Origin of the sequence: Stenotrophomonas sp. TWI1183 (assembly GCF_039673115.1) — a bacterium.
GTDB lineage: Bacteria > Pseudomonadota > Gammaproteobacteria > Xanthomonadales > Xanthomonadaceae > Stenotrophomonas > Stenotrophomonas maltophilia_AA.
In genome coordinates this window covers 57,672-113,638 of record NZ_JBDJKZ010000013.1, presented here as the reverse complement: position 1 = coordinate 113,638, position 55,967 = coordinate 57,672, and the positions used below count along the sequence as shown (strand labels likewise).

53 protein-coding genes (1 of these 53 only partly in view) are annotated in these 55,967 nt (G+C 67.8%); 22 read left to right on the top strand and 31 right to left on the bottom strand.

Going from position 1 to position 55,967, the window contains the following annotated elements:
* The 12 genes from flgL to ABE434_RS13115 all read right to left on the bottom strand — a co-directional run.
* Positions 1–483: the start of a flagellar hook-associated protein FlgL gene (gene flgL, locus ABE434_RS13170; protein ID WP_346479154.1), read on the bottom strand. 720 nt of this gene lie to the left of the window's left edge; 483 of the gene's 1,203 nt are visible here — the first part of the coding sequence; its start codon is at positions 481–483; the stop codon falls past the left edge of the window.
* Positions 480–2,360, bottom strand: a complete 1,881-nt coding sequence (gene flgK / locus ABE434_RS13165) for a flagellar hook-associated protein FlgK (protein ID WP_346479153.1) — start codon at positions 2,358–2,360, stop codon at positions 480–482. The genes flgL and flgK overlap by 4 nt, the downstream gene beginning before the upstream one ends.
* Positions 2,361–2,368: 8 nt before the next feature.
* Positions 2,369–3,583 carry a flagellar assembly peptidoglycan hydrolase FlgJ gene (gene flgJ, locus ABE434_RS13160; RefSeq protein WP_176989017.1) on the bottom strand — a complete coding sequence of 405 codons (1,215 nt, stop codon included), beginning with the start codon at positions 3,581–3,583 and terminating at the stop codon, positions 2,369–2,371.
* Between the two features lies 1 nt (position 3,584).
* Positions 3,585–4,703, bottom strand: coding sequence for a flagellar basal body P-ring protein FlgI (locus ABE434_RS13155; protein WP_346479159.1), 1,119 nt, complete (start codon positions 4,701–4,703; stop codon positions 3,585–3,587).
* A 43-nt stretch (positions 4,704–4,746) separates the two neighbouring features.
* Entirely contained in the window at positions 4,747–5,439 is a 693-nt protein-coding gene (flgH, locus tag ABE434_RS13150) for a flagellar basal body L-ring protein FlgH (RefSeq protein ID WP_176989016.1), read from the bottom strand.
* 22 nt (positions 5,440–5,461) lie between these two features.
* The gene (gene flgG, locus ABE434_RS13145) at positions 5,462–6,247 is read right to left on the bottom strand and encodes a flagellar basal-body rod protein FlgG (RefSeq protein WP_102788470.1); all 786 of its coding nucleotides are present in this window, start codon (positions 6,245–6,247) and stop codon (positions 5,462–5,464) included.
* A 104-nt stretch (positions 6,248–6,351) separates the two neighbouring features.
* Positions 6,352–7,107, bottom strand: a complete 756-nt coding sequence (locus tag ABE434_RS13140) for a flagellar basal body rod protein FlgF (protein WP_346479152.1) — start codon at positions 7,105–7,107, stop codon at positions 6,352–6,354.
* A 32-nt stretch (positions 7,108–7,139) separates the two neighbouring features.
* Positions 7,140–8,363, bottom strand: coding sequence for a flagellar hook protein FlgE (gene flgE / locus ABE434_RS13135; protein ID WP_346479151.1), 1,224 nt, complete (start codon positions 8,361–8,363; stop codon positions 7,140–7,142).
* 31 nt (positions 8,364–8,394) lie between these two features.
* Positions 8,395–9,081 carry a flagellar hook capping FlgD N-terminal domain-containing protein gene (locus tag ABE434_RS13130; RefSeq protein WP_346479150.1) on the bottom strand — a complete coding sequence of 229 codons (687 nt, stop codon included), beginning with the start codon at positions 9,079–9,081 and terminating at the stop codon, positions 8,395–8,397.
* Positions 9,082–9,107: 26 nt separating this feature from the next.
* The gene (gene flgC / locus ABE434_RS13125) at positions 9,108–9,515 is read right to left on the bottom strand and encodes a flagellar basal body rod protein FlgC (RefSeq protein WP_088435081.1); all 408 of its coding nucleotides are present in this window, start codon (positions 9,513–9,515) and stop codon (positions 9,108–9,110) included.
* Positions 9,516–9,518: 3 nt separating this feature from the next.
* A complete protein-coding gene (gene flgB / locus ABE434_RS13120; RefSeq protein WP_176989011.1) occupies positions 9,519–9,914 on the bottom strand; it encodes a flagellar basal body rod protein FlgB in 396 nt (131 codons plus the stop codon).
* Between the two features lie 79 nt (positions 9,915–9,993).
* Positions 9,994–10,938 (bottom strand): chemotaxis protein, encoded by a 945-nt coding sequence (locus tag ABE434_RS13115; RefSeq protein ID WP_176989010.1) that lies wholly within the window; start codon positions 10,936–10,938, stop codon positions 9,994–9,996.
* A gap of 105 nt (positions 10,939–11,043) precedes the next feature.
* Between ABE434_RS13115 and flgA the strand changes: the two genes are divergently transcribed.
* The 4 genes from flgA to ABE434_RS13095 all read left to right on the top strand — a co-directional run bounded on the left by flgA (position 11,044) and on the right by ABE434_RS13095 (position 13,747).
* Positions 11,044–11,691, top strand: coding sequence for a flagellar basal body P-ring formation chaperone FlgA (flgA, locus tag ABE434_RS13110; protein WP_179458976.1), 648 nt, complete (start codon positions 11,044–11,046; stop codon positions 11,689–11,691).
* A gap of 109 nt (positions 11,692–11,800) precedes the next feature.
* Positions 11,801–12,103 carry a flagellar biosynthesis anti-sigma factor FlgM gene (gene flgM, locus ABE434_RS13105; protein ID WP_319209369.1) on the top strand — a complete coding sequence of 101 codons (303 nt, stop codon included), beginning with the start codon at positions 11,801–11,803 and terminating at the stop codon, positions 12,101–12,103.
* 2 nt (positions 12,104–12,105) lie between these two features.
* A complete protein-coding gene (locus ABE434_RS13100; protein ID WP_172407607.1) occupies positions 12,106–12,438 on the top strand; it encodes a flagellar protein FlgN in 333 nt (110 codons plus the stop codon).
* An 85-nt stretch (positions 12,439–12,523) separates the two neighbouring features.
* Positions 12,524–13,747 carry an ATP-binding protein gene (locus ABE434_RS13095; protein WP_179458974.1) on the top strand — a complete coding sequence of 408 codons (1,224 nt, stop codon included), beginning with the start codon at positions 12,524–12,526 and terminating at the stop codon, positions 13,745–13,747.
* 153 nt (positions 13,748–13,900) lie between these two features.
* Here the strand turns inward: ABE434_RS13095 and ABE434_RS13090 are convergent, their stop codons facing one another.
* Together ABE434_RS13090 and ABE434_RS13085 are read right to left on the bottom strand one after the other, a co-directional pair.
* On the bottom strand, positions 13,901–15,652 hold the full coding sequence (locus ABE434_RS13090; protein WP_176989007.1) for an EAL domain-containing protein: 1,752 nt from the start codon (positions 15,650–15,652) through the stop codon (positions 13,901–13,903).
* A 4-nt stretch (positions 15,653–15,656) separates the two neighbouring features.
* Complete coding sequence (locus ABE434_RS13085) at positions 15,657–17,762, bottom strand: PAS domain S-box protein (protein ID WP_346479149.1); 2,106 nt, start codon at positions 17,760–17,762, stop codon at positions 15,657–15,659.
* A gap of 150 nt (positions 17,763–17,912) precedes the next feature.
* Between ABE434_RS13085 and ABE434_RS13080 the strand changes: the two genes are divergently transcribed.
* Positions 17,913–20,696 (top strand): EAL domain-containing protein, encoded by a 2,784-nt coding sequence (locus ABE434_RS13080; RefSeq protein WP_346479148.1) that lies wholly within the window; start codon positions 17,913–17,915, stop codon positions 20,694–20,696.
* An 87-nt stretch (positions 20,697–20,783) separates the two neighbouring features.
* Here ABE434_RS13080 and ABE434_RS13075 read toward each other — a convergent pair whose 3' ends face one another.
* From ABE434_RS13075 to ABE434_RS13045, 7 genes are all read right to left on the bottom strand, one after another.
* Entirely contained in the window at positions 20,784–21,956 is a 1,173-nt protein-coding gene (locus ABE434_RS13075; protein ID WP_346479147.1) for a crosslink repair DNA glycosylase YcaQ family protein, read from the bottom strand.
* A 47-nt stretch (positions 21,957–22,003) separates the two neighbouring features.
* Positions 22,004–22,309, bottom strand: coding sequence for a hypothetical protein (locus ABE434_RS13070; protein WP_346479146.1), 306 nt, complete (start codon positions 22,307–22,309; stop codon positions 22,004–22,006).
* Positions 22,310–22,407: 98 nt separating this feature from the next.
* Positions 22,408–23,598 (bottom strand): methyl-accepting chemotaxis protein, encoded by a 1,191-nt coding sequence (locus ABE434_RS13065; RefSeq protein ID WP_319209347.1) that lies wholly within the window; start codon positions 23,596–23,598, stop codon positions 22,408–22,410.
* A gap of 133 nt (positions 23,599–23,731) precedes the next feature.
* On the bottom strand, positions 23,732–24,346 hold the full coding sequence (gene hflD, locus ABE434_RS13060) for a high frequency lysogenization protein HflD (RefSeq protein WP_179458968.1): 615 nt from the start codon (positions 24,344–24,346) through the stop codon (positions 23,732–23,734).
* The gene (gene mnmA / locus ABE434_RS13055; RefSeq protein ID WP_346479145.1) at positions 24,343–25,482 is read right to left on the bottom strand and encodes a tRNA 2-thiouridine(34) synthase MnmA; all 1,140 of its coding nucleotides are present in this window, start codon (positions 25,480–25,482) and stop codon (positions 24,343–24,345) included. Before mnmA ends, hflD begins: the two co-directional genes overlap by 4 nt.
* Positions 25,479–25,940 (bottom strand): NUDIX hydrolase, encoded by a 462-nt coding sequence (locus ABE434_RS13050; RefSeq protein WP_346479144.1) that lies wholly within the window; start codon positions 25,938–25,940, stop codon positions 25,479–25,481. Before ABE434_RS13050 ends, mnmA begins: the two co-directional genes overlap by 4 nt.
* A gap of 1 nt (position 25,941) precedes the next feature.
* The gene (locus ABE434_RS13045; RefSeq protein ID WP_179458965.1) at positions 25,942–26,406 is read right to left on the bottom strand and encodes a hypothetical protein; all 465 of its coding nucleotides are present in this window, start codon (positions 26,404–26,406) and stop codon (positions 25,942–25,944) included.
* A gap of 95 nt (positions 26,407–26,501) precedes the next feature.
* Here ABE434_RS13045 and clpS point away from each other — a divergent pair, with 95 nt between their 5' ends.
* A complete protein-coding gene (clpS, locus tag ABE434_RS13040; RefSeq protein WP_176988996.1) occupies positions 26,502–26,834 on the top strand; it encodes an ATP-dependent Clp protease adapter ClpS in 333 nt (110 codons plus the stop codon).
* 16 nt (positions 26,835–26,850) lie between these two features.
* On the opposite strand, the gene ABE434_RS13035 is transcribed toward clpS, so the two are convergent.
* Complete coding sequence (locus tag ABE434_RS13035; RefSeq protein WP_346479143.1) at positions 26,851–27,657, bottom strand: APH(6)-I family aminoglycoside O-phosphotransferase; 807 nt, start codon at positions 27,655–27,657, stop codon at positions 26,851–26,853.
* Positions 27,658–27,787: 130 nt separating this feature from the next.
* Between ABE434_RS13035 and clpA the strand changes: the two genes are divergently transcribed.
* Entirely contained in the window at positions 27,788–30,067 is a 2,280-nt protein-coding gene (gene clpA, locus ABE434_RS13030) for an ATP-dependent Clp protease ATP-binding subunit ClpA (RefSeq protein WP_346479142.1), read from the top strand.
* 75 nt (positions 30,068–30,142) lie between these two features.
* On the opposite strand, the gene ABE434_RS13025 is transcribed toward clpA, so the two are convergent.
* The 5 genes from ABE434_RS13025 to trxB all read right to left on the bottom strand — a co-directional run bounded on the left by ABE434_RS13025 (position 30,143) and on the right by trxB (position 33,990).
* Positions 30,143–30,523, bottom strand: coding sequence for a hypothetical protein (locus ABE434_RS13025; protein ID WP_346479141.1), 381 nt, complete (start codon positions 30,521–30,523; stop codon positions 30,143–30,145).
* A 202-nt stretch (positions 30,524–30,725) separates the two neighbouring features.
* A complete protein-coding gene (gene infA, locus ABE434_RS13020) occupies positions 30,726–30,944 on the bottom strand; it encodes a translation initiation factor IF-1 (protein ID WP_005409596.1) in 219 nt (72 codons plus the stop codon).
* An 86-nt stretch (positions 30,945–31,030) separates the two neighbouring features.
* Positions 31,031–31,780 carry a leucyl/phenylalanyl-tRNA--protein transferase gene (aat, locus tag ABE434_RS13015; protein ID WP_346479140.1) on the bottom strand — a complete coding sequence of 250 codons (750 nt, stop codon included), beginning with the start codon at positions 31,778–31,780 and terminating at the stop codon, positions 31,031–31,033.
* Complete coding sequence (locus ABE434_RS13010; RefSeq protein WP_346479139.1) at positions 31,777–32,913, bottom strand: GNAT family N-acetyltransferase; 1,137 nt, start codon at positions 32,911–32,913, stop codon at positions 31,777–31,779. Before ABE434_RS13010 ends, aat begins: the two co-directional genes overlap by 4 nt.
* Positions 32,914–33,027: 114 nt before the next feature.
* The gene (gene trxB / locus ABE434_RS13005) at positions 33,028–33,990 is read right to left on the bottom strand and encodes a thioredoxin-disulfide reductase (RefSeq protein ID WP_346479138.1); all 963 of its coding nucleotides are present in this window, start codon (positions 33,988–33,990) and stop codon (positions 33,028–33,030) included.
* 255 nt (positions 33,991–34,245) lie between these two features.
* Here trxB and ABE434_RS13000 point away from each other — a divergent pair, with 255 nt between their 5' ends.
* From ABE434_RS13000 to ABE434_RS12975, 6 genes are all read left to right on the top strand, one after another.
* Positions 34,246–36,603, top strand: a complete 2,358-nt coding sequence (locus ABE434_RS13000) for a DNA translocase FtsK (protein ID WP_176988989.1) — start codon at positions 34,246–34,248, stop codon at positions 36,601–36,603.
* 78 nt (positions 36,604–36,681) lie between these two features.
* Positions 36,682–38,646, top strand: a complete 1,965-nt coding sequence (locus tag ABE434_RS12995; RefSeq protein ID WP_346479158.1) for a DUF3857 domain-containing protein — start codon at positions 36,682–36,684, stop codon at positions 38,644–38,646.
* Positions 38,647–38,754: 108 nt separating this feature from the next.
* Positions 38,755–39,393, top strand: coding sequence for an outer membrane lipoprotein chaperone LolA (gene lolA, locus ABE434_RS12990; protein WP_176988987.1), 639 nt, complete (start codon positions 38,755–38,757; stop codon positions 39,391–39,393).
* 258 nt (positions 39,394–39,651) lie between these two features.
* Positions 39,652–40,953, top strand: a complete 1,302-nt coding sequence (locus tag ABE434_RS12985; RefSeq protein ID WP_346479137.1) for a replication-associated recombination protein A — start codon at positions 39,652–39,654, stop codon at positions 40,951–40,953.
* Entirely contained in the window at positions 40,953–41,351 is a 399-nt protein-coding gene (gene crcB, locus ABE434_RS12980) for a fluoride efflux transporter CrcB (RefSeq protein WP_346479136.1), read from the top strand. Before ABE434_RS12985 ends, crcB begins: the two co-directional genes overlap by 1 nt.
* 96 nt (positions 41,352–41,447) lie before the next feature.
* Positions 41,448–41,720, top strand: coding sequence for a hypothetical protein (locus ABE434_RS12975; RefSeq protein ID WP_019184750.1), 273 nt, complete (start codon positions 41,448–41,450; stop codon positions 41,718–41,720).
* Here the strand turns inward: ABE434_RS12975 and ABE434_RS12970 are convergent.
* Together ABE434_RS12970 and ABE434_RS12965 are read right to left on the bottom strand one after the other, a co-directional pair.
* The gene (locus ABE434_RS12970) at positions 41,713–42,606 is read right to left on the bottom strand and encodes a LysR family transcriptional regulator (RefSeq protein WP_346479135.1); all 894 of its coding nucleotides are present in this window, start codon (positions 42,604–42,606) and stop codon (positions 41,713–41,715) included. The two genes, ABE434_RS12975 and ABE434_RS12970, sit on opposite strands and share 8 nt — an antisense overlap.
* A 51-nt stretch (positions 42,607–42,657) precedes the next feature.
* Complete coding sequence (locus tag ABE434_RS12965; protein ID WP_346479134.1) at positions 42,658–43,653, bottom strand: WYL domain-containing protein; 996 nt, start codon at positions 43,651–43,653, stop codon at positions 42,658–42,660.
* A 114-nt stretch (positions 43,654–43,767) separates the two neighbouring features.
* Between ABE434_RS12965 and ABE434_RS12960 the strand changes: the two genes are divergently transcribed.
* Positions 43,768–44,373: a glutathione S-transferase family protein gene (locus tag ABE434_RS12960; protein WP_346479133.1), complete on the top strand. Its 606-nt coding sequence runs from the start codon at positions 43,768–43,770 to the stop codon at positions 44,371–44,373.
* Positions 44,374–44,486: 113 nt separating this feature from the next.
* Complete coding sequence (locus ABE434_RS12955) at positions 44,487–45,938, top strand: amidohydrolase family protein (RefSeq protein ID WP_346479132.1); 1,452 nt, start codon at positions 44,487–44,489, stop codon at positions 45,936–45,938.
* A gap of 22 nt (positions 45,939–45,960) precedes the next feature.
* Here ABE434_RS12955 and ABE434_RS12950 read toward each other — a convergent pair whose 3' ends face one another.
* Complete coding sequence (locus tag ABE434_RS12950; protein WP_346479131.1) at positions 45,961–46,566, bottom strand: NAD(P)H-dependent oxidoreductase; 606 nt, start codon at positions 46,564–46,566, stop codon at positions 45,961–45,963.
* A 75-nt stretch (positions 46,567–46,641) separates the two neighbouring features.
* Between ABE434_RS12950 and ABE434_RS12945 the strand changes: the two genes are divergently transcribed.
* The 7 genes from ABE434_RS12945 to ABE434_RS12915 all read left to right on the top strand — a co-directional run bounded on the left by ABE434_RS12945 (position 46,642) and on the right by ABE434_RS12915 (position 53,638).
* On the top strand, positions 46,642–47,250 hold the full coding sequence (locus tag ABE434_RS12945) for a TetR/AcrR family transcriptional regulator (RefSeq protein ID WP_346479130.1): 609 nt from the start codon (positions 46,642–46,644) through the stop codon (positions 47,248–47,250).
* Between the two features lie 22 nt (positions 47,251–47,272).
* Entirely contained in the window at positions 47,273–48,091 is an 819-nt protein-coding gene (locus ABE434_RS12940; protein WP_346479129.1) for a hypothetical protein, read from the top strand.
* A 112-nt stretch (positions 48,092–48,203) separates the two neighbouring features.
* Positions 48,204–49,211, top strand: a complete 1,008-nt coding sequence (locus ABE434_RS12935; protein ID WP_176988977.1) for an alpha/beta hydrolase-fold protein — start codon at positions 48,204–48,206, stop codon at positions 49,209–49,211.
* A gap of 121 nt (positions 49,212–49,332) precedes the next feature.
* Complete coding sequence (locus tag ABE434_RS12930; RefSeq protein WP_346479128.1) at positions 49,333–50,715, top strand: ATP-binding protein; 1,383 nt, start codon at positions 49,333–49,335, stop codon at positions 50,713–50,715.
* A gap of 69 nt (positions 50,716–50,784) precedes the next feature.
* Complete coding sequence (locus ABE434_RS12925; RefSeq protein ID WP_346479127.1) at positions 50,785–51,819, top strand: ABC transporter substrate-binding protein; 1,035 nt, start codon at positions 50,785–50,787, stop codon at positions 51,817–51,819.
* Positions 51,820–51,830: 11 nt separating this feature from the next.
* A complete protein-coding gene (locus ABE434_RS12920) occupies positions 51,831–52,874 on the top strand; it encodes an iron ABC transporter permease (RefSeq protein WP_346479126.1) in 1,044 nt (347 codons plus the stop codon).
* Positions 52,871–53,638: a heme ABC transporter ATP-binding protein gene (locus ABE434_RS12915; RefSeq protein ID WP_176988973.1), complete on the top strand. Its 768-nt coding sequence runs from the start codon at positions 52,871–52,873 to the stop codon at positions 53,636–53,638. The genes ABE434_RS12920 and ABE434_RS12915 overlap by 4 nt, the downstream gene beginning before the upstream one ends.
* Positions 53,639–53,706: 68 nt before the next feature.
* Here ABE434_RS12915 and ABE434_RS12910 read toward each other — a convergent pair whose 3' ends face one another.
* The gene (locus tag ABE434_RS12910; protein WP_346479125.1) at positions 53,707–55,905 is read right to left on the bottom strand and encodes a TonB-dependent siderophore receptor; all 2,199 of its coding nucleotides are present in this window, start codon (positions 55,903–55,905) and stop codon (positions 53,707–53,709) included.
* Positions 55,906–55,967 lie beyond the last annotated feature (62 nt).

Below are 55,967 nucleotides of genomic sequence, written 5' to 3'. Positions count from 1 at the left end.
CTGGTCGCCGTTGTAGACGACGCGACCATCGACCTGGCTGAACGGCGGGCTGCCATCATCCGTACCACCGAACAGATAGCGGCCGGTGCCGTCGGTACTGTTGGCCACCGCGAGCAGATTGCCGCGGATCGCCTCGATTTCCGTGACCAGGGACTGCTTGTCGGCCGCAGCCAGGCCGGGGTTGTTGGCGTAGATGGTCAGCTCGGTGATGCGGCCCATCATGTCGCCGACCTGGGCCAGCGCGTTTTCCTGCAGGCCGAGCCGGTTCTGCACGTTGCCGGCGTTGAGCTGCATGCGGTCCAGCGAGGCCAGGGTGCGGTCCAGCCCCACTGCGCTGCCGGCCGAGACCGGATCGTCCTTGGCCGAGACGATCTTGCTGCCGGTGGCGATCTGGCGCTCGAGGTGGCTCATTTTCGCCTGCGAGGCAAGCATCAGGGACACCGACTGATTGAACATCATGCCGGTGGAAATGCGGTTGTTCATCGCGAGACGGCTCCGAGGATGGTCTGGAACATGTTGTCGGCGGTGGAGATCAGCTGCGAGGCGGCCTGGTAGGCCTGCTGCAGGCGGAGCATGTCCGAGGCCTCTTCATCCAGGTTCACCCCGGAGATCGAGTCGCGCGCGGCCTGGGCCTGGTCGGTGATCACCTGCTGTGCCTGCAGGGAATACTCCGCGGAACGGGCGGCCGCGCCGACCTGAGTGGTCAGGCCGCCCAGGGCGCCACTGAGCGTGACCGTGCCGTCATTGAAGGTCTTGGCCTGCTCGACCTTGGCCAGCAGCAGGGCGTTGCTGTTGTCCGAGGAGCCGGCCGGGGTCGGCCCGATGTTGAAGGTGTCCCCCAGCTTGGGCGCGCCATCCAGGACGAAGCTCCAGCCGTTCGCGGTGATGGTCTGGCCGGCGGTGTAGGTGTTCGGGCCGACCCCGTTGATGGTGTATTCGGTGGCACTGGTGAACACGATCGCCGCCGGATTGCGCAGCGCGGCGTTGTCGGGATCGGTCACCTTGACGCCGGTCAGCTTGCCGCTGCCGGTGTTGGCCATCGCGGCGGTGCCCTTGATCGGGGCGGCCGCGGCGATGCGGGAGATGTCGGTGATCGCCACTTCCATGCTGCCGGCCACGCCTGCGGTGGGCTGCAGCAGGAAGCGGTCATCCTTGGCCGGGGTGCCGCTCATGACCAGCGAGACGCCATTGAGGACCAGCGGGTCGGCCGCGGTGCCGCTGCCGGTCATCGGAATGCTGGCGCCGGTGTCGGCGCGGGTGGCCTGCCACTGGGTGCCATCGAACTTCATCACGATGTTCTGGCCGTCCAGCTTGGAGAGATCACCGAAGCTGGCGCTCATGCTGGCCGTGCCGGTGTTGGCGCTGTTGGCGGTGATGCGCGGATTGCCGATGGTGAAGAAGTCACCGCCCATGTTGCCGTACAGATCCGCGCCCTGGCGGTGGACATCGTTGAAGCTGCTGGCCATGCCGATCGCCAGCTTGCCCAGCTCGGCCTGGGCCGGGGTCAGCACCGTGTCGCGGAACTCCAGCAGGCCGCCGATCTGGCCGCCGAGCGTCTTGCCCTCGATGGTGATCTTCTGGCCCTGGCTTTCCAGCGCCAGCTGCAGCCGCTCGGGCTGGTAGGGGTCGGTCACGGTGGTGACCTTGGAGGCCGTCGTGCCGACCACCAGCGCCTGGCCACCGGCGGTGTAGACGTTCATCAGCCCGCCGTCCTGCATCACCGCGGTGCCGCCGGTGTAGCCGACGAGATTGGCGATCAGCTGGTCGCGGCGGTCGAGCAGGTCCGGTGCGGCGGTCGCCGCATTGCCGCCGATCGCGCCGTTTAGCTGGGCGATTTCCTGGGCCAGCCGGTTGATCTCGGTGGCACCGGCGATCAGGCCGTTGTTGACCTCGCCGTTGAGGTTGTTGAGCTGGGTATTGAGCTGCTGGAAGCGGTTGGCCAGGGTCTTGCCGCTGTCCAGCATGTTCTGCCGGTCGGCGCTGCCGGAGGCATTGGAGGAGAGCCCGCTGACCGAATCGAAGAAGTTCGACCAGACCCCGGCGACGTTGGTGGCTTTGTCCGAGAACATCGCATCGACACGGTCGGCCATGGTGGAGAGCTGCTTCAGGCGCGCCAGTTCGCCGCTGCCATCGAGCAGCCGCGAGATCGCCAGCTGATCGGCGACGCGGCGGACATCGGTGATGCGGGTGCCATTGCCCACGTCGCCGTACCCGTAGTTCTGCGGGTCGGCCGTGGCGAAGTCCACCTTCTGCCGGCTGTAACCCGGCGTTTTGATGTTGGCGACGTTATGGCTGGTGGTCGCCAGCGCCCGCTGGAAGGCGAGCAGGGCGCTGGTGCCGGTGGAGAGTACGCTGGACATGGATTACCTCAACGACGGATGACACCCAGCCCGGTCGGGCTGGCGGTGCTGGCAAAAGTGCGGCCCAGGCGCTGGCCGGCATCGCTCACCGCCGCGACGGCGCGCTCGATGGTCGGGCCGCCGGCAATCGCGGCGATCTTGGCTGCGTAGGTCGGGTCGGTGGCATAGCCGGCGCGCTGCAACCCTTGGGCGAAGCTGCGCACGTCGCTGCCGGCCTGCAGGGCATTCTGGTAACGCGGGCTGGTTTTCAGCAGGCGCACGTAGTCGGCGAAGCTCTCGCCCACCGAGTTGTAGGCGCGGAAACTCGCGGTTTCGTTGCGGCGCACGCCGTTGACGTACTCGTGGGTGCCGCTGGTGGCGCGCTCGCCCTGCCAGCCATTGGCCTTGATCCCGAACAGGTTGTGCGAACTGTCGCCACCACTGCGGCGGACCAGCTTGCGGCCCCAGCCGGTTTCCAGTGCGGCCTGGGCGACCAGTGCCTTGGCATCCACGCCCAGTTCGCGCGCGGCCTGCTGGGCGTGACCCCAGATGCTGGCGACGAAGCCGGCCGGGGTATGCGGACCGAGTTCAGCGGCGGCGGTGGAGGCGGCCAGGCTGTCGACCGCACTGGGGCCGGCCGTCGCGGTGCGGTTGACGCCGCTCCAGCGGTCATCGGCCATCGCCCAGTCGGCCGCGGCCGGATCGGTTTCCGCGACCGCCGCGTACGGATCATTGCGGCCGATGGCCTCATGCATCTGGCTGCTTTCCCGGCCGGCAATCAGGTCCAGGGCGCGTTCCATCGGCTGCAGCACGGCGGAAGGCTCACCGCCACCCAGTTGCTGCAGCAGATCGACCTCGCGCGGCACCGACGGCGCGGCGCTGGCCGGCAGCGGCATGGCCGCGGCGGGTGCATTGAGGCGGTAGGCGCGCAGGGCGGCGGCCGGGTTGAGCGTGGTGTCGACTGGCTTGGCCGCGTCGCCTTCGGCGCCGCCCAACTGGCGCGCGATCATGCTCGACAGGCCGAGGCCACGGCCGCGGGTCATCGCGTCGGCGATCTTCTGGTCGTACATCTCGCGGAACATGGTGTTTTCGCCGGGGAACAGCGAATCGCCGAAGCTCGCCTCGCGCATGCTCTTGATCAGCATCTGCGCGAACTGGCCCTCCAGCTGGCGGGCGACCTTGTCGACCTTGGCCGGGCTGTTGGGCTGGGCGGGATTGAGTTCCAGGGCCGGTTGGATGCGCATGTCAGATCACCTCGAGTTCGGCGCTGAGCGCGCCGGCCTGCTTGAGGGCTTCCAGGATGGCGATCAGATCGCCCGGGGCGGCGCCCACGGCATTCACCGCGTGCACGATTTCATCCAGGGTGGTGCCGCCGTTGAACTTGAACATGCGGCTGCCATCGTTGGTCGCGGTGATGGTCGACTGTGGCGTGACCGCCGTCTGGCCGCCGCTGAACGCACCCGGCTGGCTGACGTTGAGGTTCTCGTTGATGGTCACCGTCAGCGAGCCATGCGAGATCGCGGCCGCGCCGACGCGCACCTGCGAACCGATGACCACCGTGCCGGTCCGCGAATTGACCACCACCTTGGCCGGCGCGCTGCCGGGCGTGAGTTCCAGGTTTTCGATACGGGCCAGCAGACCGATGCGGGCGCCCGGATCGGACGGCGACTGCACCGACACGGTGACGCCATCGATGGCGCGCGCAGCGCCGTCGCCAAAAGCATTGTTCAACGCCGCCACCATCCGCGAGACCGTGGTGAAGTCGTTCTTGTGCAGGTTCAGGGTGATGTCGCCGCCGCCGCTGAACACATCCGGCAGGGCACGCTCCACGGTGGCGCCGTTGGGAATGCGGCCGACGCTGGGCACGTTGACCGAGACCCGCGAGCCATCCTTGCCCTGCACCCCGAAGCCGCCGACGATCAGGTTGCCCTGGGCGATCGCATAGACCTGCCCGTCGGCACCGCGCAGCGGCGCCATCAGCAGCGAGCCACCGCGCAGCGAGACCGCGTTGCCCACCGATGAGACGGTGATGTCGATCGGCTGGCCCGGCTTGGCGAAGGGCGGCAGTTCGGCGTGGATGGCCACGGCCGCCACGTTCTTCAGCTGTGGATTGACGTTGGCCGGCACGTTGACGCCCAGTTCGCCGAGCAGGTTCTTCAGGCTCTGCACGGTGAAGGGCGCCTGGCTGGTGCGGTCGCCGCTGCCATCCAGGCCGACCACCAGGCCGTACCCGACCAGCGCGTTGCCGCGCACGCCGCCGACCTGGGCGAGATCCTTGATGCGCTCGGCGGAAGCAGGCGCAGCCAGCGCGAACACGGCCAGCAGCGCCAGCACCGCCCGCGTCGTGTTGTAGCGCGACACCATGCGTCGCTGCCCGAACAGGGAGAGGAAGAAAGTCATGTCAGGCTCAGTACGGCGACAACGCCGAGTTGAAGAAGCGGCTCAACCAGCCCATCGCATTGGATTGGGCGATCGCGCCGCGGCCGCCGTAGACGATGCGGGCATCGGCAACACGGCTGGAGGGAATGGTGTTGTCCGGGAAGATGTCCGCCGCACGCACGATGCCCTGCACCTGCACCAGCTCATCGCCACGGTTCAGGCGCAGGTTCTTGGCGCCCTGCACGACGAGGTTGCCGTTGGGCAGGCGCTGGATCACGGTGACGGTCACGCTGCCCTGCAGGCGGTTGCTCTGCGCGCTGGTGCCCTTGCCGGTGAAATCGCGCGAACCGGCGGCGCTGGCGCTGAGGATGTCCTTGCCGCCCAGCGTCACCGGTGCACCGAAGATCGTCGGCGTGCCGATGCTCAGCTCCGACTCTTTCGAGGTGGAGGTGTTGGCGGTGGTCTGCGCGGTGGTGTTCTCGGTCAGGGTGATCGTGAGCAGGTCACCGACATCGCGTGCGCGACGGTCCGAGTACAGCTGCAGGCCCGGGCCGGCGGCGTAGATCGCGCCGGCCGTGGCCTGGGCCGACGGCGGCATGACCGGTTCGACCGGGGCCATGGCCGGGTAGGGACGCACATCGCCGGCGATCACGCAGCCACTCAAGGTGGCGACGATGACGGCGGCGGCGAGCAGGCGGAGGGTAGGGGCAAGACGCGACATGGCAGGTTCCCGGGTCGACCGATCAGACGTTCTGGTTGAGATAGCCGAGCATCGCGTCGGTGGTGGAGATCGCCTTGGCGTTCATTTCGTAGGCGCGCTGGGTTTCGATCATCGAGACCAGCTCTTCCACCACGTTGACGTTGCTGCCTTCCAGCGCGCCCTGCACCACGGTGCCCAGGCCGTTGAGGCCGGGATTGCCGTTCTGCGCGGGGCCGGAGGCGGTGGTTTCCAGGAACAGGTTTTCACCACGGGCCTGCAGGCCGGCCGGATTGACGAAGTCGGTCAGGGTCAACGCGCCGATTTCCACCGAGGCGGCGTCATCGGCCATCTTCACACTGATGGTGCCGTCGGTGCCGATGGTGAGCGACTGGGCGCCTTCGGGAATCTGGATGCCCGGCTGCACCGGGTAGCCGCTGTTGGTGACCAGCTCGCCATCCTGGTTGCGCTGGAACGAGCCATCGCGCGTGTACGCCGAGGAACCGTCCGGCATCTGTACTTCAAAGAAGCCGCGGCCATTGACCATCACATCCAGCGCGCGGCCGGTCTGCTGCTGGCTGCCCTGCTCGAAATTCTTGGAGGTGGCCACCACGCGCACACCGGTACCCAGCTGCAGGCCCGAGGGAAGCTGGGTCTGCGCCGACGAGGCACCGCCCGGCTGACGGACCTGCTGGTACAGCAGGTCTTCGAAGCTGGCACGGTCCTGCTTGAAACCGGTGGTGTTGGTGTTGGCGAGGTTGTTGGAAACCACCGACATGCGCGTCTGCTGCGCATCCAGTCCGGTCTTGGCGATCCACAATGCCTGGTTCATGGCGTCATTCCTGTGTTGTAGCGGATGGCCGCGTGGTGCGGCCCTTGCGAAGGGCAATGCATGGCGCGTGCCACAACTGCGCCGGGATTACGTCACCGGGGCGATCAGCTGCCGAGGCGCAGCAGACTGTTGGCGCTGCGGGCGTTGTCGTCGCCGTGCTTGATCACCTTCACCTGCATTTCGTACTGGCGCTGCAGCTGGATCATCTGCACCAGCGCACCGGCCGCATCGACGTTGCTGCCTTCCAGCTGGCCGCTTTCCAGCGACTTGCCCTGGGCCTGCACGAACGCCTGCTGCGGGTCGGTGTTGCGCATCAGCCCGTCCAGGCCGCGCTCCAGCCGCGCATCCTCGGCCTGCACCACGCGGATGCGGCCGATGTTGGCCATCGTCTGCGGGCCTTCGCCCAGCGGAATGATCGAGATCGTGCCGTCGTTGCCGATGTCCATCGCCTGGTGAGGCGGGATCGCGATCGGGTTGCTGTTCTCATCCAGGACCGGATGGCCGCCGGCCGTCACCAGCTGGCCATTGGGCGTGATCGAGAGGGCCGCACCGCGGGTATACGCCTCGCCGGCATTGGCGCCGGGCGCCTGCACGGCCAGCCAGTTGCCGGCCTGCAGGGACAGATCCAGCGGGTTGCCGGTGATCTGCTGGGCGCCCATGCGCCGGTTGAAGCCGGCGTCCACGTGCAGGGCATCCACGCGCGAGGCGTAGCCGGTCCCCTTGATCGGGAAGGCTTCGGTATTGGCGAGCGCCTCCTTGAAGCCGGGGGTGTCGGTGTTGGCCAGGTTGTGCGACAGCGTGCCCTGCGCCTGCAGGGACGCACGTGCACCGGTCATCGCGACGTAGAGTGCCTTGTCCATCGGTGTTTTCCCGTGTTGCGGTCAGTGGCTCATCAACGCAGGTTGATGATGGTCTGGGTGATCTGGTCCTGCGTGGAGACCATCTGCGAGTTGGCCTGGAAGTTGCGCTGGGCGGTGATCATGTTGACCAGCTGCTCGGTCAGGTCGACCGTCGAGGCTTCCAGCGAACCGGCCTGGATCTTGCCCAGGTTGGAGCTGTCCGGCGAACCGGTGCGCGGCGTGCCGGAGGCGAAGCTCTCCGTCCACAGGTTGTTGCCCTTGGCTTCCAGGCCCTGCGCGTTGTTGAAGGTGGTCAGTGCGACCTGGCCCAGCGGCTTGTCGTCGCCGTTGGAGTAGCGCGCGTAGACGATGCCTTCTTCGGAGACGGTGATCTCGTTGAGCTTGCCCGCCGCGTAGCCGTCCTGCTGGGTGTTGCGCAGCGCGAACTTCTCCCCGTACTGGGTCGAGCCACTCAGATTCAGCGACATCGACAGCACGCCGGCGCCGGTGGTCGGGGTGAACGGGTCCATCACGATCTGGCCGTTGGCCGGGCTGGTCAGAGCGCCGCCGTCGGAGAACTGCAGCGTGGTCGGGGTACCGGCCGCCTTGCCGTCCACATAGTTGTAGACCTGCCACTCGTTCGGGTTTCCGGTCTTCACGAAGTAGGAGGTCTGGGTGTGGCTCACGCCCAGCGAGTCATACACGGTGATGCCGCCGGTGGAGTGGTTGTAGCTGTTGGAATCGGTCGGGTCGAAGGTGTCGACCGTCGGTTCCTTGGCGTTGGCCGGCAGGGTGAAGCTGACATCGACCTTGCCGGTCTGCTTGGGCGGGCTGTCGGTGGTCAGCAGCTGCAGGTCGGTCAGGCGGCCGGCATCGAAGTTGGTGCCGTCGGCGTTGGGCGCGAACACCTGCAGGCGCGCACCCTGCGGGTTGGTCACATAACCGGCCTGGTCGGTCTGGAAGTTGCCGGCACGCGAGTACACGCGCGAGCCGTTCATGTTCAGGGTGAAGAAGCCCTCACCGGAAATGGCCATGTCCAGGCTGCGCCCGGTCTGTTCGTTGTTGCCCTGCGAGAACTGCTGGGCGACGTTGGTCAGACGCACGCCCGAGCCGACCGCATTCTTGGACAGGCCGTAGCTGGTGGCCGAGAACAGATCGGCGAACTCGGCGCGCGACTGCTTGAAGCCGGTGGTGTTGACGTTGGCGATGTTGTTCGCGGTGACGCTCAGATCGGCATTGGCTGCGTTGATGCCGGACAACGAGACGTTGAAGCCCATGGGATGCTCCTGTGGATGCGGGTGGGGCGGCTCAGCTGATGCGGAGCACGTAGTCGATCGGGGCCGTGCCCAGACCCTTGAGGTTGAGGTACAGGCCGTCCGTGCCGACCGTGACGCTCTCCACCGGGGCCTGCACGTAGGTGTTGAGCTTGGTCTTGGTGCCGGCGGTATCGGTGTGCGAGGCCGCGATGGTGTAGGTGCCTTCTGCCATGCGGTTGCCGTTGGCATCCTTGCCGTCCCAGTCGAAGGAGACTTCGCCGGAGGCCTTGGCTTCGACGCTGATCTGGTTGACCTTGACGCCGTTGGCGTCGGTGATGTCCACCGTCACGAAGCCGGCGCCGGGCGCGGCGACCATGCCGGTGACATCGCCTTCCTTCTCCAGCGCGAGCTTCTCCGACGGCACCAGCACTTCGTGGCCGACCAGGGCCGCGCCGCGCAGGATCTGGTCGCTGGACATCGAATCCTGGAAGCCCTTGACCGTGTTGTTGAGGTCGGTGATGCCCTGGACCTGCGACAGCTGCGCCATCTGCGCGACCATCTGGGTGTTGTCCATCGGCTTGAGCGGATCCTGGTGGCGCAGCTGCTCGGTCATCAGGCGCATGAAATCGGCCTGGTCCAGGGTGCTCTTCTTCTTGCTGGTATCGCTGTTGGGTGCGTTCAGGCCCAGCGCGGTGTAGATGTCGCTGCTGTTCTGGCCAACGCCGTTGGTGCTGCTCATGGGAGTGGATTCCTGCGGTAAGAGGGTCAGCGACCCATGGTCAGCGTGGCCAGCGCCAGTTCCTTGGCGGTGGTCAGCATTTCCACGCCCGCCTGGTAATTGCGCGAGGTCGAGATCAGGTTGACCATCTGCGCGACCGGGTCCACGTCGGGCTGGTAGATGTAGCCGTCGGCATCGGCCAGCGGGTGGCCGGGCTCGTAGCGCTGGATCGGCGCGGCGTTGCTCTGGCTGATCTCCTTGACCTGCACCGTGGTGATGTTCGGGTCGGTGCGGCTGGTCACCGACTGGAAGATCGGCTCCAGCGGCTTGTAGACCGCATCGGCCGAGCCGGCGACGGTGTCGGCGTTGGAGAGGTTGGAGGCGATGGTGCTCATGCGCACGGACTGCGCCTGCAGCGCGGAGCCGGCGATATCGAAGATGGGCAGGTTGCTCATGGCTTATTGCCCCGTGATCGCGGTGAGCATGGAGCGCACCTTGGATTCGACGAAGCTCAGCGAAGCGCGGTATTCCAGCGCGGCGCGGCCGTAGGCGGCACGTTCGGCATCCGGGTCGACGGTGTTGCCGTCGATGCTCGGCTGCACGCCGTCCTTGGCGATCTGGAACGGGTTCAACCCGCCGCCGATCTCATAGTGCTTCTCGCTGGTGGTCTTCATCAGACCATTGGCATCCAGTCCCTGGGCATTGCGCAGGGCGGCATCGAAGTCCAGGTCCTGGGCCTTGTACCCGGGGGTGTCGGCATTGCTCAGGTTGCTGGCGATCAGCTTCATCCGCTGCTCGCGCAACGGCATGGCCTGGGCATGGACACCCAGATAGTTCGAAATCAGATTGGGCATGACGCACTCCCACGGGACGATGCCTGGGGCAGTGCAAGCGGCGTGCCAGAGGGGCGGCGGGCCGGTCCGCGGCGGCGTGTTACGCCGCCATCGCCACCTTGCGCAGGCGGTCCAGCAGGAAGTCCGCCAGCTCATGCGGGGAGTACTTGGCCACGAAGGCGTTCGCCCCGACCCGCTCGACCATCGCGTTGTTGAACACGCCCGACAGGGAGGTGTGCAGCAGCACGTACAGGCCGGCCAGGCCCGGGTGACGCCGGATTTCCGTCGTCAGGGTGTAGCCATCCATCGCCGGCATCTCGATATCGGAGATGACCATGGCGTAGCGCTCGGCGGGGTTTTCGCCCGACGCGTGGATCTGCAGCAGATGGTCCAGCGCCTGCTTGCCGTCCGAGAGCAGGGTCGCCCCGACCCCCAGCTGGTCGAGCACGCTGCGGATCTGCTGGCGGGCCACGCGCGAGTCGTCCACTACCAGCACCTGCATCGGCGGGGCATCGGCGGGCAGGGCCATGGAGGGGTCCAGCACCGCCTCGCCGCGGATCTCGGCGATGTCGGCCAGCACGCTTTCCACGTCGATCACCTGGATCAGCTCGCCCTGGAAGCGGGTGACGGCGGTCAGGTAGCTCGATTCAGCGCCCAGTTCCGGCGGCGGGTGGATGTCCTCCACCGCGATGTTGACGATGCGTTCCACACCGCTGACCAGGAATCCCTGGATCGAGCGGTTGAACTCGGTCACCACCAGATAGCCCGGCGCCTTGTCGGCATCGGGCTCACGCTCGGGGTGGCCGATCGCCAGGCCCAGGTCCAGCACCGGCACCGAACGGCCACGTACATCGGCCACACCGGCGAACTGGCTGGGCAGCCCGGGGACCTGGAACAGGCCCGGACGGCGCAGGACTTCCTGCACCTTGAAGACATTCACGCCAAAAAGCTGACGTCCACCCAGCCGGAACAGCAGCAGGGCCAGACGATTGTGGCCGGCCAGTCGCGTACGCTGGTCGATGCGGTTGAGCAGGTCATGGGACATGGGCTTGGTATCGGCGGCGGCGGCGATGACTTGAGCGCGGCGTGCACGCCGGTTCGGCATGGGGCTTGCATCGTGCTGCGCATGTTCCTTGCCCCTGGAGTGCCCATGCGTTCTCTTGTCTTTGCCGCGCTGCTGCTGGCGGCACCCGCCTGGGCGGCCGGTGGCTGGCAGCCGGTGGACAGCATCCGCCAGGCGGCGCTGGGCACCTTGCCGGCCGGCAGTGAAGGTGACACCACGCTGGACTCGGCCCTGCGCCTGCCGGCCTGTGGCCAGCCGCTGGCGGCGCAGCCGACCGGCACCAGCACCGTGGAGGTCAGCTGCCCCGATGCGGGCGGCTGGCGCCTGTTCGTGCCGGTAAAGGTGCGCCGCAACCAGACCGTGCTCATTCTCAACCGGGGCGTCGCCGCTGGAGAAACCCTGTCGGCGGCCGATATCACTACCGGCCAGCGTGATGCGGCCCGGATCGCCGGTGCTGCGTTGGCCGATCCGGCCGCCGCCGTCGGCCGCGTGGCACGCAGGACCCTGAGCGCCGGCAGCCTGCTCTCGGCCAATGACCTGGTCGCGCAGCGGCTGGTGCGCCGGGGCGACAGTGTCGCGCTGGTGTCGCGGCGGGGCGGGGTGGAGGTCCGGGTCGCCGGCCGCGCCATGGCCGATGCCGGCGAGAACGAGCGGGTCTCGGTCGAGAACCTTTCCTCGCGCAAGATCGTGCAGGGCACCGTCGCGGCCAGCGGTGACGTTTTAGTGACGCGCTGAACACGAGTGTGAATACGGGCCAGATTTCCCGTAAAACCTGCAATATTCCCCTAAAGATGGCGCCCGACCGGCCGTTATCCCTTGTGAACCGCATTCCCAGGACAACTCCATGAGCCAGAAAATCGACGGCAACCTGCAGGCCACCGCCCATCTGCGCAGCGTCGCTCCGGGCACCAAGCCGAGCGTCAGCACCGATGCACCGGCCCGCCCGGTGGAAGCCGCTGACAGCCTGCGCCTGACCGGCGAAGCCACCAGCCTGCAGGCGATGCAGCGCGAACTGTCCACCGCCCCGGCGATCGACGCGGCCCGTGTCCAGGCCGTGCGCGATTCGCTGCAGAACGGCACCTACAAGATCAACCCCGACGCGATCGCGTCGCGCATGCTTGAGCTGGACCAGCAGCTGCAGGGATGAAGCTGGCGATGAGCGAGCCGCTGCAGCGCCTCAGCGATGCCCTGGACGTCGAACGCCAGGCATTGGTCGAGCATGACGTGCAGGCCCTGATCCGCGCGACCGGCGCCAAGCTGGAGGCCCTGCGGGCCCTCGAGGCGGCCCTGCCGCTCGGCCAGGCCGAGCGCGTGCAGGAGCTGGCCGAGCGCAACCGCGCCAACGGTGTGCTGCTCTCGCGGCGCCGCCGCGAGGTCAACTGGGCGCTGCGCCAGCTCGGTCGCAGCGAAGATGCGGCGGCGTACGATGCCAAGGGCCAGTCGCACACGCTCAACACCCGGCGGCCGCTCGCGGTCGCCTGATCTCCCCCGTCTGGCGGCCCCGGGCTGCCTATGTGAACGTCACCGCGTATATTGAGCGCCTGTTTCCTGCTGCCTCGATGTGACCGTGACCGTAACTTCCGCCCTTGTCACCGCGCCGTTGCCTCCGCATCCGGTCCTGCTTGCCCTGTTTGAACGGATCAAGGAGGGCGTGCTGCTGTTCCGCGAGGATGGCAGCGTGGCCCTGGCCAACGCCGCGGTCAGCGAAATCCTCGGCCAGGACGAACGCGACGCCGAGCTGACCCCGGCGCAATGGCTGCGCCAACTACTGCCGCCCGACGCGCTGGAACAGGCGCGCCTCAACGGCCACTGGAACGGCAGCCTGCCGGTTGGCGAGCGGATGGTCATCGCGCATGTCTACCATCACGACGATGGCGGCCAGCGGCATTACCTGGCGCTGTTCCGGCGCATCGAAGGCCAGGAAGACTACGAGCGCGAGCTGCAGCAGCGCCATGCCGAGCTGCGCCAGGCCTACCTGCGCCTCAACGGCACCCAGGAAAAACTGCTGCAGTCGGAGAAAATGGCCTCGATCGGCCAGCTCGCCGCCGGCGTGGCGCACGAGATCAACAACCCGATCGGTTACGTGCACTCCAACCTGGGCAGCCTGCAGGAGTACCTGCGCAGCCTGTTCACCGTGATCGAAGCCTACGAGCGGGCCCTGCGTGCGCCGGACCCGAAGGCGCTGATCCCGGAAATCGACGACATCCGCCAGCGCTTCGACATCGACTTCATCAGCCGCGATCTGCCGCAGCTGATGGCCGAATCGCGCGAGGGCATCGAGCGGGTGACGCGCATCGTGCGCGACCTGAAGGACTTCTCGTATTCCGGCCGCGATGAGTCGTGGAAGCTGGTCGACCTGCATGCGGGCCTGGAATCCACGATCAACATCATCTGGAACGAGCTCAAGTACAAGGTGACCCTGCACCGCGAGTTCGGCCAACTGCCACTGGTGGAGTGCCTGCCGTCCGAGTTGAACCAGGTCTACATGAACCTGCTGCTCAACGCCGGCCACGCCATCGCCGATCGCGGCACGATCAACGTGCGCACCGGGGTGGACGGCGACACGGTCTGGGTGGAGTTCGAAGATACCGGCGGCGGCATCTCGCCGGACCTGCGCCAGCGCATCTTCGATCCGTTCTTCACCACCAAGCCGGTCGGCAGCGGCACCGGCCTGGGCCTGTCGATCTCCTACAGCATCATCAACAAGCACCACGGCCGCATCGACCTGGACAGCACGCCGGGCGTGGGTTCACGGTTCCGGCTGGTGCTGCCGATCAAGCAGCCGCGCTGATCGGACACGGGTCGTGCCGGCCGCTGGCCGGCTCCTCGCAGACATCAGCTATCCCTTGGACCCGGGCGCGGCCCGCCGCGGCGCCGCCCCCCCCCCACCCTCTCTCCCCCGGGGGCGCCGCCCTCGGCCCGGCACTACCGGGCCGCGCGCCTTTCAGTCGGCGGTCGGCGCGGCCGCCACCGGGGCGGTGTTGGCACGCCGCTGTTCTTCATGCGTGCGGAACGCCTGGTGGATGTGCTTGCGCAGTTCGTCGTCGTTCCACGGCTTGGTCAGGAAGCGATAGATCGCGCCGCGGTTGATCGCGTCGGTCACCGTGTTGAGGTCGGTGTAGCCGGACAGCACCAGCCGGATCGTATCCGGATAGAGCATCTTCACCCGGCCCAGGAACTCGGTGCCGCTCATGTCGCTCATGCGCTGGTCGGACAGGATCACCTGCACGTCGTTGATCGCCAGCAGGTCGAACGCATCGCGCACGTTGCCCGCGGCCAGGATCCGGTAGCCATCGCGACGGAACAGGCGTACCAGTGAGCGCAGCACGTTCTCTTCGTCGTCCAGCAGCAGCAGCGTCCGGTCCGGACGCGTCTCGGCGAAGGCCTCCGGGCGCAGGTAGCGCCGGCGCAGGGTCATGCCGGCCGCATCGGCCGACATCGGTTCACCGAACAGATAGCCCTGGAACACGTCGCAGTCGTTGCGTCGCAGGAAGCCGAGCTGCGCCTGCGATTCGACGCCGTTGGCGATCACCGTCATGCCCAGCTGGTGGCCCATGGCGATGATCGCGCGCGCGATCGCGGCCTCGCGGTTGCCGGCCGGCGCGCTCTTGATGAAGCTGCGGTCGATCTTGAGCTTGTCCACCGGATAGCGGACCAGCGCGCTGAGGCTGGAATCGCCGGTACCGAAATTGTCCAGGCTCAGGCTGATGCCTTCATTGCGCAGGTTGACCAGGGTTTCGTGGACGAAGTTGACGTTGTTGGTCAGCGCGCTTTCATTGATCTCCAGCGTCAGCATCTGCGCCGGGACGCCGGCGGCCTGCATCAGCGACATCACCTCGGCGAAGAAGTTGGGCCGCAGCAGCTGCAGGGTGGAGACGTTGACCGCGATGGTGAAGTCATCGAAGCCCTGGTCGCGCCACAGCTTGGCCTGCTTGAGCGCGCCTTCCAGCACCCAGGTGCCGATCTGCACGATGATGCCGAGGCGTTCGGCGGTGCGCATGAAGCGCTCCGGCACCAGCATGCCGAGGGTCGGGGACTGCCAGCGCAGCAGCGCCTCCATGCCGACCACGTGTCCGTCGCGGGCACTGACCAGCGGCTGGTAGCGCAGCTTGAGCTCGCCATTGGGAATGGCGTCGACAATCTGGCGCGCGATGATGCTCTCGCTGTGCGCGCTGGAGGGCGTGTCCACCGCATGGATGCGCACCGCATTGCCGCCTTCGCGGGCCGCCTGGTACAGCGCGTCCTCGGCATGGTCGAGCAGGCGCGACACCCCGGTGGCATGCTCAGGGCACAGGCTCACGCCCAGCTTGCCGGTCATGAACAGCGTGTACGGCAGCACCGAGAGCGGCAGCTCCAGCTGCTGGCGGATCTCCTCGGCCAGGTCTTCCGGCAGCGGCATGTCGGCCGTGCGCGGTACCGCCAGCAGGAACTCGTCGCTGCCGTGCCGCCACAGCTTGCCGCGGCCGCGCAGGTGGTGCTGCAGCCGCTGGGCGACCAGCACCAGTGCCTGGTCACCGACCTCGGCGCTCATGTTCTCGTTGACCGAGGCGAAGTGGTCGATATCCACGTGCATCAGCATCAGCGGCGTGCCGCCCGAGGCGGCCTCGGTCACCATTGCCTGCAGTTCGGGATTGCCGGCGCCCAGGCGGGGCGGGGCATCTTCGATGCTGACCAGGGGCAGAGAAGGGTTCCACATGAGCTCAGTGTTCCAGTGCGTCGTGAGCCGTCGCGCCGGTGGCGCGGTACGGCAGGTAAAGGTCGATCAGGGTACCGGCACCGTGCGCCGATTCGATGCGCAGCGTGCCACCCACGCTCTGCGCGCGCTCGCGCATCACGATCAGGCCCAGCCCGCGCGGGCCGTCCGGGTCGAAGCCCTCGCCGTCGTCGCGCACCTGCAGATGCAGGCCGTGGTCGTCGACATCGCGCAGGTGCAGGTTGACCTGGCTGGCGCGTGCGTGGCGCAGTACGTTGGTGAGGCTTTCCTGGGCGATGCGGAAGCAGGCCTGTTCGATGTCGCCGGCCGGCCGCCGCGGGAGCGACTGGATATCCGGCAGCAGCTCGATCGCCGCCGAGCGGAACAGCACGCCAGCCTGCCAGCGCAGTGCCGCTTCCAGGCCCAGCGCGTCCAGCTGCGGTGGGCGCAGCAGGGTGGAGATGTCGCGCAGCTTGCCGACGGTCGCGTCGGCCAACTGGATGATCTGGGCCAGGTCCTCGTCGCGGCGGGCGGCATCCTGCTCGTCCTGCGCGGCATACGCGGACAGTTTCATCGCGGTGATCGCCTGGCCGATGTCGTCGTGCAGATCGCGGGAGATGGCCCGGCGCTCGTCTTCCTGCAGCGAGAACAACCGCCCGGCCATGGCCTGCAGCTCGCGGTTGCTGGTTTCCAGCGCCTCGCGGATGCGCTCGGGCTCGCTGAGGTCGCGCACGATCAGCAGCTTGCAGTCGCGCCCGCCGTAGCGTACGTCGCCGACTGCCAGCCCAGCCTGGAAGGCGTGGCCGTTGAAGCGCCGCATGCCGATCACCTCGCCCGCGCCCGCGCTCTGCGGCGGCAACTGCGCGAACAGCTGGGCGCGCACGCGGGGCAGGTCATCGGCGGTGACCAGCGCAGCCAGGGGCTCGCCCAGCAATGTGTTGTGGCCGTAGCCGAACTGGGTGGCCGCGCACGCGTTGGCATACAGCACGTGTTCTTCGGACAGGATCACCACGCCGTCGGGCAGCACCCGTACCAGCTCGCGGAACTGTTCTTCGCGCTCGCGCAGCAGGCGCCGCGACTGCTCGCGCTCGGTGACGTCCTGCAGCGTGCCCAGCACGCGCGGGCGCCCGGCATCATCCTGGCCGCTCTCGGCGCGCAGGTGCACCATCAGGGCGCGCCCGTCCATCGCCAGCAGCGGCAGCAGCACATCGATCTGCACCGGCTCGCCGGAGCTCATCTCCTGCAGCAGCTGTTCGCTGAGCGCCGCCGTGGCCGGGTCGGCCGGGACCAGCAGCTCGTCGAAGCGGTGCCAGCGCCGGGCCTCGGGCGGGCGCCGGCCGAGCAGGCGATAGACCTGGTTGGCGTAGCGGCCCAGGCCCGTGGTCGGGTCGATTTCCCAGGCACCGATGCGCGCCATTTCGTGCGCTTCCTCGACCCGGGCCAAGGCCTGGTCGCGACGCAGCAGGGCCTGGTCTTCGCGGGTACGGTCGATCGCGATCAGCAGGCGCGCGCGGCGGCCGCCGTAATCGATGAAGTTGCTGCGCATCTCCATGCGCCGTGTGCTGCCATCGCTCAGGCGCAGATCGGCGGTGATCACGCACAGCTGCTCGGGATGGGCGCGGATCTGCTCCAGCTTGGCCGCGAGCATCGCCTCGTGGCCGGGCGGCCACAACGCGGTGATCGGCATCGCGGTGAAGGCCTCGCGGCTGAAACCGAAGAACCCTGCGGCAGCCGGATTGACGTCCAGGATCGCCAGCGATTCCAGGTCATAGACCAGGATCGGCCCGGGATTGCCCTCGAACATCTGCCGGTGGCGCGTTTCCGAATGCTCCAGCCGCGCGTGGGTATGCAGCACGTGCTGGGCCAGTGGGCGCAGCAGCAGATAGATCAGTGCCGCGCTGGCCACCACGAAGAACGTGCCCTTGAGGGTCTGCCACTGCGCGGCCGTCTGCAGGTCACCGGCCAGCACCTTGACCGCCGCGTCGCTGCACAGGATCCAGACCAGGGCCAGGACCAGATAGGCCACGACCACGCGCCAGCGGTCGCGGCGCAGATCGCGGGCGAGAGGGGGTTCGGCAGCGCGTTCGGAAGGGCCTGGCAAAGGGGTGGACATGGGGCAGGGCGGGGCCAATCGGACAAGGCAAGCGTCATCTTACCTGCCCCGGGTGAGGATGCAGGGCGCGAGGGAACTCAATAATCCGCAGCGCCCGCCGTTAACGATTGCGTTCCCCGGTTGTCGGGTGCGTTATCGGAGTTACAGGGCGTGGACCAAGGGATTATCGCGAGTCTGCTGCAGCACCCATTGGCCTCGGCGCTGGTGATCCTCGACCGTGCCGGTCGTCCGATCGCCGCCAACCCGGCCGCACGCGAGCATGGCCTGCCGGCCACGATTGCTGCATACGGCGAGGTACTGGAAGACCTGCGCCTGCTCGCCGCCGACGGCGGCCTGGTGCCCTGCCAGCTTCCCGGCGGGCCCGGCGGCCGGTTCGATGGCTGGATGCGCGCCGTGCACGATCCGGATGGGCACCTGCTGGCCTTCACCCTGAGCGTGCCCGAGCCGGTCGCCACCTACGCGGGCAGCCGCTGGGAACTGGCGCTGGACCATGCCGGGCATGGCCTGTGGGACTGGGACCTGCCCAGCGACAGCGTGCGCCGCTCTCGACGCTGGGACGGCCAGCCCGTGGAAGACTCCCATGTCCGCGCCGAGGGCGTCAGCGCCCTGCTGGAGAACGTCCACCCGGATGATCAGCCCGCAGTGCGCGTGGCGATGGACGCGCACCTGCGCGGCGAGAGCGACGCCTATACCGCCCAGTTTCGCGCGCGCCACCCGGACGGCGGGTGGCGCTGGGTGCTGGACCGCGGCCGGGTGGTGACCCGCACCGCCGACGGGCAACCGCTGCGCATGGTCGGCACCCATACCGACATCCAGGCCCAGAAGCAGATGGAAGCCCAGCTGCGCGAGCAGCAGGTGCACCTGCGCGAAGCCCAGCGCATCGCGAGCATGGGCAGCTGGTCCTGGGATCCGGAGGCACGCCGGTTCTGGTGGTCGCCCGAGTTCCGGGCGCTGCTGGAGATGGGCGAGGATTCCATGCACGGCCGACGCCACTGGCTGCGGCAGCTGGAGCCGCAATCGCGTGGCCGGCTGCGCGGCGCCTGGCGCCGCATGTGGCGCGATGGCGCGGCGACCACGCTGGAGCTTGAGCTGGTCCGTGGCACCGGCGCGCTGCACCTGCGCGTGTGGATGCAGCCGCTGATCGGCCCGGACGGACGCATCCAGCGCCTGCTGGGCCAGGTCCAGAACATCACCGAACAACACCAGACCGATGCGCTGATCCGCTGGCGCACCGAGCTGCTCAACCGGGTCTCCGCGCTGGGCCGCATCGGCGGCTGCGAGATCGAGGTCGGCACCCGCCACATGCAGTGGACCGAGGAGTGCTACCGCATCCATGGGCTGCGCAAGGAGCCGATCAGCCTGGACCAGGCGCTGGGCCTGTACACCCAGGACTCGCGCGACGCCTTCGAGGCGGCCCTGCTGCGCATCGCCGACGGCGGATTGCCCGAGCAGCTGGACCTGTGCTTCTACCGCCAGTCCGGGCTGCGCATCTGGGTCCAGGTGCTGATCGAACTGGACAGGCGCGACGGCCTGCCGACCCGCTTCGTCGTGTTGTTCCGTGACATCACCCGCGAGCGCGAGGCCAATGAGCGCATCGAACTGCTGGCCCATTACGATCTGCTCACCGGCCTGCCCAACCGGATGCTGCTGCGCGAGCAGACCGCCGACGCCATCGAGGAAGCCCGCGACCGCGGCAGCCCGCTGGCAATGCTGTTCATCGATCTGGACGGCTTCAAGACGATCAACGACACCTTCGGCCACGCCACCGGCGATGCGCTGCTCAAGGCGGCCGCCTCGCGCCTGCACCAGAGCCTGCGCAACAACGATCTGTTCGGCCGCTTCAGTGGCGACGAGTTCATCGTCGTGCTGCGTGACCTGGCAGCACCGGAAGATGCCGGCCACGTAGCACGCAAGCTGATCGCCTCGCTGGCCGAGCCGCTGCACCGCGGCGAGAGCACGCTCAAGGTCGGCGCCAGCGTCGGCATCGCGATGCTCGACGACAGCCGCCAGGATTTCGAATCACTGCTGCGCGCCGCCGATGCGGCGATGTACGCGGCCAAGGAAGCCGGGCGCAATACCTACCAGTATTACAGCCAGGACGCGCTGGCCAAGATCCAGCGCAAGCTGGAGATCGAGCACGCGCTGCTGGGCGCGATCGAACGCGAAGAGTTCACCCTGGCCTACCAACCGCTGCTGCACGCCGAGAACGACCAGCCCCCTGCGATCGAGGCGCTGCTGCGCTGGCATCGTCCCGGCATCGGCTACTGCAGCCCGGCCGAGTTCATTCCGATCGCCGAGAAGTGCGGCGAGATCGTGCGGATCGGCGACTGGGTGCTGGCCGAAGCCTGTCGCCAGGCCGCCGCGTGGGACGCCGCCGGCCTGAAGTTCGACCGCGTGGCGGTCAATGTCTCGGCCGTGCAGCTGCGCGACCGCGGCTTCGCCGAGCGCGTGATCGATATCTGCCACGCCCACGGCTGGCCACCGCAGCGCCTCGAGCTGGAGCTGACCGAATCCGCCCTGATCCGCGACACCGATGTGCTGCGGCATTGCTTCGATGTCCTCGAGCGCCACGGCGTGCCGCTGGCGGTGGACGACTTCGGCACCGGCTTCTCGAACCTGCACTACCTCAACCGCTTCCCTGTCGGCCGCCTGAAGATCGACCGCAGCTTCGTGCAGGGCATGCTGCACGACGCCGGCACCGCCGAAGTCACCCAGGCGATCGTGCACCTGGGCCACGCGCTCGGCATGAAAGTCGTCGCCGAAGGCGTGGAGACCGAGCAGGAAGAGGCGATGCTGCGTCGCCAGGGCTGCGACGAGATCCAGGGCTACCTGTATTCGCGTCCGCTGGCGCCGCGCGATCTGGCGCAGTGGTTGAAGCTCGGTACCCAGGCGCCCTCGCGCGAGAGCTATGTGGCGGTGACGCAAAGCGTGTGAGGATGGCCCGCGTCGCCTCCTGACGGGCCATGCGCCTGGCATGGCACTGCCGGCCAGGCGGAGGCGGAGGCGGCGCCAAGGGTGTCGCTAGCCCCGTTGCAGCGCCCTCGGCCGACCTGCGCGCTTGCTCAGGGCAGCGTCATCGAGCGTGGTACATCCATTGAACCCGGCGAAGCGCTGGAGCTCACTGGCGAGATGCGGCAGGACCTCATTCCGATCCGCGGCCCCTTCCCAGTGTGCGCTGATCACCTCGAACCGCGCTTCTCCGCGGTGGGCCTTGCAGTCGACCCGCGCCACCAGCCTGTCTCCGAACAGCACGGGCAGGCAGAAGTAGCCGAACGCGCGTTTAGGGGCAGCGGTATAGCACTCGATCCGATAGTCGAAGCCGAACAGCGCACTGAGGCGATCACGGTGGATGACCAGGTTGTCGAAGGGCGAGAGAATCGTGACCGCCTTGCGGGAGGCAGGTGCGGATTCCAGCGCAGCATTCTCGACGTAGACGTCCAGACCCTTGAGATCTTTCAACCGTTGGATGCTGCCTGCAGCGATCCGATCATGGACAACGTCGCGCATGGCGGCGCGGAGCGCCTTGCCGCTCCGGAGATGCAGCAGTTGGGACGCGGTGAAGACGCCGTGTGCCCTGAGCGTGGTATCGAAAAGATGGCCGGCGTACTCGTGATCATCGGGGATGCTCAGGTCCAGATCATCCGGCAGGCAGCGCTCTGCAAGGTCGTAACGCTTCTCGGCGCCGCGGCGCTCGCAGACCATCAGATCGCCGCGCATGAAGAGCGTTTCGACGGCACGACGGCCCGGACCGGTGCTCCACCAGCTGCCGCTGCCGGTGTCACCCGTCTCAAGGTCCCGCAGCCTGAGCGCCCCCTCTGAGCGGATCCGCGCAAGGATCTCCTTCATAAGGCGTGGATCGCCGTTGCAGAGGTAGCGGCTTTCCCCCGTGCGTATAGAGGCCATTCGCGGCAGCGCGAAGCGATAGTCGCGCATCGGAAGGTAGGCAGCGGCGTGGAACCAGTACTCGAACAGCTTTTTCTCGCCGATGAGCTGGTTCAGGCATGCCGGGTCGTAGCCAGGGACCCGATTCCACAGCACGTGGTGATGTGCGCGCTCGATGACCGACAGGGTGTCGATCTGGACGTAGCCCAGATGCGAGACGGCTTGAAGCGCGCCGTCGATCCCCGCACTGAAGCGAGAGGAGGACCCCAGTCCCTGGGCGTGCACTGCCAGTTGTCTCAGCCGAACTGTCATGCGCTCTCACCCGATGCAGGGCTGGAGGATATCGGTTTGTCGCACCCTCAACGCGCAGCCGCGTCCAGATCATCACCGCTCAAACCGAGGTCCCACGCCAGGCCAGCGATGGCGGGATCGATGGCGGAGGGCAGGGTGGCAACAGCGTGCGAGGGGTGCCTGGCCAGCTGCGCCAGTTCCTGCCGGGCGAGCTGCTCCAGCCGTTCAATCAGGGCGCGCCCCTGCAGCGGGGTGACCGGCGCCGCCAAGGTTGCAGGCAGGGCAACGGGAACGACCCCGTCACTGCTCTGCACCACCGGTTCCAGCTCGGCGGGGACAACGGACGCAACGGACAACACGGACGCATTCAACATCGGACCATCATCTGCAGCGAGGGCGGGGAGTGCAAGCGCAACGGCCCCGGGGGTACCGGGGCCGCAGGGTGTGCCGCGTGCGGCACGTTACCGCTGGATCAGAACAGTTCGACCGCGCCGGCGGCCATGCTCTGCTGGGCGACCGCCTTGTGCGGCGGGCGCTCCCATTCGGTGCGCATGTCGCGCAGGCGGGTGCCGGTGCGCTGCAGGGCGGTCACGACCTCTTCGTCGAACACGCCGCCACTGCGGTGCAGCAGTTCCTGCAGGGCCACGGCCTCGCGGTTGATCGCGGTCAGGCGATCCAGGTGGGTATGCACGCCGCCCAGGGCCTGGGTCGCGATGTCCTCGAACTGCAGGGCGCGGACCGCTTCGGCGACGCTGCTGTCGATGGCGCGGCCGCACTCGGAAATCTCGCGCATCCCATCGCCCAGCGAGGCGTTGATCTGGGCCACGTTGTCCAGCATCTGCGCGGCTTCGTGGCGCGCTTCGCGGGAACGATCCATATCGCGGGAGGCCATGTGCGAAACCGTCTCGCGGACCTTGGCGATGGCGTCCTTGGAGCTGTGCGCCAGCTTGCGGATCTGCTCGTTGAAGGTGGTCGAGCGCTCGGACAGGTTGCGGACCTCGTCGGCAACCACCGCGAACCCACGACCGGCTTCACCGGCACGCGCTGCTTCGATGGCGGCGTTCAACGCCAGCAGGTTGGTCTGGTCGGCGATCGACTTGACGTCTTCCAGCAGCGCGAAGATGCCATCCAGGTGCTGCGCCATCTGGTCGATGTGCTGCACGGTGTTGCTGCTCTGGCCGCTGACCTGCTCCAGCGCTTCGACCAGCTGCTCCATGCGCTGGCTGGCATGCTGGGCGAAACGGGCCACGTCCACGCCGGCACCGCCGTCTTCACCGGCACGGTCGACGATGCGGGCCAATGCCTGGCTCTGCTGGCGCGACTTGCGGTTCATGGCATCGAAGCTGCTGCCCAGGCCGCTGACCGCGTGGCGGATCAGGTCGCGGGCACGTTCGACTTCGCCACGCGAGCCGTCGATTTCGTTGCCGACGAACGAGCGCAGCTCGGTCAACAGCTGGTCCTGCTCGCGCAGGATGCGGGCCTGTTCAGGCGAACGCTGGGTCTGGGCGCGGGCCGACCACCAGGCAAAGCCGAGCCAGCTGAGCGTCATCGTGGTCAGGATCGCCCAACGCAGGGCGGCCGGCCACTCGAAGCCAATGGCAAAGGGAAGCAGAAGGGTCAGGACCAGGGGGGCGGCCAGGCGGATGAAGAGGCGTGAGTACATGGACGTTCTCGGGGAGGTGCACGGATGCTGTATCGGCCGTACCCCGGTTTGCTTTAGTCCTGCACCACACATTCGATCAAAAACCGCACGTTCCGGCCCCCATGTAGAGCCACCCCATGGGTGGCTGCACAGGTCAGCGCAGCTGGCGGGCGATCGCTTCCAGCATGGTCTTGCGGGAGAACAGGAAATCCCAGTACTGGCCGCCGGTCTGGCGCCAGAGTACCGCCGAACGGACCGCGGCGAGCAGCAGGGCGCGGATCTCGGCGACCACGCCGGCCTGGCCCAGGTAGTGCGGGTTACCCTGGACCATCACGCGCGGCTTGAGGTTGCTGATGGTGTCGGCGTACAGGCCGCCCAGCGCGGCGAGCACGTCGGGATGGGCGCTGTCGCCCAGCTCGCTGGCCTGCGCCTGGGCACGCTCGATGCCGGTGCTGACCTTGGCCACGAGCGCGTGCTCACGCACGAAGCGGCGCTCCAGCTGCAGGACCGAGAGCGCCAGCCGCGGCACGTGCTCGTCCTGGCCCTGGCTGCTCAGGTAGTTGTGCAGCAGGCGCAGGCCCGGGGCGACATTGCTGGCGCTGCCGTAGATCTCCTGCGGGCTGGCCGCGTCGATGCGGAACACACTGTCCACCGCGGTGCGGACCACGGCGGCTTCGGAGTGGCCGGTCTCGGCGATGCGGCGCACCTGCTGCAGGGCCTGGGCGATGCCGGCCAGAGCAAGAACGCGGTCGTCGACGGAAAAACTCATGCAGCAGATACCTCGAAAGGAGAAGGGGTGGCGCGCAGGCGCTGTTCCAGTGGCGCATCGGTGGCGGCGATGACGGCGCCGCCAAGGCAGACCTCATCGTCATACAACACCAGCGATTGACCAGGGGTGACGGCACGCTGCGGCCGGGCAAAGCGCACCTCCAGGGTGCCATCGTCGCGCACGGTGACCGTGCACGGTTCATCCGGCTGGCGGTAGCGGGTCTGGGCGGTACAGTCGAACCGGCGCGCGGGCGGAGCGCCGGCGATCCAGTGGGCGACTTCGGAATGCAGCCGGGTCGACTGCAGCCAGGGGCTCTCGCGGTCCTGGTCGACATACAGCACGTTGCTGGCGACATCCTTGCCCACCACGTACCACGGCGCGGCCGGCCGGCCACGCACGCCGCCGATGTTCAGGCCCTCGCGCTGGCCGAGCGTGAAGTAGAACACGCCGGGATGTTCGGCGATCAGGGCGCCATCAGGATCGCGGATCTCACCCGTCTTCGCCGGCAGGTAACGGCCGAGGAACTCGCGGAAGTCGCGTTCGCCGATGAAGCAGATCCCGGTCGAGTCCTTTTTGGCGTGGGTCGGCAGCCGCGCGTCGCGGGCGATCCGGCGCAGGTCGTTCTTCTGCAGGTCGCCGATCGGGAACAGCGTGGCGGCCAGCTGTTCCTGGCCCAGCTGGTGCAGGAAGTAGCTCTGGTCCTTGCTGCGGTCGGCGCCGCGCAGCAGCCCCCAGCGCCCGCCGACCTGCGCGATGCGGGCGTAATGCCCGGTCGCGATGCGCTCGGCGCCGAGCTCACGCGCGGCGTCGAGGAAATGCTTGAATTTCACTTCGCGGTTGCAGAGCACGTCCGGGTTGGGCGTGCGCCCGGCCGCGTACTCGGCCAGGAAGTGCTCGAACACGCCCTGCCAGTACTCGCCGGAGAAATCGCGGAAGTGGAACGGGATGCCGAGCAGGCCGCAGACCGCCACGGCGTCGCGGCGGTCATCCTCGGCGCGGCAGTCGCCGCTGCCGTCGTCGGCCCAGTTCTGCATGAACAGGCCGGCCACCGGCTCGCCCTGCTGGACCAGCCGCCAGGCCGCGACCGAGGAGTCCACGCCGCCGGAGACCCCGACCATGATCCGTGGGGTGCTCATGCGACCTCCTTCACCAGCGACAGCGGATGGCGCTGGCCGGCGAGGTAGTCGGCGACCACCTGCCACACCAGCGGGCTGCGCAGGCGGGCCGGATCGGCCTTCAACTCGGCCGGAGTCAGCCAGAGCGCGCGCAGGATCCCGGTGTCGAGGGGACGCGCGGGATCGTGCGAGAGCGCCTCGGCCGCGTAGGCAAAACGCAGGAACGGCGTGCCGTCCGGGGCGGTCCACTGGTAGGTGCCGATGAAGGCGCTCAGGCGCACCGTCCAGCCGGTTTCCTCCAGTGTTTCGCGGACCGCGGCAGCGGCCACGCTTTCGTCCGGCTCCAGGTGCCCGGCCGGCTGGTTCAGCACCTGGCGACCGTCGATCGCCTCCTCGACCAGCAACAGACGCCCGTCACGGACCACCACGGTGGCCACGGTGACATGGGGCGTCCAGCGCGGTTCCTGCACGGCGCTCACCTCAGTACTCGTCCTGCTCGGTCAGCTCGAGCTCCATCGCATCGGCGGTGCGGACAGCGGCATCGATCGCGTCGCTGAGCGCCTCCGGCGTGGCGTTGGCGTCGACCTTGACCACGAACATCGCCAGCTGGTCCTGCTTCACCCAGGCGCCCATCTTGGCATCCTGGGAATCCTCGAGCAGGCGGTTGGCCACCGCGGCGGGGAACTGCTTGCCCGGCGCGTTGTAGGCCGGCGACCAGATCTCACGGATCGTGTGCTTGCCGAACTCCTCGACGGTGGAGCGCACGAAGGCCAGCTGGCTGCGGCCATCGTCCATGTCGAAGACCATCTTGTAGTCACCGTCCTCGTCCACCTCGTAGGTGTAGTCGAGCTTGTCCAGTGCACGCCCGACGGCCTTGTCCGGCTCGGCCGCATGGGCGCCGGTGGCAGTCACGGCCAGCAGCAGTGCGGCAGCAATCCTTTTCATGAAATCCCTGTGAACGTCTGGTTGGAGAGTGCAGATTGTGAAGGGCCGCAGGGGGCGACGTCCAATCCGGCGGAGCGGGGCCCTATAATGGGGGGATGCCCCGCGAGACTTCCCACGAAACTCATCACGACCACGGCGTGCTGCTTGAGCCTGCACGTCCCGAGGTCGCGCCGCCGCCGCTGTACCAGGTGATGCTGTTGAACGACGACTACACCCCGATGGATTTCGTGGTGACCGTCCTGCAGCACTTCTTCTCCATGGACCTGGACAAGGCCACCCAGGTGATGCTCCACGTGCATACCCGCGGCCGCGGCGTGTGCGGGGTGTTCACCCGCGAGGTCGCCGAATCCAAGGTTGCCCAGGTCAACGAATTCTCGCGCATGAACCAGCATCCGCTGCTGTGCACGATGGAAAAGGCCAGCGGCTGAGGCCGGAAGCCCTCCGCTACAGCCGCTCGAGCGCCATCCGCGCCACGGCCAGATCGACCTGCGCCGGATCGCCGTCGCCCAGGAACCACACTGCCGACAGGCCTGCGCTGGCCGCGATCCAGCGCAGCAGCCGTGTCCGGTCCAGCCCGCCGAGCGTACTGACCTGGTGGACCCGGCGTTCAAACAGGTCCTCCCGCACAGCCACGTGGATGCCGGGCCCGCACAGGTCCGGATTGGTGAACAGCGTGGTGTAGTCGAAGGCGCGGTCGCCCTGCAGGCGCTTGGGGTCGATCGCCAGCCAGCCACGTGCGCCGAATGCCAGCACATTGTCGTGGTGCAGGTCGCCATGCAGCGGGCGCTGCTCGCGCTGATCGGCCAGCAGCCCCTCCGCCAGCGATCTGCACTGTTCCAGCAATGGCGACAGCGTCACCGTCGGCACCAGCAGCTCCCTGAACCATTCGTGCAGCGGCACCAGGCCGTCCGGTGGGTCCGCGCGGGGCCGATGCAGCTTTTCCAGCACCGCGCACAGCACGGCCGTCGCCTCCGTGTCGCGCCCCTCGATGGACATCGCGCGCAGGGAGTCGCCCGGTACCGCGCGCTCCATCAGCAGGGCGTCGCCCTCATGGCCCAGCGCCCGCACGGCGCCGTCGCCGTCCCACCAGTCCAGCAGCAGGTGGCCGTTGGGTTCTTCGGCATGCGTGCTCATCTTCAACATCGCCGGGGTGCCGTCGGGCAGGCGTACTGGCCAGAGTCGGCCCCGCGGGGTCTCGATGACATCGCCGTCACGGTGAAGCTGCCATTTCGTGGCCGGAAGTTCGTGCATGATGGATGCTCGTCCAATAGAGGGCGCGATCGGCGGAGTGCTAACGCCGTATGAACGCACTGATCCGCTAGGGTGATGGAAATCGTGATGGTTGGCCGCATATTGTTCCCAACAGCCGCCGGAGTTAATCATGTTCAGTAAAGACCTCGAACACACCATCGGACAGTGCTACAAGCGCGCCCGTGAGGCCCGGCATGAATTCATGACGGTGGAACACCTGCTGCTGGCCCTGCTCGACAACCCGTCCGCCCAGGCTGTCCTGAAGGCCTGCGGTGCGGATGCCGAGCGCCTGCGCCAGGAACTGGAACAGGCCATCGAGGCCTCGGTCTCCCGCCTGGCCGAAGATGACGGGCGTGATACCCAGCCGACCCTGGGCTTCCAGCGTGTGCTGCAGCGCGCCGTGTACCACGTGCAGTCCTCGGGCAAGAAGGAGGTCACCGGCGCCAATGTGCTGGTGGCGATCTTCGGCGAGAAGGACTCGCATGCGGTGTATTACCTCAACCAGCAGGATGTGACCCGGCTGGATATCGTCAACTACCTCTCCCATGGCATCGCCAAGCTGGGCGAGGAGGGCGAAGTGCCGCCTGCCGCCGATGGCGAGGGCCGCGCCGAGGGCGCCGAAGGCGAGGGCAAGGGCGATGCGCTGGCCGAGTTCGCCAGCAACCTCAACGACCAGGCCCGCAACGGCAAGATCGACCCGCTGGTCGGCCGCGCCGATGAGATCGAGCGCACCATCCAGGTCCTGTGCCGCCGCCGCAAGAACAACCCGCTGTACGTGGGCGAGGCCGGCGTGGGCAAGACCGCGATCGCCGAAGGCCTGGCCAAGCGCATCGTGGAAGGCTCGGTACCGGACGTGCTCGCCGATGCGGTGATCTACTCGCTGGACCTGGGCGCCCTGGTGGCCGGGACCAAGTACCGCGGCGATTTCGAAAAGCGCCTGAAGGGCGTGTTGACCGCGATGAAGAAGCTGCCGAACGCGGTGCTGTTCATCGATGAGATCCACACCATCATCGGCGCCGGCTCGGCCTCGGGCGGCACCATGGATGCCTCCAACCTGATCAAGCCGGCCCTGGCCTCCGGCGAGCTGCGCTGCATCGGCTCGACCACCTTCCAGGAATACCGCGGCATCTTCGAGAAGGATCGGGCCCTGGCCCGGCGTTTCCAGAAGATCGACATCGTGGAACCCACCGTGGGCGAGACCTACGAAATCCTGCAGGGTCTCAAGCCCAAGTACGAAGCGCACCACGGCGTGACCTACGCCGATGACGCGCTGCAGGCCGCGGTGGATCTGTCGGTCAAGCACATCAACGACCGCCTGCTGCCGGACAAGGCGATCGATGTGATCGATGAAGCCGGTGCCCGCCAGCGCCTGCTGCCGGACGGTGAGCGCAAGGAACTGATCGACATCGAGGAGATCGAGACCATCGTCGCCAAGATGGCGCGGATTCCGGCCAAGCAGGTCAGCGCGACCGACAAGGACGTGCTCCAGCACCTGGAGCGCAACCTGAAGATGGTGATCTTCGGCCAGGATCCAGCCATCGAGACCTTGTCCTCGGCGATCAAGCTGGCCCGCTCGGGGCTGGCCAATCCGGAAAAGCCGATCGGCAACTTCCTGTTCTCCGGCCCGACCGGCGTCGGCAAGACCGAGGTCACCAAGCAGCTCGCGCTGCAGTTGGGCATCGAGCTGGTCCGCTTCGACATGAGCGAGTACATGGAATCGCATTCGATCAGCCGCCTGATCGGTGCGCCTCCGGGCTATGTCGGCTTCGACCAGGGTGGCCTGCTGACCGAGAAGATCGTCAAGACCCCGCACTGCGTGCTGCTGCTGGACGAGGTGGAGAAAGCCCACCCGGACATCTTCAACATCCTGCTGCAGGTCATGGACCGCGGTGTGCTGACCGACACCAACGGCCGTGAGGCGAACTTCAAGAACGTGGTCCTGGTGATGACGACCAATGCCGGCGCGGCGCAGGCCTCGCGGCGGTCGATCGGCTTCACCCGCCAAGACCATGCCACCGACGCGATGGAAGTGATCCGCAAGAGCTTCACGCCGGAGTTCCGCAACCGTCTGGATGCGATCGTGCAGTTCCAGGCGCTGGGCTTCGAGCACATCCTGCGCGTGGTGGACAAGTTCCTGATCGAGCTGGAAATGCTGCTGCAGGAAAAGCACGTCAGCCTGTCGGCCACGCCGACCGCGCGCGACTGGCTGGCCCACCATGGCTTCGACCCGCTGATGGGAGCCCGCCCGATGGCCCGCGTGATCCAGGACAAGATCAAGCGTCCGCTGGCCGACGAGCTGCTGTTCGGCAAGCTGGTCAACGGCGGTCGGGTCAGCATCGATGTACGCGACGACCAGCTGTTCGTCGAGACCGAGGCCGAGCCGGAGCGCCTGTTGCCGGCCACCGTGTAATCGCGCGGCCGAACCTGTCGAGGTGAAGGAAGAGCCCCCGCAAGGGGGCTTTTCTGTGCGCGGACCGGTGCCTGCTCAGCGGCGGGCGCGGGCCTTGCGATTGAACTGTTCTGCAGTGAGGGGCTCGACCGCGGCCACGTCACAGCTCTGGCTGTTGGTCTGCAGCTTGCTCACGCCGCCACCGCACAGCTGGCCGTCCTGGCCCGGGGTGGCGAAGTCGAGCTTGGGCGACATGGCGGCGCTGCTGCAGGAGCGGGCAAAACGGACGAGATAGTGCTGGTCGCCATTGCGCAGCAGTACATCGCGGTCGGCACGGTTGCGCACTACCTGCTTGTCCGGGGACAGGGTGATGCAGTCGGCGGGCGCGGCCGGTTCGGCGGCCTGGACGGACGCGGCGGCGGCAAGGCAGGTGGCGAGCAGGAACAGGGAGGTCGGGCGCTTCATGGCGGGGGCCATCGGGTCGGGATCCGGATTGGATCGAGAGCCAGAGTGGACCGTTGCGTGCCAGGGCGAATCTGCATCAAGGCATCCTGACCGACGTCAGGGTGCACTGGGTCAGGGTGCCGCATGGCAGGGTGGGGCCTGCCGCACTGAATGACGCCCACGCGAAAAGGCCAGCACCTGGCTGGCCTTCTGGCGGGAACAACCCCCGGACCGCTTACTTCATGCGGTAGGTGATGCGACCCTTGGTCAGGTCGTACGGGGTCATTTCGACCTTGACGCGGTCGCCCGTCAGGATGCGGATGTAGTTCTTGCGCATGCGGCCGGAGATGTGGGCGATGATTTCATGCCCATTTTCCAGTCGTACGCGGAAAGTGGTGTTCGGCAGCGTCTCGCTGACGGTGCCCTCGAACTCGATGGAGTCGTCTTTCGACATGTAGTCCTGTGCAGTTCTGTAACCGGCCGAGCTGGCCTGAAGAGCGGGCATTTTACGCGCGTCGGGCGTTTGATGCAAAGTTTTGGTTAAGGCGCGCCAGGATCGGCCAGGGCGGCGGCGGCCAGCGTACCGAACAGATCGCTCCAATCGCCTGCGGCAGCTGGCTGTTGGACCTGTTCACGCACCAACGCGAGGAAGCGTTGCCGCGGCCAGTGTTCGGCGCCCATGCGCAGCAGGTGGTCGTTTTCCACCTGCGCATCGATCAGTGGCCAGCCCCAGCCGGCCAGCCGATGGGCCAGGCCGGCCAAGGCAACCTTGGAGCCGCCGGATGCCGCACTGAACATGCTTTCCCCGAAGAACATCCGCCCGATCGCTACCCCGTAGATGCCGCCGACCAGCCGCGCGTCGTCGAACACCTCCACCGAGTGCGCGAAGCCGAGCCGGTGCAGGTGGACATAGGCATCGCGCATGTCCCGGGTGATCCAGGTGCCGTCCTGGCCCGGGCGCGGGCTGGCCGCGCAGGCATCGATCACCTGCTCGAAACAGGTATCGGCCCGCAGCGTCCACGTGCTCTGCCGCAACGAACGGCGGAAGCGGCTGGACAGGTGCACGGCGTCGGTGCGGAACACCATGCGCGGGTCCGGCGACCACCACAGCAGCGGCTGGCCCTCGGAGAACCACGGGAAGATGCCGCCCGCATACGCATTGAGCAGCCGCACCGGGGAAAGGTCTCCGCCGAGCGCGAGCAGGCCGTCGGGATCGCGCAGGGCGGTCTCCGCGGGCGGGAACGGAGCGTCGGATGCATCGTCCAGGCGCCAGGGCAAGCGGCGGCTCATGCCGGGTCGACCTTGTCGGCCTTGAACGGGCTGTGCGCCGCCAGCACCCGCGCATAGTGGGCGACCTCGACGCGCTCCTGTGCGCACCACGCCACCAAGGCCTCGGCAAAGGCGGGCTCGGCGATCCAGTGGCGGCTGCGTACGGTGTGCGGCAGGAACCCGCGGGCCAGCTTGTGCTCGCCCTGAGCGCCGGGCTCGAAGCGGGCCAGGCCTTCGCGCAGGCAGTAGGCGATCCCTTGGTAATAGCAGGTCTCGAAGTGCAGCCCGGGCAACGTGGCGCCGCCCCAGTAGCGGCCGTACAACGTATCCGCGCCGCGCAGGCACAGCGCACCGGCCACCGGCTCCCCGTCGAGCAGGGCCAGGAAGATCACCAGCGCGCGCGGCATCGTGCGGGCAAGATGCTGCAGGAACGGCAGCGTGAGGGCGGGCGAGTTGCCGTACTCGGCGAAGGTCTGCAGGTAGAAGCCGTGCATGGCGCGCAGGTCGGCTTCGGTGGCCTCATCCCCCTGCACGATGCGATACGTGACGCCGCTGCGCGCGAGCTTGGCGCGCTCCTGGCGGATATTCTTGCGGTGCTTGTGGTCCATCGCGCCGAGGAAGTCGTCGAAGGTCTGCCAGCCACCGGGGTTGTGCCACTGGAACTGGATGTCCTCGCGCAACAGCCAGTCCGGGCTGAAGGCCGGGTCTTCGTCGGCAGGATGGAAATTGACGTGGGCGGAGGACCAGCCCAGGCGCGCCACTTCGCCTGCCAGCAGTGTCAGCAGGGCGCCGCGGTCCTCGGTCGTGCGCGCAAGCACGCGGGGTCCGGTCACCGGGGAATACGGCACCGCGCCCAGCCACTTGGGGAAGTAGTCCAGCCCGTGCTGGGCATAGGCGTGGGCCCAGGCGTGATCGAACACGAACTCGCCGTGCGAGTTGTCCTTGAGGTAGCCGGGGATCGCCGCCACCAGGGCGTCGCCCTCCCACAGGGTGAAGTGGCGTGGCCGCCAGCCCCACTCCGGGCGCAGGCAGCCGTGTTCTTCAAGGCCGGCGAGGAAGGCGTGCGACAGGAACGGGTTGCGTCCGTCGTGCAGGGCGTCCCAGGCAGCGGCGGGGACATCGGACAGACGGTGCAGGAAACGTGGATCGGGCATGGACAGAGGATAGAGCAGCGGGGGCGGGCGCAGCGCGCGGGGACGGTCCCGCCCAGCAAAAAGGCCGGTGAATGATTCACCGGCCTTCGTGTGCTGCGCGGAACGGGCGTGGGATCAGCTCGCCTGGCCCTTGGCATCCAGGTAGCGCTCGGCATCCAGCGCGGCCATGCAGCCGAAGCCGGCCGAGGTGATCGCCTGGCGGTAATGCTGGTCGGCCACGTCGCCGGCAGCGAACACGCCTTCCACCGAGGTCTGGGTGGCGTTGCCGCCCAGGCCCGAACGGATGTCCAGGTAGCCGTTGTTCATGGTCAGCTGGCCATCGAACAGGCTGGTGTTGGGGTGGTGGCCGATCGCCACGAAGAAGCCGTGGGCCTCGATGTCGCGGGTGCTGCCGTCCAGGGTGGACTTGACGCGCACGCCGGTCACGCCCGCCTCGTTGCCCAGCACTTCCTCGACCTGGTGGTGCCACACGGTCTCGATCTTGCCGGCGGCGACCTTGGCGAACAGCTTGTCCTGCATGATCTTTTCCGCCTTGAGGGTGTCACGGCGGTGGACCAGGTAGACCTTGCGGGCGATGTTGGACAGGTACAGGGCCTCTTCCACGGCGGTGTTGCCGCCGCCGACCACGACCACGTCCTGGTCCCGGTAGAAGAAACCATCGCAGGTGGCGCAGGCCGACACGCCGCGGCCCTTGAAGGCCTCTTCGCTGGGGATGCCCAGGTACTTGGCGGTGGCGCCGGTGGCGATGATCAGGGCATCGCAGGTGTACTCGGCGCTGTCACCGATCAGCTTGAACGGGCGCTGGGAGACATCGGCGGTGTGGATGTGGTCGAAGATGACCTCGGTCTCGAAGCGCTCGGCGTGCGCCTGCATGCGGCTCATCAGGTCCGGGCCCATCAGGCCGTGCGCATCTCCAGGCCAGTTGTCCACCTCGGTGGTGGTCATCAGCTGGCCGCCCTGCTGCAGGCCGGTGATCACGACGGGCTTGAGGTTGGCGCGCGCGGCGTAGACGGCGGCGGTCCAGCCGGCCGGGCCGGAACCAAGGATCAACAGGCGGGAGTGCTTGGAGTTGCTCATGTAAGCTCGCAATAGAAGGTAGGACGGGGTGCCTGCACAGTGATTGCGCGGCATCCGAGCGAAGTCATAGAGTGGCGGCAGGGGCGGGGCGATTCAAGGCGCGCAGTGGAACGTGGCGACCCGCCGAGCGCGACTGACCTCCCTGCGCCGGTGTTTTGACGCGGGCCGTGCCGGCCGGCGGCCGACACCTACCGGGGTAGGGTCCAGTCGTTTATTATCAAGCACTAACAGTGCATTCCCAAGGTGTGGTCTAAGGTGGCGAAACAGGTCCCGGAACGAGCCAAGGCGTCCGACAGCAAGGCAGCGCCGCGCAAACCGGCCAGCGTGGACAATCCGCGCCGGCAGCGCCTGTGGCGCGATCTGGGGTTGATCGCGGTCGCCCCGGCATTGCTGTATCTGGTGGCCAGTCTGTTCACCTACTCGGCCACCGATCCGGGCTGGTCGCATACCGGCAGCGTGGTCGCGCCGGTCCACAACATGGGCGGCCGCGCCGGCGCCTGGATCGCCGACGTGCTGCTGCAGCTGTTCGGCTACATGGCCTTCGTGCTGCCGATCGTGCTGGGCGCACTGGCCTGGATCGCGATGTTCGGCCTCAAGCGCGAGGCCAAGGGCGAGCATGATCTCGATCCCGCGCTGCGCCTGGTCGGCCTGGTCGGCTTCCTGATCGCCGGCACCGGCTTCCTGCACCTGCGCCTGTTCGTCGCCGATGTGGCCCACGCCGGCGGCATCCTCGGCAAACTGGTCGGCAGCTCGCTCAGTGTCGGTTTCGGCGCCTTGGGCGCCAACCTGTTCGTGCTGGTGCTGCTGCTGGCCTCGATCACCCTGGCGACCGGTATTTCCTGGTTCGTGGTGATGGAGAAGATCGGCAACTGGGTGCTGGCCTTGCCGCCGCTGTTCAACAAGAAGAGAGAGCAGGCCACCGAGTGGCAGCAGACCCGCGCGATGCGCGAGGAACGCCAGGAAGTGCGCAAGGTCGACGCCGAGGTCCGCGCCAAGCGCGAGCCGGTCAAGATCGAGCCGCGCCCGGAGCCGGTGCTGGAGAAGAGCGACCGCGCCAAGCGCGAGACCCAGATTCCGATGTTCCGCGGGGTCAACGGCGATGGCTCGGACGTGCCGCCGCTGGCGCTGCTGGACGATCCCAAGCCGCAGCCCAAGGGCTATGACGAGGGCACGCTGGAGACGCTGTCGCGCCAGATCGAGTTCAAGCTCAAGGATTTCCGCATCGACGCCCGGGTGGTCGGTGCGTATCCGGGGCCGGTGATCACCCGCTTCGAGATCGAGCCGGCCCCGGGCATCAAGGTCAGCCAGATCAGTTCGCTGGACAAGGACATCGCGCGCGGGCTGTCGGTGAAGTCGGTGCGCGTGGTCGATGTGATCCCGGGCAAGTCGGTGGTGGGTCTGGAAATCCCCAACGTCACCCGCGAGATGATCTATCTCTCCGAGCTGCTGCGCTCCAAGGAATACGACAAGTCGGCCAGCGTGCTGACCCTGGCGCTCGGCAAGGACATCGCCGGCCGCCCGACCGTGGCCGACCTGGCGCGCATGCCGCACCTGCTGGTCGCCGGCACCACCGGCTCGGGCAAGTCCGTGGCGGTCAATGCGATGGTGCTGAGCCTTCTGTACAAGGCCTCGCCGAAAGACCTGCGGATGCTGATGATCGACCCGAAGATGCTCGAGCTGAGCGTCTACCAGGGCATCCCGCACCTGCTGGCGCCGGTGGTCACCGACATGAAGGAGGCCGCCAACGGCCTGCGCTGGTGCGTGGCCGAGATGGAGCGCCGCTACAAGCTGATGAGCGCGGTGGGCGTGCGCAACCTGGCCGGCTTCAACAAGAAGGTCAAGGATGCCCAGGACGCCGGGCAGCCGATGATGGACCCGCTGTTCAAGCCGAACCCGGAGCTCGGCGAAGCCCCGCGTCCGCTGGAGACGCTGCCGTTCATCGTGATCTTCATCGACGAATTCGCCGACATGATGATGATCGTCGGCAAGAAGGTCGAAGAGCTGATCGCGCGCCTGGCGCAGAAGGCGCGTGCGGCCGGCATCCACCTGATCCTGGCGACCCAGCGTCCCTCGGTGGACGTGATCACCGGTCTGATCAAGGCCAACATCCCGACCCGCATCGGCTTCCAGGTCAGTTCCAAGATCGATTCGCGCACCATCCTCGACCAGTCCGGCGCGGAAACCCTGCTCGGCCACGGCGACATGCTGTACCTGCCGCCCGGCACGGCGCTGCCGGACCGCGTGCATGGTGCGTTCGTCTCCGATGAGGAAGTGCATCGGGTGGTGGAGCACCTCAAGGCCAGCGGCCCGACCGATTACATCACCGGCGTGCTGGACGAAGTGCAGATGATGGGCGATGGCGTGGTGGTCGGCCCCGGCGGCCTGCCGGAGGCGGGCGGCGGTGGCGGCGATGAGTCCGATCCGCTGTATGACGAGGCCCTGCGCATCGTTACCGAAACCCGTCGCGCGTCGATCTCCGGCGTGCAGCGCCGCCTGAAGATCGGCTACAACCGCGCCGCGCGCCTGATCGAAGCGATGGAAGCAGCGGGCGTGGTCAGCCCGCCCGAGCACAACGGCGACCGCAGCGTGCTGGCGCCGCCGCCGCCCAAGTAACGCCGGGCTCGGCCTGGCTGGATGGAACCCGGGCGCCGCCCGGGTGTTGCCGAGCACAAGGAACCTGCGATGAAGCCGATGATCTGGACGATGTTGGGTGCCATGACGCTCGCGCCGACAATGGCGTGGGCCGATGCCCAGCCCGCGCCGGCACCCGCAGTGCCCGCGGCACCGACCACCGCGGGCGGGCAGGGCGGCCCGGCCGCGGGCGCTGAAACGCAGGCCAGCAACAATTTCAGTTTCGTGCGGTATCGCGCCGACTACGTGGTGCGCCCCGATGCGGGCAACACGCAGACCGAAGAGTACGAAATTCTGCTCAAGACCAAATCGGCCGTCGAGCAGTTCAGCCAGGTGCGGCTGAGCTACAGCGAGAAGATGGAAACGCTGGAGGTGCTGCAGGCCTACACCCTGACCGCCGATGGCCAGCGCCGGGACGTGCCGGCCGACCGCATCTACACCCAGGAAAGCTACTCCAGCGCGGCCGCGGCGATGTATGCCGACCGCAAGGTGCGCGTGGTCGTGTTCCCCAATCTGGCGCCCGGCACGCGGGTGGTCTACCAGACCCGCCGGACCCAGAACACGCCGTACTTTCCGGGTTACTTCGGCCTGTGGGAGACCTTCAGCGTGTTCACGCCGTACGACGACGCGCGGGTGACGCTGACCGCGCCGGCCAACCTGCCGATGCAGGTGGAGCAGCGCGGCGTGCAGGGCAGCACCACGCCGCGCATCCGCGACGGGCTGGCGCGGTGGGAGTGGCAGTACCGGCGCAGCGAGCCGCTGAGCGCGCAGAACTGGTCGGCCGCGCCATGGGAGTACAGCCCGGGCATCATGGCCAGCACGTACCGGGATTGGGCCCAGGTGGCGCAGGCCTATCAACGCAAGGGCGGCGAGGCGGCCGCGGTGACCCCGCAGATCCAGGCACTGGCCGACGATCTCACCCGCGGCATCACCGACCGCCGCGAGCAGGCCGCCGTGCTCTACCGCTGGGTGTCGCAGAACATCCGCTACGTCGCCGTCTACCTCGGCAACGGTGGGCTGGAACCCAATCCCGCGCAGAGCATCCTCGACAACCACTACGGCGACTGCAAGGACCACGTGGTGATCCTGGAAGCGCTGCTGGCGGCGCGCGGCATCGAGAGCACGCCGGTACTGATCGGCGCCGGGGGCGGGCCGACCCTGCCGGCGATTCCGCTGCTGGGCCGCTTCAACCACGCGATCACCTACCTGCCCGAGTTCGACCTGTACCTGGATTCGACCACCGCCTATGCGCGCTTCGGCCAGTTGCCCGATGGCGACCTGGGTGCGCCGGTGCTGCACACCCGGCAGGCGAAGGTCGCGCGGACGCCTGCCAACGACGCCACCCGCAACGGCACCGGCCTGGAGGTGGATTTCCGCTTCGACGTCGCCGGCAACCTGGTCGGGCAGACCGTGCAGCAGCCGAGCAGCGTGGCCGAGATCGGCATGCGGGCGGCGTTCGCACGGCTCAACGCGCAGAACCGGGCGCGGGCCGAAGAGTCGATGATGGCCGCCTCCGGCTTCGATGGCAGTGGCGCGCTGACGCTGCTCGGCGATCCGCAGGACCTGACCCGGCCGTTCAATTTCCGCTACGACTTCCGGGCTGGCGATTACGTCGATTTCGGCGTGGTCGGCGGCATGGTGCTGCCCGACGCACCGGGTGGCGACTCGTTCCGTGATCTGTACGCAAGCACCTCGGCACCGGACAACGCCACGCCGTTCTACTGCAACGACAGCCTGCGCGATGAGCGCTACCAGCTCACGTTCCCGGCCAACGTGCCGATCGTCGCGATCCCGCGCAGCCAGCGCTTCGACAATGCCGCCGGCGAGTACCGGGTGGACTGGTCGCGCGAAGGGCAGGTGGTCACCGTGCAGCATCGCCTGCACCAGCGCGCCGTGCGCGGGGCGGATGCGCTGTGCCAGCCGCAGGATTACGCCGCCTTCCGCGCGCTGTACCAGCAGGTCCGGCGCGGCTTCCGCGGGCAGGTGGTGTATGGCGACCTGAAGACGGTCCAAGCTGGGCCGTGACGGGCGTTCGGACCCGGTGGTTCCAGCGCATAATGTGCCCCTGATCGCCCATTCAGGATTGAATGGGCACACTCCCTTCCATCCTTCCCATTCGCCTGGATACCTCGCATGCACACCACCTTCCGCCGCTCCCTGCTTGCCGCCACCCTGGTCGTGGCCAGTGTTGGTTCGGCTTCGGCCTGGGCGGGCGCCCGTGATGAGCTCAACCGTTTCACCCAGGGCCTGAAGGGCCTGGACGGACAGTTCAGCCAGCAGGTGTTCGACAGCAAGGGCAAGGTCAAGGAAACCACCAGTGGCCGTGTCGCGCTCTCCGCGCCGCGCCTGTTCCGCTGGGAGTACATCAAGCCGCACGAACAGCTGATCGTGGCCGATGGCAAGAAGGTCTGGGTCTACGAGCCGGACCTGGAGCAGGCCAGCGTGCGCCCGCAGGGCCAGGAAGAGCAGAACAGCCCGCTGACCGCCCTGATCAATCCGGCGCTGCTGGACAAGCAGTACGACGTCAGCGAAGAAGCCGCGGTGCGCGATGGCCTGCAGTGGCTGGCGCTGAGCCCGAAGCGCGACACCGATACCGCCTTCCAGTACGCAGCGCTGGGCTTCAATGGCCAGGGCCTGGCCCGCATGGAAGTGGTCGATGCCGTGGGTCAGCGCACGGTGATCAACTTCACCGGCTGGAAGCGCAACCCGAGCTTCGCCTCGGGCACTTTCAGCTTCACCCCGGCCAAGGGCGTGGACGTCATCGGCGAGTAAGCGGGCGGATCATCGGCGCGCCCTGGTCGCTGCACGGGGTAGAGCCAGGCCATGCCTGGCTGGGCCTTCCCGCTATCGCGCCAGCTGCCCGGAAAGCAGCCAGGCATGGCCTGGCTCTACCGTGGCGATCAGGCGATCAGGCGGTCGCCGTTCGCGGCCCCGCATTCCCTGCTCGCGCACCCGCGATAGAATAAAGACGTGGCCAGAAACCGAACGACTTTCAATGGGCCTGATCTGCTGACCGTGGATCGGGACAACATGCGTCCGCTCGCCGAGCGGATGCGCCCGCAGACGCTGGATGAGATGGTGGGCCAGAAGCGCCTGCTCGCACCGGGCAGCGCGCTGCGCCGCGCGGTCGAGTCCGGCCATGTGCACTCGATGATCCTGTGGGGCCCGCCGGGCTGCGGCAAGACCACGCTGTCGCTGCTGCTCGCGCATTACGCCGATGCCGAGTTCCGCGCGATCTCGGCGGTGCTGTCGGGCTTGCCCGAGGTACGCCAGGTGTTGGCCGAAGCCGCCCAGCGTTTCGCCGAGGGGCGACGCACGGTGCTGTTCGTCGACGAGGTGCACCGCTTCAACAAGGCCCAGCAGGATGCGTTCCTGCCGCACATCGAACGCGGCACGATCGTGTTCGTCGGCGCCACCACGGAAAATCCGTCCTTCGAACTGAACTCGGCGCTGCTGTCGCGCTGCCGTGTGCACGTGCTGGAGTCGGTGTCGCCAAGTGACATCGTCGAGGCGCTGGAGCGTGCGCTGCAGGACACCGAGCGCGGTCTGGGCGGCGAGCATCTGCAGGTCGCGCCGGAGGCATTGCTCGAGATCGCCACCGCCGCCGATGGCGATGTGCGCCGTGGACTGACCCTGCTGGAGATCGCCGCCGAACTGGCGACAGGCGACGGCGGGCGGATCAGCCCGGAGATGCTGGTGCAGGTGCTGGCCGATCGCACCCGTCGTTTCGACAAGGGCGGCGAGCAGTTCTACGACCAGATCTCGGCCCTGCACAAGTCCGTGCGCAGCTCCAATCCGGATGCCGCGTTGTACTGGCTCACCCGCATGCTCGATGGCGGCTGTGATCCGTCCTATCTGGCGCGGCGCCTGACCCGGATGGCGATCGAGGATATCGGCCTGGCCGATCCGCGCGCGCAGTCGATGGCGCTGGAGGCCTGGGACATCTACGAGCGGCTGGGCAGCCCCGAAGGCGAGCTCGCGTTCGCGCAGCTGGTGTTGTATCTGGCCAGTACCGCCAAATCGAACGCCGGCTATGCCGCGTTCAACAAGGCCAAGCAGGAAGTGCGCGACACCGGCACCCAGGAGGTGCCGCTGCACCTGCGCAACGCGCCGACCAAGCTGATGAAGGAGCTGGGGTACGGCAAGACCTATCAATACGATCACGACGCCGACGGCGGGATCGCGCTGGACCAGACCGGCTTCCCGGATGCGATGGGCGAGCGGGTGTATTACGAGCCGGTGCCGCGCGGGTTGGAAATCAAGCTGAAAGAAAAGCTGGACCGCCTGCGTGCGGCGCGCGCACAGGCACGCGCGGACAAGGGCGCGGAGTGATGGACGGCATCGGCGTCTGGTGGCAGCAGCTCGGCCTGGTGATGGCGGGCGGCGCGCTGGGCGCTGCGCTGCGTTTCATGGTCGGCGATGCGATGCTGCGCCAGTTCGGCCAGGGCTTCCCGTGGGGCACGCTGACGGTGAACCTGATCGGCGCCTTCGTCGCCGGATACGTGATGATCTGGCTGCAGAGTCGCGGCAATGCGGCGGTGTACTGGCGCGCGTTCCTGATCGTCGGCATCGTCGGTGGCCTCACCACGTTCTCGTCGATGATGCTCGAATCGCTGGTGTTCACCCGCACGGATCGGAGCCTGATGGTGCCGCTGTACCTCGGCGTCAGCCTGGTGGGTGGCATGCTGCTGGTGTGGGCGGGAGCACGCGCGGCGGAGGCGCTGCGCTGAGTCCACGCTGCGCAAACGCAGAAATCCGCTGAAAACGCTGGATTAAAGTGATGTCTCACGATATCGTGCGCGCCCCCGTTTGCATCCTCGTCCGTCATGCGCGATGAACAAGACCCCGGAACATTGGAACTGACGCTGCCGCGCAAGCGCGGCCGTCCGCCCACGTTCGGCTACGCGATGACCGATGCACAGCGTGCGGCCCGCTACCGTGCGCGCCGCGCCGGCCAGGCCGGCCACGCGGATGTGCGTAACTGCAGCGACATGGTGCTGCTGGACAAGATTCGTGCATCGATCACCAGCAAGGATCCGGAACTGACCGGATTCCTGGTGCACGTGCTGTGGCAGCGCTACCCGCTGCAGCTCAAGTAAGCGCGCCCGCACGTTCCTGGTCGATCAGGCCGGACAGCCGCGACGCCAGCGTTTTCACCAGCGGGTCGGTCGTGGCGCGGTGAAGCAGGGCGATCTCGAAGCTGTCGATTGGCTGCAGTCCCTGTTCGATGCCCAGCACGGTGTGCTCGCGACGCAAGGCGCGCGCCGGCAGCAGGCTGATGCCCATGCCATCGGCCACCGCGCCCTGGATGCCGCTCAGGCTTGAGCTGGTGAAGCTGATCCGCCAGCGGCGGCCCATACCCTCGACGGCATCGATGATGTCATCGCGGTAAAGCCCGCGCGGCGGAAAGGTCACCAGCGGCACCGGATCCAGGTCGATGCTCGGGTGGCGCGCACTGTCGATCCAGACCATGGTTTCCGGCCAGCACTTCACTGCGGCACGGCTGCTGCGCCGCTGCTTGACCAGCACCAGATCCAGCTCGCCATGATCGTAGGCATTGGCCAGGTCGCGGCTCAGTCCACTGGTGACTTCCAGTTTGACCTGCGGGTGGTCACGGTTGAAGGCGCCCAGCAGTTGGCTGGTGGCCTCGCTGACGAAGTCTTCCGGAACGCCCAGCCGTACCGTCACCGCGACGGTGGTGCCGGCCAGCGCTTCCAGCAGCTGGTCGTTCAGCGCGAGCAGCTGGCGGGCATGGCCGAGCACCAGCTGCCCCGCGTCGGTTGGGTGCACGTCGCGGTTGCCGCGGACCAGCAGCGGATGGCCGGCCATTTCTTCCAGCCGGCGGATCTTCTGGCTGATGGTGGATTGGGTGGAGTGCAGGCGCGCCGCAGCGGTGGTGAAGCTGGCGCAGTCGGCCACCATCACCATCGCGCGCAGCAGGTCCAGGTCGAACAGGGTGCGATTCGGTTTTTCACTGGCAGTCATGTTGCCATTGTGAAGCGTGATGGCGAGGTCCGCCATGGCGACGCCGGGCGGCTAAGCGCTCCCGGGCATCGGCGCGGCCTCGGCAGCATGCTGTGTCAGGCTGCGGGCCACCCGTTCGCCGGTCTCGCGAAGCCGCTCGATCAGCGCCGGCGGGCCCAGCACCTCGAACTCCAGGTCCATGGCCAGCAGCCAATAGATCACCGAGCCCATCGGATTGGCGCCGCAACGCAGCAGGCAGCGCTGGCCATCGACGACTTCCAGCACGCCGGCCGACGCGGGAATGCGCTGGCGCAGCGCGGCCAGCGGTGCATGCAGGATGATCCGCGCCTCATCGGGGTACTGCCCGAGCGACAGCGAGCGGGCGACCCACCGGCGCAGATCGCCATCGCCAGGGCCCGCCCGGGGCGCGAAGTGCGCGCCCACTAGCGGTGCGCTGGCGATGCGGTCGATGCGGAAGGTGCGCCAGTCCGCCCGCAGGCAATCCCAGGCCACCAGATACCAGCGTCGATCGGTGTGCACCACGCCCTGCGGCTCGACCTGGCGGGAACTGGGCTGGCCTTCGCGATCGGTGTATTCGAAGGCGAGCTGCACCTGGTCGCGGCAGGCAGCGGACAGTGTGGTCAGCCGGCCGGCATCCACCAGCGGGCCGATCTGGTCCGTCGGCAGGATCGCCGAACGCAGTGCCTCCAACCGTGGTCGCAGGCGTGGCGGCATGGCCTGTTCGATCTTGACCAACGCGGTGATCGCGGTCTGCTCGATACCGCTGATGGTGCCGGTCACCGCCGTGCGCAGGGCGATCGCCGCCGCCAGCGCTTCCTCGTCATCGAGCAGCAGGGGCGGCAGGGCGCGCCCCGCGCGGAACGCGTAGCCGCCGGCCACGCCGGTGCTGGCGTGGATCGGATAGCCGAGCTGGCGCAGCCGGTCGATGTCGCGGCGCAGGGTGCGAGGGTGGATCTGCATGCGCTCGGCCAGCGTGGCGCCGCTCCAGTGAGGGCGCGACTGCAGCAGGGACAGCAGGCTCAGCAGGCGGGCGGAGGCGGTCAGCATGGGCAAAGCGTAGCAGCCATTGCGGGCGGGTTCTGTCCGCAAGGGTGGCTAGCCTTGAGGCGACGGTGCAGGACCGCTCCGGTCGCACCCCTCACCAACCTCAAGGAGTTTCCGATGTCCCTCGTCTTCTATTGGCACCCGATGTCCAGCGCCACCCCGATCGCCTGCGCCTTGGCCGAATTGGCGGTGCCCCACGAGCGCATCAAGATCGACATCCGCGCCGGCGAGCAGCGCACCCCCGAGTACCTGGCGATCAACCCCAACGGCAAGGTGCCGTGCCTGGTGGTGGATGGCACGCCGCTGTTCGAAGGCCTGGCGATCCATCTATGGCTGGGCGAGCACTACGGCGTGGCCAAGGGCCTGTGGCCGCAGGACGGAACACCGGCGCGGCTGGAGGCGATGTCCTGGTGCACCTGGGCGTATGTCACCTATGGAGCGGTGATCGGCCGCGTGTGGCTGGCCACCATGGACGATGCGCTGCGCAGCGCCGACCATGCGGCGGCCGGCATCCGCGCCGCCAACGGATTGCTGGACCTGCTGGAGGCGCGCCTGTCGCAGCAGCCCTGGATGCTCGGTGACGCTTACTCGCTGGTGGACCTGGTCGTGGGCCAGGTAGTGGGTTACGGCACCTACATGGGGGCGGCGGTGGACGCGCATCCGGCCGTGGCGGCCTGGTTGCAGCAGGTGCAGGCAAGGCCCGCGATGCAGGGCGAGGTCTGACGCATCGCCCTGCATCGGGAATGTGCATGACGCGCATTCCAAAATTTAACTGGTGAATGGACCGGGCCCGACCGTAAGGTGGCCCGGTTCTTCATTTTTCCGGTGCACTGCCCATGTCCCTGCGTCTTGCCATTCCGGTGCTGCTTGCACTGGCCCCCGCCGCGTTCGCGGCCGAGCAGGCCGATCTGATGATCCGCCATGCCACCGTCGTCGACGTGGAGCACGCCACCACGCGGGCCGACCAGACTGTCGTCGTGCGGGGCCAGGACATCGTCGCGGTGGGCAGCGACCGGGCCATGCGCAAGGCATGGCAGGCCACGCAGCAGGTGGACGGCAAGGGGCGCTACCTGATCCCGGGGCTGTGGGACATGCATGTGCACTTCGGTGGTGGGCCGGAGCTCATCGAAGAGAACAAGGCGCTGCTGCCGCTGTACATCGCCCACGGCATCACCACCATCCGTGACGCCTCGGGCGATCTCCCCGAGCAGGTGCTGCAGTGGCGTGGCGAGATCGCCACCGGCCAGTTGGCCGGCCCGCAACTGTTCACCTCGGGCGCCAAGATCGAAGGCGTGAAGCCGGTCTGGAAGGGGACGATCGAGGTCGGCAGCCAGGCCGATCTGGATGCGGCCTTCCTGCGGTTGAAGCGAGACAAGGTCGACTTCGTCAAGATCACCGACAGCACGCTGACGCCGGAGCTGTTCCTGGCCGCGGTACGCGGAGCGCGTGCCAACGGCCTGCGTGCGTCCGGCCATATTCCGATGGCGCTGACCGTGCAGCAGGCCGTCGATGCCGGTATCAGTTCCATCGAGCACCTGGACTATGCCTACAAGGCGGGGGTCAAGGACGAAGCCGGCATCGCCGCGGACTTCGCTGCCAAGCGCATCGACCGCGCGCAGGCCACCGCACGACTCGATGCCGGCTTCGATCCCGATACCGCCATGGCCGCCTACCGCGGCTTCGCGGCCAAGGGGGTGTTCGTGACCCCGACCCTCAATGGCGGCCGCATCCTGGACTTCCTCGACCAGGACGATCATCGCGACGATCCTTACCTGGCTTACATCGGACCGAAACTGCAGGCGACCTATGCCTGGCGCGTCGAGCGCGCGGCGAAGGCGACGCCCGCGCAGGTCCAGGCCCGCCACCAGGAATACCACCAGGTCGCCGCCGTGCTGCCGATGCTGCAGCAGGCCGGCGTCACGATCATGGCCGGTACCGATGCCGGCTTCCTCAATTCGTTCAACTATCCGGGTATCGGCCTGCATGACGAGCTGTCGCTGTTCGTCAAGGAAGGGCTGACGCCGGCGCAGGCCCTGTCAGCGGCCACGCGCGCTGGCCCGGCCTGGTTCGGCACGCTGGATCGCTACGGCGCGGTCGCGCCCGGCAAGGCGGCCGACCTCGTGTTGCTGGAGCGCAATCCGCTGGAGGACATCGAGGCCACGCGCGGCATCCAGTACGTGGTGCTGCGGGGCCAGGGTTATGACCGCAAGGCACTCGATGCGTTGCTCGAGCAGACCAAGGCGAAGGTCGCGGCGTGGAAGGCAGAAGGCGCCAAACCGACGCCCTGATGCCTGCCGGTGGGCCCGGGCTTCAGTGCCCGGGCACGTCGGCGTTGCCGGCAATGCGTTGGCCGAGAGAGCGCGCGGTCTGCAGGTGCGCGCGTGCGTCGCCCGTGTCCGTCTCCAGCAACAGCGTGGACGACCGCACCGGCGCGCCGCAGTAGTCAAAGATGCCGGTCTCGATCTGGGTCTTCATCGCACCGGTATAGCCGCGCTTCTGCCAGGTGCGGTCGTCGGCGCCGCCGAGGCCGACCAGATGGACGGGCAGGTGGCCGAGCTTCTTGAGCACGCCCTGGCCGCTGCTGTCTTCATAGGCCCAGCCATTGGAGAAGACCCGATCGATCCAGCCCTTCAGCAGGGCAGGCATGCCCCACCAGTAGACCGGGAACACCAGTACCACGGCATCGGCGCGGTCCAGCCGGGCCTGTTCGGCCAGGACATCGGCAGGGAAGGGGGCGTTGCGGTGGTGGCCCTGCAGGTCCGCCCGGTTGAAACGGGGGTCGAAGCCCTCTGCGTCGAGGTCGGCGAGCTCGGCGGTGCTTCCGTCATCGGCGGTAATGCCTGCTGCGATCTGGGCCGCGACGGCGTGGGTCAGGGAGCCGGGATCGGGGTGGGAGACGACGATGAGTGTGTGCATGGGATTCCTGGGGCGGGGAAGGGCTTGTATACTTTCGGTAAGTTACGGAACGTAAGTTACGATTGGTATATAGCCATGTCAAGTCCGCCCGATGCGCCTGCCCCCGTGGCACCCCGCCGCCGCATGACCCGCGATGACCGTCTGCGCCAGCTCCTGGCAGAGGCGTGGCGGCTGATCCGCGAGGAAGGCACCGATGCGCTCACATTGGGGCGTCTGGCCGAGCAGGCCGGCGTGACCAAGCCGGTGGTGTATGACCATTTCGGTACGCGGGCCGGTCTGCTGTCCGCGCTGTACCGCGATTTCGATGCGCGCCAGGGCGTGGTGATGGAAGCGCGGTTCGCCAGCAGTGGCCCGACGCTTGCGGACAAGGCGCAGGTCATCGCCGAGGCCTACGTGGCGTGCGTGATGAAGCAGGGGCGCGAGATTCCGGGCGTGATCGCTGCGCTGGCCGGGTCACCGGAACTGGCGCGTATCAAGCGCGAGTACGACGTCGTGTTTCTTGAGCAGTGCCGCGCGCTGTTGTCGCCGTTCGCACCCGCAGGCGCGTTGGCGCAGGCGGGGCTGTGGGGCATGCTCGGCGCCGCTGAGGGCCTCTCTTCTGCAGCGACCACCGGCGACATCACGCCGCTGCAGGCGGAGCAGGAACTGGCGGCGACGATCATGGCGATGGTGGCGCGCGGCTGAGCGCTGCCTGCACGACAGGGCGATGACGCGCGAAGCGGTCGTCGAGTGGGCGGGTATGATGTCCCGCCCTTCTGGACTGGATGCCATGCGCGCTTTTTTCCCTGTGTTCGTACTCGCTGCCGCGATCGGCGCGGCTTTGCCCGCCACCGCGACGACCGTGTCGTTGAATGAGCGCCTGAAAAGCGCGTCCCGTGTCGAGGTGAACCAGGTGCCGACGAGCGGCGCGTCATTGATCGGGCGCGTACAGCAGTTCCACAACGGCGACAGTCTGATCAGTCTTGGCGAAGGCGAGGGTCAGCCGGTCGTGTTGACACTGTGCAGCGGCAAGGCGCATCTGAATCTCGAGGCGAGCTGGCCGGGTGCGCCCGCGGCGAAGACAGCCGAGGAGAAGCAGATGCGGGCGTACGGCATGTACATGGCGGTGATGGGTGGCATGGCGATGGTGCAGGGGCTCGCAGGCGATACGCTGGAACTGCCGGCCGATGGGCAGGCAGCCACGGTGCAGCGCGAGACCTCCTGGGCCTATGGCAAGGAGCAGTACGCGGTGACCGTTACCAACGGGGCCGGCGGCGAGCTGCGGGTCAAGGCGGTCAAGACCGCGAACACCACGAAGACGCCGCGCTCGGGGCCGGACGACTTGGTCAGCACCGACGGTGACAAGGCGGCGCGCCTGGCCGAGCTGGAGCCGGTCGGCACGTCGCGCGAACTGGTGATTTCGTCCGCGCCAATGGCGGCGGGGATACCAGATGCGATGTCCCTGGCAGGCTGGCTGTCGGCCAGTGGCAAAGGGGGCGCGACCGTGGGTGAGGCGCGCACGGCCACGGGTGACTGCGCGCGCTGAAACATCGGGCGTTCCAGGGCGCCCGGGCAGAGCGGTCAGCGCAACGTCAGTGATACCCATTCTCATTTGAGTTACACTGGCGCGATAGCATCGTCCCTCGCTCCGGGTAGTCATGATTGTTTCGTCGTCGCTGATCTCTTCCGTATCGCCGTGGTTGCGCACGCTGGGCGTGGCGACCGCCATCGGCATGGCGGCGCTGTCGCCGGCCTCGGCGCAGCAGCGCAATCCCGAGCAGAAAGTCGGTGAGACGGTGCTGGACCAGCCGGCGCAGAGTTATCGCTTCGAACACTTCGTGCTCGATAGTCCCGATCACGCCCGCCGCTGGCGGGTGAATGTCGGTGTGCCGGCGAAGGCCTCGGCCACGCCGGCGCCGGTGCTGTACATGCTCGACGGCAACGCCGCGGCGATGGTGCTCGACCAGGCGATGCTTGCCGATCTGGCCGCGCATGCCGCGCCGGTGCTCGTCTTCATCGGCTACGACAACGACCTGCGCATCGATTCCGCGGCACGCACCCGCGATTACACCGCGTGGATCGATACCGCCGATGACGAAAACGGCACCTCGCAGTCCAGTGGTGGTGGTGCGTATGCGTTTCTCGATCTGATCGAGCGCCGGATCAAGCCGGAAGTGCAGCGTCGCGCCAGCATCGATCTGCAGCAGCAGTCGCTGTGGGGCCATTCGCTGGGCGGCCTGTTCGTGGTCAGCACGCTGTATACCCGCCCGGCCGCGTTCCAGCATTACGTGTCGGCCAGCCCATCGCTGTGGTGGAGCCAGGGCGCGCCGCTGGGTGACATGGAGCGCCAGTTCATTGCCAACACCCAGGGTCAGCCGGCACAGGTGACGGTGATGCTCGGCGGCGATGAGCGCACCGGCAACCGCGGGGTGCGCGACATGACCAATCCGCGCGTGGTCGCGCACCTGCGCCGTATCGGCGGGGCGACGCCCGATGCCGCGCAGCAGCTGGCCACCCGCCTGGCCAAGGTGCCGGGCCTGACCGTGCAGTACCGCGAATTTCCCGGCCTTGGCCATGGGCCGATGCTGCCGGCGTCGCTCAAGGCCACGCTGAGCCAGTTGTATGGCATCGCCGATCGCAGCGGCACGCCCGCGCCGGCCCCCTGATTTTTCGTTACCCAGGCAGTTCCGTGGCCCTGTGCCACCGCCGCAACGGACCGCGGCCATGCCAAGGCAAGCACTGTGACAACGCGCCAACCGGCGCGCCCCAAACAGAAGGAGTCTGCTGATGTACACCCTGAAAACCCTCCCGCGTGTCGCCGCCCTGGCCATTGCGCTGTCGCTGGCCAGCCCTGCCGTGTTCGCGCAGCCGGTGTTCGATGCGCCCGCCAACGGCTTCCGTGGTGAAGTGATCAGCCGCGGCCAGAACGTGGTGCCGGGCAGCGATGCCGAGGTGATCGGCCGCCAGTTCGTGCCGGGCCAGCAGGTCACGCTGCTGCGCGGCGAGACCGTGCTCAACGCCACCCCGTACGTGGTCGACGCCGAGGGCAACTTCAAGGGCAACGTCGCGATTCCCGCCGATGCGGTACCCGGCCAGCAGCCGGTGATCGTGCGTGCCAGCCAGCCGTCCGCGGCAACGGTGCTGTCGCTGCGCGTCTCGCCGAACCTGCCACTGAGCGGCCAGCAGAATTTCAACCAGACCTCGGCCAAGCTGGTCCAGGGCCTGTACCAGTCCGCCTACAGCGCGGCCAGCAATGCGGTGTTCGTCACCGCGGCGGTCGGTCGCCCGCCGGTGACCCAGTCGCAGCTGCTAAAGCTCGACCCGAAGACGCTCAAGGTCACCGCCAAGATCACCCCCGCTGCAGTGCCGGGCGGCAAGGGTGGTGCCGTGTTCGCGGTGTATGGCGTGGGCGTGGACGATGCCAACGGCAACGTCTGGGTCACCAATACCCGCCAGGACACCGTGGCCGTGTATCGCCAGAAGGACCTGTCGCTGGTGCGCCAGTTCGACGTCGGGGCGGTGCCGCATGCCCGCGACATCGTGGTCGATGGCCGCCATGGCAAGGTGTTCGCCTCGGCCGCCGGTGAAGACCATCTGTCGGTGTTCGATGCCCGCACCCTGCAGCCGCTGGAGCCGATCACCCTGGCCTCGGGCGTGGACGACAAGAAGTTCGTCCCGATGAGCCTGGTGCTGGATGAAGCGGCCGGCAAGCTGTTCACCGTCAGCATCGGCACGCCCGAAGCGGCGGTGATCGACACCACCACCGGCAAGGTGGAGAAGGTCATCGACCTGGGCAACTCGATCAGCGCCTCCGGCGTGGCCTACGACGCTTCGGCAGGTCGGCTGTACGTGGCCTCGCAGGGCACGGACAACCTGCTGATCGTCGATGTCGCCAGCGGCAAGGTGCTGCACGACGTGCCGGTCGGCGCGGGTGCGCTGAACGTGGCCTTCGAGCCGGTGTCCAAGCTCGCCTACGTGACCAACCGCGGTGCCGGCACGGTGACCGTGGTCGACGGCAACGGCAAGGTGGTCGGCAACCTGGATGGCGGCACCTTCCCGAACCATGTGCGTGAAGATGGCAAGGGCAACGTGTTTGCCGTCAACAAGTCGCGTGATGCCCAGGATCCCAAGGGCGACCGCATCACCCGCATCAGCACCCGCGCGAACTGAGCTGCGCGGAGAGCGTTGCACCGGCGGCGGGGCGTACAGCCCCGCCGTTCTGATTGAAGAGGAACTGCCATGAAGTCGATTGTTGTCCGCCGCAGCCTGCTGGCGCTGTCCCTGGTCGCCGTGATCGCCGGGTGCTCGAAAGAGCCCGCTGCACCTGCCACCGACACCGCTGCCGCATCGGCCGCGCAGACCCCCGAAGCACTGCCGGAAGGCTGGCAGCGTGTGGTGGGCGTGGACGTGCCCGACATCGAGGGCGCCACCCAGCAGTTGCCGGCACAGGTCACCTCCGATGATGGCGTGGCCACGACGGTGACCGACACCTCGAAGATCATTGCCGGCGGCGATGACATCATCGCCGTGCTCGAAGCGCTTGGCCTGGACGATCAGGTGTACGCCGCGCCGCTGCGCTCGGCCACCGAATCCGGGCGCAAGGCCCCCAAACAATTCCTGTTCAACCGCACCACGGGCGTGGAAGGCGTGTTGAGCCTGCAGGGCACCCTGTTCCTCGGCAACAGCCTGCGCCGTCATTCCGATCTGGCCGCCAAGCTGCGCGGCGCAGGCGAAGCGGCGGTGATCGTCGATGATCTGCAGCCGGCGGCCGACAAGGTGCGCAAGGTCGCCGCCGCGGTCGGCATGGCCGAGCAGGGTGAAGCACTGGCCACGAAAGTGCAGTCGCAGCTGGATGCGGCCAAGACCAGTGGTGCGGCGCTGGCGTGGCACCCGCGTGTGATCCATGTTTCCGCGACCGGTGCCGGCGGCGCGCCGACGGTGGCGGGCTCGGACAGCGCCTCGGGCAAGCTGATCACGCTGGCCGGTGGCATCAACATCGGTGACGAGGCTGGCGTGGCCAACTATTCCGCGCTGAGCAATGAGGGCGTGGTGGCTGCTGCGCCGGACGTGATCCTGGTGACCGAGAACGACCTGGCCCTGTTCGGTGGCCAGGCCGGCCTGTGGCGCGCCTATCCGACTCTGCGGCAGACGCCGGCCGGTGCGGCCAATCGCGTGTGGGTGATGCCGGACGTGGAGTTGAAGTCCGCCAGTGTCGCCTCGGGCAGTGGCGCGGTCGCCCTGGCCGCCGCCTTCGCCACCGTGCCGCGTCCGTGAGGGCGTAAGGCATGGCGGTGTCGAGTCCTGCGCGTCGCCGTGGCGCGACCGTGTTGATCTGGGCCGCGGTGGGATTGCTGATCGCGGTGATCGCCTCCTTCGCGGTGGGCCCGTTGCGGCTGCCGCCGATGGAGGTACTGCAGGCGATCGGGGTGAAGCTGGGGCTGGCCGATCCGGCCAGCGTCAGCACCCGCGATCTGGCCGTGGTCTGGCAGCTGCGCATTCCGCGTGCCCTGCTGGGCGCGATGGTGGGCGCCGCACTGGCGATGGCCGGTGCGAGCCTGCAGGGATTGTTCGGTAATCCGCTGGCCGACCCCGGCATCGTCGGCGTGACCCAGGGCGCGGCCTTGGGCGCGGTGTCCGCGATCGTGCTCGGCGCCGGCGCGTTCGGTGCATGGACGCTGCCGCTGGCCGCGTTTGCCGGTGCCGGTGGCGCGATCACATTGACCTACCTGCTGGCACGACCGGGGCAGGGCAGTGGCACGGCGACATTGCTGCTGGTCGGCATCGCCATCGCTGCGTTCTGCTCGGCGATGATCGGGTTCCTGACCTACATCGCCAGCGAGAGCGAGCTGCAGTCGCTGGTGTTCTGGCAGATGGGCTCGCTGGCCCAGGCCGACTGGCGGGATGTGATCGCAGTGGCGCCGGTGTTCGTGCTCGGCACGATCGCCCTGCTACGGCTCGCCACGCCGCTGGACATGCTCGCGCTCGGTGAGCGTCAGGCCCAGCACCTGGGGCTGGATGTGAAGCGCACCCGGCTCAAACTGATCGCCTTCAGCGCGCTGCTGGTCGGTGCGGCCGTCGCGTTCGCCGGCTCGATCGGCTTCGTGGGTCTGGTCGTGCCGCATGTCGTGCGCCTGCTGGTCGGCCCCGGCCATCGCTGGCTCCTGCCGGTCTCGGCCGTGGCCGGTGCGCTGCTGATCGTGGTCGCCGACACCGCCGCACGCACGCTGGATCCACCGTCCGAGATCCCGCTGGGCCTGTTCTCGGCCGCGCTGGGTGCGCCGTTCTTCCTGTGGCTGGTGATGCGTCAGCGCCATCGGAGCGGTGCATGAGCGCGTTGCTGCAACTGCAGTCGGTGCAGCTCAGTCGCGGCGCACGGCGCATCCTGGATGACATCACGCTGGATTTCGTGCCCGGCACGGTGACGGCGCTGGTCGGCCCGAACGGTGCGGGCAAGTCGACGCTGCTGGCGGTGGCCGCAGGCGACCTGGAGGCGGAGCAGGGCCACGTGCTGCTGCGTGGACAGGCGCTGGCAGAGTGGAAGGCCAAGCCGCTGGCGCGCGAGCGCGCGGTGATGCCGCAGGAGCACGCGGTCCGGTTCGCCTTCCGGGTACATGAAGTGGTCGCGATGGGGCGGCTGCCGCATCCGCCGGACCCGGTGAAAGACGCCGCCTGCATCGCCGATGCGCTGGCGCGTGCCGACCTGCATGCGTTGATCGAGCGGGAAGTGGAGCATCTGTCCGGTGGTGAGGCGGCGCGGACGACCTTCGCCCGCGTGCTGACCCAGGACACGCCGCTGTTGCTGCTGGACGAGCCGACGGCGGCGTTGGATCTCCGCCATCAGGAACGCACGTTGCGCGCGGTTCGCGAGCTGGCCGATGCCGGCGCCTGCGTGATCGTGGTGCTGCATGACCTGAATCTGGCCGCGGCCTACGCGGATCGGATCGTATTGCTGGAACAGGGCCGCGTGGCCGCCGACGGGACGCCTACCGAGGTTTTGACGCGCGAGCATATCGAACGGGTCTACCAGCAGCCGGTGCTGGTGCTGCGGCATCCGCAGCGCGATGTTCCGTTGGTGGTGGTGACCGACGCGTAGCGCAGGGTTGGCCGGCGCGTTGACGGTGTGATGGGAGCCGGCCAGCGGCCGGCCCCGCCGTTTGTGGGTTACCAGCCGAATCTGGCGGTCGCCATCACCGTGCGGCCGCTGCCGTAGTAGCACGACGACACGCCGGTGCAGGTCGACACGAAACGCTTGTCGGCCAGGTTGCTGGCGTTGAGCGCGAGCTGCACCTGGGTGCCGCCGATCCGGCCCACGTCATAGCGGATCGCCGCATCGAACAGGGTGTAGGACGGAATCCGGTACAGGTTGGCGCTGTCGCCGTAGCTGACGCCGTTGTAGCGCGCGCCGGCCGCCAGGCTGAGACCCTGCAGGGCGCCGGCCTGGAACGTGTAGTCCGCCCAGAACGAGGCGCTGTAGTCCGGCACCATTGCCAGTTCCTTGCCCTTGTAGGGCGCCGAACGCGTCATCTCCGAGTCCATGCGTGACGCGGCGCCGATCAGGCTGAAGCCCTCGATCGGGGTGATCCGCCCTTCCAGTTCGATGCCGCGCACGCGGCCTTCGTCACCCTGGATCGAGCAGGTGGCGGTACCGGTCGCGCCGCAGTTGCGATGCGACGCCACCGGGTCATCGACGATCATGTTCTGCTGGCGCAGGTCGTACACCGACAGGGTGACCAGCCCATCCACCGAGGCCGGCTGGTACTTCAGGCCGGCTTCCCACTGCGACCCGGTCACCGGCTCGAACGCGGTCTGGGTGAAGCTGTCCAGCGGCGATTTGGTCGAAGGCTGGAAGGATTCGGCGTAGCTCACGTACGGGGTCAGCCCGTTCTCGAACACGTACAGAACACCCGCGCGGCCCGTGAACGCTTCGCTCTTGATCACGTTGCGCCCGCCCGGCGTGGAGATGCCGGTGGCGATGTTGCGGTTGGCGCTGCTGCTGTCGTCCTTGGTCCAGTCGTAGCGGCCGCCGAACGTCATCCGCCAGTTGCCGAGCGCCAGCTGATCCTGCAGGTACACGCCGCTCTGGCGATTGATGCCAGCGGTGGGGGTTTCGGTGCTCACCGTCGGGCGGTAGGTCGAATACACCGGATTGAAGATGTCGATCGGGCGCGGGCTGCTCATGGCGCTGCGCACGCCTTCCCAGTCCGCACGCTGCCAGTCCCAGCCGAGCAGCACGGTATGGTCCACCGCGCCGGTACTGAAGCGCGCCTGCAGGCGGGTATCGAAGGTGTCGCCATCGGAGTCGCCGGTGCCCATCACGCCGCGACGGTTCTGGGTGCGGCCATCGGCATTCAGTGCGCCGAAGGTGACCACGCTGCGGAACAGCGAATCGACATGCGTGCGGCGCGCGCTCTGGGTCAGCGTGAGGTGGTCGTTGAACTGGTGCTCGAACATCCAGCCGGCGGTCCACAGCGTGCGGTTGAAGGTGTTCCAGTCCGGCTCGCCGATGAAGGTGCTGTTCTTCATGTAACCCGACGCCGTCGGATTGAGCGTGCCGGCGGCCGGCAGGAACTGATAGGTCGAGCCGCCATCGTCCTTCTGGTACAGGCCCAGCAGGGTCAAGCGGGTGCGTTCGGCGAGCTGCCAGGTGTAGCTGGGGGCGAGGAACCAGTGCTCCTGTTCGGTGCGCTTGATCTGGGTCTGGCCGTCGCGATACAGGCCGACCAGGCGGAACAGGTGATCATCCCCCGCAGTGCCGGCGCCCACGTCGAAAGCGGCGCTGTACTGGCCGTTCGCATCCACGCCCAGGCGCAGCTGCTGCATCTGGTCCGGAGTGGGGGTCTTGCTGACCTGGTTGACCATGCCGCCCGGGGCCACCTGGCCATACATCACGGCGGACGGACCCTTGAGCACTTCCACCCGCTCCAGGTTCCAGCTGTCGAACATGCTGCGGTTCCACTGGCTGCCCTGCGGTGCGCGCATGCCATCCAGGGTGACGTTGTTGGACCAGCTGCCGGCATCGAAGCCACGGATGCGGAAATCGTCCACGCGGTTGTCGATGCCCGAGCTTTCGAGGCTGACGCCGGCGACATAGCGCATCGCATCGTTGAGCGACTGCACGCCACGGGCATCCAGTTCGGCGCGCTCGATCACGGAGACCGACTGCGCGGTTTCGGCCAGCGCGGTGCTGGTCTTGGTCGCGCCGCTGGTGCTGTTGGCAGCGCGGTAGGCATTGACCCGCACCGCATCCAGATCGGTAGCGGTCTGGGCATGGGCGGCAGGAGCAAACGCGGCGGCCAGACAGGCCAGGGCCAGCAGGTTGGGGCGCAACCGGCACGGGTTCGGGGAGGAAGAGCAGGTCATGGGCAACAACTCGGCAACGCGGAAGGAGGGGCGCGAGCGCGGCTCGTTGCTTTGAGGGGCGG

Excerpts from the sequence above, each read along its gene's own strand:
- ABE434_RS13090 (WP_176989007.1), bottom strand. The coding sequence starts at position 15,652 with ATGTGGAACCCTTCTCTGCCCCTGGTCAGCATCGAAGATGCCCCGCCC.
- ABE434_RS12945 (WP_346479130.1), top strand. The coding sequence starts at position 46,642 with ATGTCAAGTCCGCCCGATGCGCCTGCCCCCGTGGCACCCCGCCGCCGC.
- ABE434_RS12985 (WP_346479137.1), top strand. The coding sequence starts at position 39,652 with ATGCGTCCGCTCGCCGAGCGGATGCGCCCGCAGACGCTGGATGAGATG.
- ABE434_RS13010 (WP_346479139.1), bottom strand. The coding sequence starts at position 32,913 with ATGCCCGATCCACGTTTCCTGCACCGTCTGTCCGATGTCCCCGCCGCT.
- ABE434_RS13070 (WP_346479146.1), bottom strand. The coding sequence starts at position 22,309 with ATGTTGAATGCGTCCGTGTTGTCCGTTGCGTCCGTTGTCCCCGCCGAG.
- ABE434_RS12975 (WP_019184750.1), top strand. The coding sequence starts at position 41,448 with ATGCGCGATGAACAAGACCCCGGAACATTGGAACTGACGCTGCCGCGC.
- ABE434_RS12960 (WP_346479133.1), top strand. The coding sequence starts at position 43,768 with ATGTCCCTCGTCTTCTATTGGCACCCGATGTCCAGCGCCACCCCGATC.
- flgA (WP_179458976.1), top strand. The coding sequence starts at position 11,044 with ATGCGTTCTCTTGTCTTTGCCGCGCTGCTGCTGGCGGCACCCGCCTGG.
- flgC (WP_088435081.1), bottom strand. The coding sequence starts at position 9,515 with ATGAGCAACCTGCCCATCTTCGATATCGCCGGCTCCGCGCTGCAGGCG.
- ABE434_RS12920 (WP_346479126.1), top strand. The coding sequence starts at position 51,831 with ATGGCGGTGTCGAGTCCTGCGCGTCGCCGTGGCGCGACCGTGTTGATC.
- ABE434_RS12915 (WP_176988973.1), top strand. The coding sequence starts at position 52,871 with ATGAGCGCGTTGCTGCAACTGCAGTCGGTGCAGCTCAGTCGCGGCGCA.
- ABE434_RS12950 (WP_346479131.1), bottom strand. The coding sequence starts at position 46,566 with ATGCACACACTCATCGTCGTCTCCCACCCCGATCCCGGCTCCCTGACC.
- ABE434_RS13045 (WP_179458965.1), bottom strand. The coding sequence starts at position 26,406 with ATGAAAAGGATTGCTGCCGCACTGCTGCTGGCCGTGACTGCCACCGGC.
- hflD (WP_179458968.1), bottom strand. The coding sequence starts at position 24,346 with ATGAGTTTTTCCGTCGACGACCGCGTTCTTGCTCTGGCCGGCATCGCC.
- ABE434_RS13130 (WP_346479150.1), bottom strand. The coding sequence starts at position 9,081 with ATGAGCAGCACCAACGGCGTTGGCCAGAACAGCAGCGACATCTACACC.
- flgK (WP_346479153.1), bottom strand. The coding sequence starts at position 2,360 with ATGTCCAGCGTACTCTCCACCGGCACCAGCGCCCTGCTCGCCTTCCAG.
- ABE434_RS12940 (WP_346479129.1), top strand. The coding sequence starts at position 47,273 with ATGACGCGCGAAGCGGTCGTCGAGTGGGCGGGTATGATGTCCCGCCCT.
- ABE434_RS12925 (WP_346479127.1), top strand. The coding sequence starts at position 50,785 with ATGAAGTCGATTGTTGTCCGCCGCAGCCTGCTGGCGCTGTCCCTGGTC.
- ABE434_RS13025 (WP_346479141.1), bottom strand. The coding sequence starts at position 30,523 with ATGGCCCCCGCCATGAAGCGCCCGACCTCCCTGTTCCTGCTCGCCACC.
- ABE434_RS12935 (WP_176988977.1), top strand. The coding sequence starts at position 48,204 with ATGATTGTTTCGTCGTCGCTGATCTCTTCCGTATCGCCGTGGTTGCGC.
- ABE434_RS12970 (WP_346479135.1), bottom strand. The coding sequence starts at position 42,606 with ATGACTGCCAGTGAAAAACCGAATCGCACCCTGTTCGACCTGGACCTG.
- clpS (WP_176988996.1), top strand. The coding sequence starts at position 26,502 with ATGCCCCGCGAGACTTCCCACGAAACTCATCACGACCACGGCGTGCTG.
- ABE434_RS12995 (WP_346479158.1), top strand. The coding sequence starts at position 36,682 with ATGATCTGGACGATGTTGGGTGCCATGACGCTCGCGCCGACAATGGCG.
- infA (WP_005409596.1), bottom strand. The coding sequence starts at position 30,944 with ATGTCGAAAGACGACTCCATCGAGTTCGAGGGCACCGTCAGCGAGACG.
- ABE434_RS12955 (WP_346479132.1), top strand. The coding sequence starts at position 44,487 with ATGTCCCTGCGTCTTGCCATTCCGGTGCTGCTTGCACTGGCCCCCGCC.
- lolA (WP_176988987.1), top strand. The coding sequence starts at position 38,755 with ATGCACACCACCTTCCGCCGCTCCCTGCTTGCCGCCACCCTGGTCGTG.
- ABE434_RS13140 (WP_346479152.1), bottom strand. The coding sequence starts at position 7,107 with ATGGACAAGGCACTCTACGTCGCGATGACCGGTGCACGTGCGTCCCTG.
- flgE (WP_346479151.1), bottom strand. The coding sequence starts at position 8,363 with ATGGGCTTCAACGTCTCGTTGTCCGGCATCAACGCAGCCAATGCCGAT.
- clpA (WP_346479142.1), top strand. The coding sequence starts at position 27,788 with ATGTTCAGTAAAGACCTCGAACACACCATCGGACAGTGCTACAAGCGC.
- ABE434_RS13035 (WP_346479143.1), bottom strand. The coding sequence starts at position 27,657 with ATGCACGAACTTCCGGCCACGAAATGGCAGCTTCACCGTGACGGCGAT.
- ABE434_RS13155 (WP_346479159.1), bottom strand. The coding sequence starts at position 4,703 with ATGGTGTCGCGCTACAACACGACGCGGGCGGTGCTGGCGCTGCTGGCC.
- ABE434_RS12910 (WP_346479125.1), bottom strand. The coding sequence starts at position 55,905 with ATGACCTGCTCTTCCTCCCCGAACCCGTGCCGGTTGCGCCCCAACCTG.
- aat (WP_346479140.1), bottom strand. The coding sequence starts at position 31,780 with ATGAGCCGCCGCTTGCCCTGGCGCCTGGACGATGCATCCGACGCTCCG.
- trxB (WP_346479138.1), bottom strand. The coding sequence starts at position 33,990 with ATGAGCAACTCCAAGCACTCCCGCCTGTTGATCCTTGGTTCCGGCCCG.
- ABE434_RS13115 (WP_176989010.1), bottom strand. The coding sequence starts at position 10,938 with ATGTCCCATGACCTGCTCAACCGCATCGACCAGCGTACGCGACTGGCC.
- flgH (WP_176989016.1), bottom strand. The coding sequence starts at position 5,439 with ATGTCGCGTCTTGCCCCTACCCTCCGCCTGCTCGCCGCCGCCGTCATC.
- flgG (WP_102788470.1), bottom strand. The coding sequence starts at position 6,247 with ATGAACCAGGCATTGTGGATCGCCAAGACCGGACTGGATGCGCAGCAG.
- flgJ (WP_176989017.1), bottom strand. The coding sequence starts at position 3,583 with ATGCGCATCCAACCGGCCCTGGAACTCAATCCCGCCCAGCCCAACAGC.
- crcB (WP_346479136.1), top strand. The coding sequence starts at position 40,953 with ATGGACGGCATCGGCGTCTGGTGGCAGCAGCTCGGCCTGGTGATGGCG.
- ABE434_RS13075 (WP_346479147.1), bottom strand. The coding sequence starts at position 21,956 with ATGACAGTTCGGCTGAGACAACTGGCAGTGCACGCCCAGGGACTGGGG.
- flgM (WP_319209369.1), top strand. The coding sequence starts at position 11,801 with ATGAGCCAGAAAATCGACGGCAACCTGCAGGCCACCGCCCATCTGCGC.
- ABE434_RS12965 (WP_346479134.1), bottom strand. The coding sequence starts at position 43,653 with ATGCTGACCGCCTCCGCCCGCCTGCTGAGCCTGCTGTCCCTGCTGCAG.
- ABE434_RS12930 (WP_346479128.1), top strand. The coding sequence starts at position 49,333 with ATGTACACCCTGAAAACCCTCCCGCGTGTCGCCGCCCTGGCCATTGCG.
- mnmA (WP_346479145.1), bottom strand. The coding sequence starts at position 25,482 with ATGAGCACCCCACGGATCATGGTCGGGGTCTCCGGCGGCGTGGACTCC.
- ABE434_RS13085 (WP_346479149.1), bottom strand. The coding sequence starts at position 17,762 with ATGTCCACCCCTTTGCCAGGCCCTTCCGAACGCGCTGCCGAACCCCCT.
- flgB (WP_176989011.1), bottom strand. The coding sequence starts at position 9,914 with ATGCCCAATCTGATTTCGAACTATCTGGGTGTCCATGCCCAGGCCATG.
- ABE434_RS13065 (WP_319209347.1), bottom strand. The coding sequence starts at position 23,598 with ATGTACTCACGCCTCTTCATCCGCCTGGCCGCCCCCCTGGTCCTGACC.